This is a genomic window from Halorubrum ejinorense (assembly GCF_055389685.1).
This window is the reverse complement of the sequence record NZ_AP043777.1, coordinates 1,923,210-1,976,836: the sequence shown is the minus strand read 5'-3', so window position 1 is coordinate 1,976,836 and position 53,627 is coordinate 1,923,210. Positions and strand designations below refer to the sequence as shown.

Below are 53,627 nucleotides of genomic sequence, written 5' to 3'. Positions count from 1 at the left end.
TGCCCGCCGCGGCCTCGCGTCTGTTCAGGACGCCCTCGTCGGTGAGGTCGGCCACGACGCTCGGGAACGAGTCGCCGAAGAAGCGCTCGTCCTCGGGCGAGAGCCAGTTCTCGTCGGCCGCGCAGGCGACGTGGCCGGGCATCAGCTGGCCGTTCTCCGGGTCGCAGATGGCGTCCTCCGGCGGCGCGTCGAAGAAGTCGCTCGGGTTGCGCATCAGGTACTGGTCGAGTTGGTCCTCGCCGCCGACCATCACGACGAGGGCGGGGTCGTCGCCGCGGCCCGCGCGTCCGGCGCGCTGGTGGGCGGACATCCGCGTGCCGGGGTAGCCGTCGAGCACCACGGCGTCGAGGCCGCCCACGTCGACGCCGAGTTCGAGGGCGCTCGTCGACCAGACACCCCGGAGGTCGCCGGCGTGGAGGTCGCCCTCTATCTCGCGGCGGCGGTCGTCGGTGAGCGCCGCCTGGTACGCGCCGACCTTCCCGGCGAGGTCGCGCTCGCCCCGGTCGCGGAGGTCGCTCGCGCTGTCCGTCGCGTACTGCTCTGCGGTCTGCCGAGCGCGGGTGAACGCTAGCGTCTGCTGGCCCGCGGTGACGAGGTCGACGAACAGCCGCTTGCTCTCCGTGTGACTCGACTTGCGGCGCCCGCTGCCGCGCTCCTGCCAGTCGTCGTCGTACTCCGGCGGGTTCCACAGCACCCAGTCGCGCGGCCCGCGTCCGGAGGTGTCCTGGTCGACCAAGGCGATCCCGTCGGGGTCGCGGCCGGTGACGGTCGAAACGTGGTCGACCGGGTTGTTGATCGTCGCCGAACAGCAGACGAACTGCGGCGACGAGTCGAACCGCTCGCAGGTCCGCGCGAGTCGACGGAGCGTGAGCGCCACCTGCGAGCCGAACACGCCCCGGTAGCTGTGGACCTCGTCGATCACGACGCACTCCAGCGAGGAGAAGAACCAGTCCCAGAGGCGCCCGGCGTACGGCAGCAGCGCGTAGTGGAGCATGTCCGGGTTCGAGAGGAGGACGGTGGGGCGGCGGTCGCGCACGTCGCGCTTCTCCGACCGCGAGAGCCGACCGGTGTACGAGTCGACCGAGACTCGGCTGCCGAAGCCGAGGTCGGTCGCGAGTTCGGACAGCGACTCCTCCTGATCGGCGATCAGCGCGTTCTGCGGGCCGACGTAGAGGGTGCGGCCGCCGTGATCCATCGCCGCCTCGAAGGCGGGAACGGTGTACGCGAGCGACTTGCCGCTGGCCGTCTCGGTTGCGAGGACCACGTCGTCGCCGTCGCGGACGGCCTCGATCGCCTCGGCCTGGTGGCGGTAGAGCCGATCGATCCCTCGGTCGGCGAGCGCGCCGGCGAGCCGCGGTTCGAGGTCGACGTCGGCGAACTCGGGTGAGCGCGCCGGGAGCCGCCGGTGGTCGGCGATCTGTCCCTCGTAGAAGGGGCGGTCCCGCAGCCACTCGATGGCGTCGTCCACGGTTACGATACCCTAGTGACGGCGAGCCGTAACCGTTGCGGTGGGCCCGACGGGAACGCCGCCGAGCAGTCCGGAGGGCGGACGCCGCGCGTCAGTCGTCCGCCGGTGACCGGCCCGGCCCGGAGGCGGCGGACGGCCGTTCGAGGAGCGACTCCGTCGGTCCCTCGCGGGCGAGCGGCGGCCAGCGCACCTCGGTCGCGACCGGCTCGTCGAGGTCGAGCCGCATCAGGAGGTCCCCGCGGCGCTCGACCACCTCGAACCCGACCGTCCCGTAGACCGACCGAGCGGCCCGGTTACCGGTCTCGACGTGGAGTTCCAGCGCCTCCCGACCGGCCGCGGCGGCGGCCGCGATGACGTGCCGACACAGCTCCGTCCCCACGCCGCGGTCCTGCGCGTCGGGGTGGACGAAGACGGCGAGTTCGGGCGTGTCCGCGGCGGTCGGCGTGTACATCGCGTGGCCGTACAGCTCGCCGTTCCGCTCGGCGACGACGTCGTGCCCGTCTTCGAGCATCGTCTCGATCCAGTCGGCGCGCCGACGGCGGCTCACCGGCGGGAGCCCCTGCGCGCGGTCGGCACGGTCGAACCCCTCGTACATCTCGGCGAGGAACGGCTCGTCCGCCGCGACCGCCGGTCGGATCGTCCAGCGCGCCCCCTCCTTGTCGACGAACCGCGGACAGCGCGGCGGACAGTGTGGCGTCCCTTCGCACTCGCTGCCGTCCCACCCGTCGCAGGCGACGCTCGCGGTATCGGGAGTCATGTTTCACGGTTGGCACCCCCTCGTGTTATAGGGTGACAACGACTTTCACGGCGTGGGAACGGTCGGTCGGCGGTGCGCTCCGCCCCTGCCGCGGACCAGCGGACGGCCGCGCTCCTGCTCAACCGCGGATCAGCACGATGCCCTCGCGGAACACCGCGTGGTTCGGGAGGACGTGTTCCTCGCCGTCCGTCTCGATGTGCGTGACGAACAGGTCGACCTCCTGAACGACGCCGCGCTCGCCCGCGACCCGGACCTCGTCGCCGATGCCGTACGGCTGCCGGAGGAGGAGGAAGACGCCGGCGGCGGCGGACGCGACGAGGTCCTTGGTCGCGAGCGCCGCGAACAGCACGACCGCGAACGCGTACGCCGCGAGCAACACGATGAGCGCGAGCGTCTGGACGCCGACCTGTCCGAGTGCGATGAGCGCGGCGACGTACACGACGCTGTAGTTCACGAGCGTCGGGACGACGCCGAGTTCGGGGAGCTTGACCCCGCGGAGGCGCTCGGCGACGAGCAGTTCGATCTTATCGCCGACCACGACCCCGACGATGAGGACGACCGCGGCGACGAACAGGCGCGGGAGGAAGGCGGCGACGCCGGACCAGAACTGTTCGAGGTAGTTCACGTCGGCGACGGTGAGCGCGACGATGACGGCGACGGCGACGATGAAGTAGCTCGATAGCTGTGCCAGGATCCGCACCGTCGAGGTGTCGAACTCGCGGGCCGTCCGCTCGAAGGCGGTCCCCTCGATCACCTCGGGGACGCCCGCCCGGCGGAGCAGCCGGCGGTTGATCACGCCGACGAGGTACGCCAACGCGAGCCCGACAACCAGCACGAACAGCGCCAGCCAGATCCGCTCCGGGACGGTACGCACGAACTCGGAGAGGAAGCTCGGGACCGCGGACATCTGTCAGTACTCCTCCGGATCGATCTCCAAGATGAGTTCGCCCGCCTTGAACGCCCGAACGAGCCCGTCCGACTCGGAGAGGACGATGGCGGTCGAGTTCGTGTCGCGGGTGATCGCGGCCCCGGACATGTGGCGCGCGCCGAGCCCCTTCGGGATGTCGACCCCCTCGGCGGCGGGTTCGAGGTACCGGTACGCCGAGACGATCTTCCCCGAGTCGGAGACGACGAACGCGCCGTCGAGCCGCGAGAACTCCTTGAGCATGACGTTCACGATGGGGTCGCCGACGTGGACGTGGGACTTCTCGAAGGGGTTGTACGAGAGCGGCCGCGACTTGTTCATCACCTTGCCCGCGTCGCCGACGACGAACAGCGCCCCGACCGGCTTCCCCTTCTGTCCCTTCTGTCCGAGTTCGATCGCGACCTCGAACACGTCGCGGATGACGCTCGGCTCCGCCCGGGAGTTGGCGAACAGGTCGTAGATGCCGGTGTGTATCCCCTCGTCGACGGTGACCCGAACGATCGCGTCCGAGCCGCCGTCGAACACCGAGGCCACGCAGGCGACCTCGTCGCCCTGAGAGACGAGCCCCTCGTCCATCGACCCCTCGATACCGAACCGGATCCGGTCTTTGACGTTGTCGAACGGGAGCGGGAGTTCGACGAACGTCTCGGCGTCGACGTCGTTGTCGGGCGCGACGACGACGACCTCAACCCCGTCGTCCGCGAAGCGCTCGTAGAAGGAACTCGCCGGCGAGAACAGCAGCGTGGCGTCGACGTCGTCGACGAGGTCCGTCAGGTGGTCGGTGAGCGAGGCCATTATCACCCCTGACTTCCGGAATCCGTATAGTCGTTGCGTCGGCGTCGTGCGTTCGTCTGACGCGGCGGTGGCCTGCGTCTGACGAGACGAGGCGGTGACGACGCACCCGACCGCGGGGACAACGGTCAGAGTCGGTCCGCCGACGGCGACGCGCGCGGTTTTTATTCCGTCCGCGCCGATGGACCGACATGGCGACTCGCGAGGCCCTCTGGGGGTACCGAGACCGGTTCGGCGACGCCTTCGGGCGGACGTACTTCCGGCGGTTCGGTCCGGGCGTCGTCTCCAGCGTCGGGATCGGGACGTACCTCGGCGAGCCGACGCCCGCCGTCGACGAGGACTCGCGCGAGTCCATCGCGTTAGCGCTCCGCTCGGGGATCAACCACGTCGACACCGCGGCCAACTACCGGTGCGGCCGCGCCGAGCGCGTCGTCGGCGATGCGCTCCGAGACGCCCCGGTCGACCGCGAGGCCGTGGTCGTCGCGACGAAGGGCGGGTTCCTCCCCTTCGACGGCGAGCGGCCGGCCGACCCGAGCGCGTACGTCCGCGAGCGGTTCGTCGAGCCGGGGATCGTCGACCCCGACGACCTCGCGAACGGCGCGCACAGCCTCGCTCCGGCGTTCCTCGAGTGGTCGCTGGAGCGGTCGCTCGACCGTCTGGGGCTCGACGCGGTCGACTGCTACTACGTCCACAACCCGGAAACGCAGCTCGCCGTCCGGTCGCGCGAGGCGGTGTACGACGCGCTCGAAGCCGCCTTCGAGACCCTGGAGCGCCGGCGCGCGGCGGGCGACGTCGGGGCGTACGGCGTCGCCACGTGGGACGCCTTCCGGCTCCCCGCGGACGCCGACGGCGCCCTGTCGCTCGCCGAAGTGCTCGGTCGGGCAGAGGCGGCGGGCGAGGCGGTCGGCCCGGACGACGACCACGGGTTCGAAGCGATCCAACTCCCGTTCAACGTCGCGATGGCTGACGCGTTCACGCGGGCGAACCAGCCGGCCCCGCCCGGCTCCGACGACGAGGGCCCGGTTTCGGTTCTGGAGTTCGCCCACGAGGCCGGGCTCTCGGTGGTGACGAGCGCCAGCGTCGGGCAGGGAGACCTGACCGTCGACGGCGCGATCCCCGCCGACGTCGACGCGACGCTCGCGGGGGACACGCCCGCTCAGCGGGCGCTCAACTTCGCGCGGAGCGCGCCCGGCGTCACCTCGTCGCTCGTCGGGACGAGCGACCCGGACCACGTCCGCGAGAACGTCGCGGCCGGCACCTTCGACCCGCTCGGCGCGTCGGCGTTCGACGCGGTGTTCGAGTGACGGGCCGCCGAGCGCCGCGCCACAAGAAGTTTATCGGGACCGATCCAAGCGGCCCGCATGTCCCCGACGCGACGAGCCCTCCTGAGTAGCGCGACACTCGGCGCGGTCGGCGCGCTGGCCGGCTGTCTCGGCGGCGCCGACGAGCCCGAGTCGGAGTCCGTCCAGCGGCGGGCCTCCGGGACCGACACGGACCCGACCGTGCTGAAGGTCCGGAACCCGGACGGCGACGCCGTCCTGGTCGACGGCGCCGAAACCGACGGTGCGGGCGACCCGCTCTCGATCGGGCGCGAATTAGTCACGAGCGCGGACCGGGCGGCGAGCCTGCTGGTCGCCGGCGGCGTCGCCGACGCCGACCGAAGGCGAGTCCGGTCGTTCCTCGACGAGACGAACTTCGACGCGGAGACGGTGTACGTCGCGCGGGCCGGCGTGTACTCGTGCCAGCGCCTCCACATCGATTCCGTCTCCTGGCAGCCGCAGCGGGTCGAGTACGAGTACTGCCGCGAACTCAGACCGCCCGACGAGGCGTGCGAGGCCGGAACGCGGGTCGCCCTAGCGCTGATCTTCCGACTCCCCGTCGTGCTCGACGGGCGGCTCTCGGGGAGCGGTTCGAGCGGGATGTCGCCGTGTCAGACCACCGCGACCGACTACGCCGTGATCGACGGCAACGCGACCGTTCCCGGGAACGAGACGGCCATCGACGAGGGAGGTGACGCGGCGTGACGCGACGGCTCACCCGACGCGAGGCGCTCATGGCCGGCGGCGCCGCCGCGCTCGGGGCGCTCGCCGGCTGCTCGGGGGTCGGGAACGAGCCCCGGTTCTGGACCGATCCGCCCGCGCTCGCCGTCGACGCGGTCCCGAACGCGTTCGACGCGTCGCCGCCGGAGCGACCGCGAGTGGTTCCGGTCGATTTCGACCCCGAGGCGACGGGCGCGTTCGCCGATCGAGTCGAACGGCTACTCCGTCCGATCCCGGAGCCGTTGACCGCGGAGACGCTCCCGAACGGCGAGATCCGCGAGCAGATCGAGACGGAGCGGGCGGCGGCCCGCGAGACCCTGCCGGTTTCGGGGGAGTCGTCCGTTCCCCTGCTGGCCGCGGAACGGTACGCCACGGCGCGGAAGCACGCGGCGGCGGCCGTCGGCACGTGGGCCGCCGTGACCGTCGAGGGCGACCCCGAAGCGGTGGCCCCGGCCATCGGTTCGGTCCGACGGCGGGCGTACGAGACGCTGGAGTCGCTTCCGGGCGCCGCGTCCGACCCGATGGCGGGGGCCGCGGTGTACGGGCCGATCGAGCGCTGGTACGACGAGTCGCGGCGCCGGACGCTCGTGGGGGGAAACACGGGTCCGGCGGGGCGCGCGAACCCGATCCGAACCGGCGAGGCGGTCGGGGACGTCGAGCGAGTCCAGTCGTACGTCGAGGCGGGCCGACACCTCCGCGACCGGTACCGCGCGTCGCTCGCCGCGTCGGAACCCGTCGGCGACGCGCTCCGTCGGGCGGCCGAGCGGATCGGGGCCGAGATCGGTGAGACGCTCCGGGAGGCTCACGGGGAGGACGTCGACAGAATCCGGTCGAACCCCGGCGCGGAGGCGTTCCTCGACGAGCGACCGATACCCGAGGACGCCCCGAGCGTATCGCTGCTCTCGAACGCGCTCTATCGGACGTTCGAGGACCTCCGGTTCGACCCGATCCCGGTGGACGACTACGTCCCGGACCACCCGGCGACCGCGTTCACGCGGACCCTGCTCGCTCGCGCTCGGTTCCGCGGGATCGACGCGATCGCGTCGCGCATCGAATCGGGCGAGACCATGTTCCCGGCGAACGCCGACGCCGTCGCCGAGGCGCGCGACGACGCGATTGAGTCGGCGGCTGCGCTCGCGGCGAGCGAGAGCCCCTTGGACCGGTGGCTCGCGGCGCAGTTCCTCCGGGCGTTCGCGGAGCCGGACGCCGACCTCGCGAGCGAAGACCGCAGCGCTCGCGGAGTGGCCCGTGCGTACGCGTCGTATCGCTGGATCGAGACCGTCACGAGTGAGTCTCGAACGGTGACGGAGTCGGTCGCGGACGCGTTCGAGTCGTGAGCGGGCGCGACCGCTCGGCGGGAGCGACGCGAGGAGAGGGCGACGGCGAAGGAGGGAGAAACGGTGACTGCGGCGGGACGTCCGTCAGCGGAGTTCCTTGAACCGGCTGCCGCACTCCGGACAGATGCGGACCGAGAACACCTCGTCGGGGTCGTTCTCCTTTTTCAACACCTGATCGCACTCGGCGCAGTTGAGCCGCTCGTAGGTGTCCTTTATCAGGTCGCCGTCGCGGAGCCCCTTGCGCGTGGATTTCATACACCGGCGTTCGTCATCGGGGCGGATAAAAACCCCGTCCGACGTCGGGCTGACGGTTCCGGCGAACTAACCGCTGTACTGACACGTTTCTCGCGATCGGCGGTGGGCGAACGCATCGGTCGAAGCCGGGTTCGAGAGGGGCCGAGGCGCCCGGGATCGCCGGCGATCGCTTTCGCAACGCTTGTGTTCCGGCGCGGTGAATCGAGGCCGTGTCACGGACTCGGCTGTTCGGATCGCTTTGCGCCCTGGTCTTCCTCGTCAACTTCGCGCGGGTCGTGTTCGCACCCCTCGTGGGGCAGTTCATCGGCGAGTTCGGAATCGGCGAGGGGACCGCCGGGCTCATCGTCACGCTCGCGTGGCTCGGGTCGGCCGCGCCGCGGCTCCCCGCCGGCTGGGCGCTGACCAGATTCGCGCGCCACCGCGTGATCCTCGTCTCCGGCGCGATGCTGACGGCGGGCGCGCTCGGCGTCGCGCTGGCGCCGGGCGTGCTCGCGCTCATGGTCGCCGCGTTCGCGGTCGGCTGCGCGTCCGGCGTCTACTTCGTGGCCGCGAACCCCTTCATCGCGGAGCTGTTCCCCCGACGCGTCGGTCGCGTGATGGGGGTCCACGGGATGGCGAGCCAGCTCTCCGCCGTCATCGCCGCGCCCGCCGTCACCGTCGCGCTGTGGTACGACTGGCGGTTCGCCTTCTACGGGCTCGCGGTCGCCGCGGCCGCCAGCACGGTCGTGTTCGTCGTCCTCGCGGCCCGGACCGACCTGCCGGACGCCGGCGGGAGCGACACAGACTTCCTCGCGGCCGCTCGCGGCGAGTGGAAGCTCATCCTCGCGGGGGTCGTGATGATGGGGCTCACGAGCTTCGTCTGGCAGGGCCTGTTCAACTTCTACGAGCTGTACATGATCGCCAAGGACCTGCCGCCGGGGACCGCGAGGAACCTCCTGACGGTCATCTTCGCGGCCGGCGTGCCCGCGTTCCTCGTGTCGGGCGACCTCGCCGACCGGCTCCCGCACGTCCCCTACATCCTCGGGATAATCACGGCGTTCATCGGCGGTATCGTCCTCGTCGTCCTCGCCGAGGGGCTGGCGGCCGTCATCGCGGCGAGCGTCGTCGTCGGCTTCTCCATCCACATGCTGTTCCCGGCCGGCGACACGTACCTGCTCGCGTCGCTGCCGGACGAGTCGCGCGCGTCGGCGTACGCCATGTTCTCCGCCGGGATGATGTCGGCGCAGGCGGCCGGCTCGTGGGTCGTCGGCGAGGCGGTCGAGGCGGGCGCGACCTACGACGCCGTCTTCCTCGCGCTCGCCGGCGGACTGACGGTCCTCGTGGTCGTGTACGCGGTGTTACACCGCCTCGGCCGCGTCCCCGGCGGCGCGGCGGGTTCGACGCCGGCGGCCTGAGGTCGTCGAGGCGAAGCCCGCAACGGGTCGGAGGTACCGCACCTGTTTTGAGCGTCCCGCCCGTGTGATCGGTAGATGGAGTACGTTCAAGAACGCGTGACGACCCTCCACGCGTTGACCGACCACCGGCCCGACGCCCCCACGGACCGAGCGGCGGTCGTCGTGCCGATGACCGAACGCGAGTACGGGACCCTCGCCGCGGAGCGCGTGCTCTCGACGCTGGAGACCGTCGACCCCGCGCGGGTGATCGTCCCGCTTCGAGCGTCCGCGGAGCGCGCCGGCCCGTTCGCGGACTGGCTCGACGGGTTCGACCTCGACGTCGAGACGCTGTGGTGTGACGGCCCCCGTCTCGCGTCGCTGCTCTCGGCCCGCGGACTCGACGGCGAGCGCGGCAAGGGCCGCGACGTGTGGCTCGCGCTGGGTCGCGCGCTCGACGAGGAGTTCGTCGTCGTCCACGACGCCGACACGAAGACGTACTCGCCGGCGTTCGTGAACCGCCTGCTGTTCCCGCTCGGGCGCGGCTACTCGTTCTCGAAGGGGTACTACGCCCGCGTCGAGGACGGCTCGCTGTACGGTCGGCTGTTCCGGCTGTTCTTCCGGCCGCTCGTCCGGGCGCTCGGAGACGCGGCCCCGGGTCGCGAGCCCGACGTGCTCGCGTATCTCTCCGCGTTCCGCTACGCGCTCGCCGGCGAGTTCGCGGCGACGAGCGACCTCGTCTCGCGGCTCCGCGTCCAGCGCGGCTGGGGGTTGGAAGTCGGGACGCTCGGCGAGGCGTTCGGCCACGCCGGCTTCGCCGACAGCGCGCAGGTCGACCTGGGCCGGTACGAACACGACCACCGGTCGGTCGACGGTCCGACCGGCCTCGCCGACATGAGCCGCGCGGTCGGGGCGGCGACGCTGCGCGCGGTGGAGGACGCCGGCGTCGACGTCGACTACGACGGTCTCCCGGGGCGATACCGCGAGGCCGCGGAGACGCTGGTCGACGGCTACGCCGCGGACGCCGCGTTCAACGGGCTCTCGTACGACGGCGACGACGAGCGCTCCCAGGTGGCGACGTACGCCGAGGCGCTCGGCGAGCCGGGTCCGGACACGCGGCTCCCGGCGTGGCAGCACGCCCCGGTCGATCCGGACGAGGTCCGCGAGGCCGCGAGCGCCGACCTCGCGGACGTCCGCGGCGACGGTGCGGTCGGGGGGAGCCTCGGACGCGACGGCGACGCCGCGGTGTCGGGCTCGACGGTCGACACCGACGGCGGCGAGCCGACGACCGGTGACGGCGGGACGGAGCCGGCGCCGGGGGAGGACTGACGATGGCCGACGGTCCGAGCGTCGCGGCCCGGGACGACCTCGCCGGGGTCGTCGACCTGTTCGCGTGGCTCACTCGGACGGAGCTCTCGCAGGCGCTCTCGGAGTTGGCGTTCAAGAGCCGGACCGAGGTCGACGAGGACGCCATCGACGCCGCCATCGACCTCGCGGTCGCGGAGTACGCGCTGGTTCCGGCTCCGGCGGCCGCCCTTTCGAGCGAGGGCACCGAGTCCGCGTCCGAGCGGGAGACCGCGCTCGCCGTCGGTCCCGCCGCGTTCCCGACGCTTCCGGAGGGCGCAGCGGACCTCCCGCACATTCTCGACATTCCGTCACGGGAGGTCGACCGCGAGGCGCTGTCGGACGCCGTCCTCGAACGGCTCCGCGAGGAGGCAGTGGCGGCGATAGGCGACGGGGACGACGACCGGCTGGAGACGCTCGCGGACGTGACCTACGACGTGGAGGCGTGGGCGCCTGTCGACGTCGACCCCGTTCGAACGCGGATCCTCGCCGAGGTCGACGAGGAGGCGTGAGTCGGCGGGCGCCGCGGTCGCCTCAGCCGGAGAACTCCGACTCGCTCACGCGGACGACGACGGTCTCGTCGACGTCGCGGAGGTCGTACTCTGGCGTCTCGCCCTGCCGGCGCCGGACGAACAGCGGTTCGACCGGCCGGCCGTCGACGAGGCCGAACACCTTCAGGCGCTGATCGGTCTCCTCCGGCGGGACTGCGCCGTCTCGCACTTCCCGGGCCAGGTCCCGCGAGAGCCACTCGTCGGCGGCGACCGACGGCTCCAAGACGAGCGCCTCCTCGACGAAGCGGACGAGATACCAGTCGAGGTCGTTCAGCAGCGAGACGGCGGCGCCGAGGCTCACGGTGTCGACGGCGACGCTGTTCTCGAAGGGCTCCTCGATCCGGTAGGTTGCGAGCGCGTCCCGCGCCGTCTCGCGAGAGAGCAGCTCGTAGGAGAGCTCCACGTCCGGGTCGCCGAGGAGACACACCCGCGTCACACGTCGGCGGTCGCGGGGCGCGGTGAAATCGGTTGCGGTCGGTGACGCTACCAGGAGATCCGCTCGCGGTCCTTCCAGAGGTGCCCCGCGGGGCTCCCCCGCGCGAACCGGGCGAGCCAGACCGGCGTCTCGGCGCCCTCGGAGGGCGTCCGCGGCGCCTCGTCGCCGCCCATGTCCGTCCGCACCCAGCCGGGAGAAACGGCGTTGGCGATGAGTCCCTGATCGCCGTACTCGCCGTCGAGGTACGCCGTCAGCCCGCCGACGCCGACCTTCGAGAGCCGGTAGGGCGGATACCCGCCGTCCATCTGTCCGTCGGTGAACCGGCCGAGCCCCGACGAGAGCGTCACGACGCGACCGCCGGTCCCGTCCAGGAGGAGCGGCAGCGCGTGCTTGGTCAAGACGACCGGGCCGCGGAGGTTCACGGCCATCGTGAGGTCGAAGTCCGCGGTGTCCATCTCGTGGAGGGGTCCCGACCGCGCGAACACGCCCGCGTTGTTGACGAGGACGTCGAGCGAGCCCTGTTCGCGCTCGATCCGGTCGACCGCGGACCGTACCTCCTCCTCCTCGGTCACGTCCAACTGGACGGCGTGCTGGTCGGACGCGGTCACGTCGTCGGGGTCGCGCGCTCCCGCGTAGACGGTCGCTCCCAGGTCGGCGAGTTCCGCGGCGATCTCGGCGCCGATCCCCCGAGTCGCGCCCGTGACGAGGGCCACGTCGTCGGTCAGGTCGGCCTTGAGATCGACGTCTGTCGAAGCGTCTGGCATGCCGTTCGGTACGGCGCGTCGACAGTAGAAACCCCGGATCGGCGCGGCTCGGACCGGGTCACCGGTCCGACCGTGTCCGCGCTCAGAACGTCGAGACGTCGCCCTCGATGACGCTGCGGGTCACGTCCGTCACGTCGGCCAGTTCGCGGTCGACGATGGCGAGGACGTCGTCCTCGATGTCGCCCAGGACCACGTCGTCCTCGGTGACGATCTGCGCGTCGGCGACGTGCGGCTCGTCGATCGGCCGGCCGATCTGCGAGAGCAGTCGGACCTGAAGGTCGCGGATGCCGTCGACCTCGCTCGTGACCGACTCGGCGATACGCGTCGACAGCAGGTTGTAAATCTTCCCGATGTGGTTGACGGGGTTCTTCCCGGAGGTCGCCTCCATCGACATCGGGCGGTTCGGCGTGATGAGCCCGTTCGCGCGGTTACCGCGACCGACCGAGCCGTCGTCGCCCTGCTCGGCGGAGGTGCCGGTGACGGTGAGGTAGACGGAGCCCTCGTCGTAGTCGTCTGCGGTGTTGACGTCGACGTGGACCTCGCGGTCGGTGTACTCGCGGGCGAGGTCGTCGACGTACTCGCGGACGGAGTCGACCGCGTCGTCGTACTCCTCGAGGCCGTCGACGTACGCGTCGACCATCGCGGCGGCGACGGTGATGTCGATCTGGTCGCCCTCGCGTTTGCCCATGATCTTCACGTCGGGGCCGAGTTCGGGGTGATCGTCGTGGTACGTGGTGTTGAGCGCGTGCTCGGCCTCGTGGACGATGGTCTCCGTCTCCGTGAGCGGGGCGTGACCGACGCCGAAGGAGGTGTCGTTGGCCATCGGCACTTCCTGGGTCTCCTCGCCGAAGACGTCCTGAAGGTCGCCGGAGCCCTCGCCGAGCCTCGCGTCGACGACCACGTCGGTGCCGTACTCCAGTTCGGGGATCGCCTCGGAGAGGTAGTCGCGGGCGGCCGCGAGGGCGGTCGAGTCGACCGGGAGCTGTTCGCCCTCGTACTCCTTCGTGGCGCGGCCGACGATGAGGATGTAGATGGGCTCGACGACCTCGCCGCCGCCGAACGCGGGGGCCGCGCGGCCGGCGACCAGCTGCGTCTCGTCGGTGTTGTAGTGGAGGACTTTCCCGACGCGGTCGAGGTAGAGCTGCGAGAGCGCCCGCGAGACCGACTCCGCGACGCCGTCGCAGATCGAGTCGGGGTGACCGATCCCCTTTCGCTCGACGATTTCGACCTCCTGGTCCTCGACCGCTTGCCGGTCGAGGCGGCTGACCTGTATGTTCCGGTCCATTAGCCTCCGGTACTTCACCGCTGACAGTATAACTTGCGGAAACGCTCCGTCGCGGTTAAATTACCTCAAGTAATCAAATGCCCCCTCGACGGCCGATCGTGCCCGCGCCCTGCGGAGACGCAAGCGAGCCTTTGTGTCTCGCCAACGACTTTCCGTCACCTCACGGTGTTGTCCGTATGGACGGACCCACACCCTCTCGGCGCCGGCTCCTAGCCGGTGCGATCGCCGGCGGCGTCGGCGCCGTCGCGGGCTGTCTCGGAACGACCGACGACGATCCGGGCGACGGTGACGGAGCGACGTTGCGTCTCTCGCTCTCGCGGGTCGACGGCTCGTTGCGGGAGCGCTACGTGCGGGACAGCGACGATCCGGCCGAGCGCTGGGACGAGGCGGCGCTCGACGCCGCGCTGGCGGGCGACTCGTACACGATCCGACACAGAGAGCCGTTCTACGCGGGTCCCGAGAAGCCGGCGTACGTGGCTCACAAGGGCACGTACTACCGGCTCGGTTCGCTTGTCGTCGACGAGGTCGCCGAGACGTATCCGGTGTTGCGGCTCTACGAGACCGACGGAGCGGTCGAGTCGGCGGTCGCGGCGGACGAGGAGGGTGACTTGCCGCTTGTCGACCGACGCGCGGTCAAGATCGCGCACTTCGCGGCGCGGGCCCGCGGGAACGTCGGCGGGTACGCGGTCGGACTGGTCGAACGCGGCGGGTACGCGTACCGCGACGAGTCCGACCGCGCCGACAGCGAACTGCTCGACGACGACGGTCCCGATCACGTCACGTACCGAGAGACCACGTACCGCGTCGACATCGAGCGCGAGCGCTTTCACGATGCCGTCTACCGGCCGACCGCGCAACCGGTCGCGGAGAGTCCCGAACGAATGGAGACGGTCCTCCGAGCGCGGCTCGTCGGTCCCAGAATCGAGTCGGACGAGCTCTCGGAAGCGGCCGGGCGGATCATCGACCGAGCGGCGGCCGACGAGTACACCGAGACGCACCCGTACTCCGAGGCGTACGTCGAACTGCTCCGGGCGCTCGACGCGCGACCGTACCTCGACGGTAACATCAGGAAGGACGCGGGCGTCGGCGAACACGACAAGGAGATGATCCGGCACGGCGAGGCGTACTACGAGCGGTACCTCCGGCTGTCGGGTTCGGGGGACGGCTGACCGGCCGCGCTTCTCGGGACCGTCTCAGCGCGCCGCCTCGTACGCCTCGCCCATCACGTCGAGCGCTTCGCGGAGTTGCGCCTCGTCGGTCGCGTACGAGATGCGGGCGTGGCCCGCGCCGTGTTCGCCGAACGCCTCGCCGGGGACGACGACCACGCCGCGGTCGAGACACTCGTCGACGAACCCCTCCGGAACGCGGGGCATCGCGTAGAACGCCCCCTGCGGCGTCGGGCAGTCGAGGCCGATTTCGTCGAAACCGTCGAGGAGGAGGTCGCGGCGGCGCCGGAACGACGCCGTCATCTCGTCGACCACGCCGCGGTCGCCTCGCAGCGCGGCTTCGGCGGCGTACTGCGCCGGGGCGGAGGCGCAGGCCTGCGCGTACTGGTGGACGCGGAGCATGCGCTCGACGCGGTCCGCCGAGCCGTACACCCAGCCGAGCCGCCAGCCGGTCATCGAGAACAGCTTCGAGGCGGAGTTGACGACCACGACGTTGTCGGTCTCGGCGTACTCGATCGGCGAGTGGTGTTCGCCGTCGAAGACGGTGTACTCGTACACCTCGTCGGAGAGACAGAGCACGTCGTGTTCGTCGGCGATGCGGGCGAACTCGCGCACGTCGGCCTCGGAGGAGACCGCACCCGTGGGGTTGCCGGGGGAGTTGACGACGAACGCCGCGGTGTCGTCGGTAATGGCCGCCTCTATCGCCGCCGGATCGATCGTGAGGTCGTCGCGCAGCGGCACGGGGACCGGCTCGCCGCCGGTCAGCTTCGTGAGCGCGTCGTAGGAGACGAACCCGGGGTCGGGGATCAACACCTCGTCGCCGGCGTCGACGTGCGCCTCCAGCGCGATGTGGAGCGCCTCGCTGCCGCCGGCCGTCGCGACGACGTTGCTCGGGTCGAGGTCGATGCCCTGGTCGGCGCGGTGTTTCTCCGCGATCGCCTCGCGCAGCGACGGGGTGCCCTTGTTCTCGGTGTAGGCGTCGGCCTTCCCGGACTCGATGGCGTCGACCGCGGCACGGCGGGCGTGCTCGGGCGTCGGGAAGTCGGGCTGACCGAGCCCGAGGTTGATCGCGTCGTCGCCGGCCGCCTCGAACACCTCGCGGATGCCGCTGATCGAGATCCGCTCGACTCGCTCGGAGAACGTCGTCATACTCGTGTGGGCGCGCCGCCGAGAGTTAGTTCTTGTCACGTCGGATCGACCGACCGTCGGGCGAGTCGACGCGTCCGCCGGCGGCCGGCCGCGCGGTCACCACCGACGCCGCTCCCAGACGGGTCGACGGCCTTCGCGGCCGGCGTCGCGGCTGAGCCGCCCGTCCGCGTCGGTCGGCAGCGCGAACCGACCGTCGAGGACGCTCGGCACCTCCTCGGGACGAGCGCGAAGCAGTACGTCGTCGACCGCCCGGAGCCGGAGCATCGGTCGCCCCGGCCCCATCGGCACCTTGACCGACTCGATCAGCTCTCGCTCGACGAGCGCGCGCCGGTCTCGCGTGAACTCCTGCGCGGGGGCGATCCCGACGCCGTCGACGCCGACCCACCGGCGGAGGTCCCGGAACAGGTGGTCGTGTCGCGCCGCGAGCGCGACGAGGAGCGTCCGGTCCGTGGGCTCGGTGGTGCGCCCGAACTCGCCGGGCGCGAGCGACTCCAAGACGGCGGCGAGGTCGTCGGCGAAGCGGTCGTCCAGCGTCTCGCGGGCGGCCGCGAGCAACCGCGTTCGCGACGGCATCCCGACGGGAGCGGCCGCCGCCGCGTCGAACCGCGACTCGGCGGCCGCGCGGACGCCCGTGATCGCCTCTCGGGCGCCCGCCGCGGAAGCACCCCCGGAGCCGTCGTCGACCGCCGTCGTCGCGAGCGTTCGGTCACCGGGCGGACCGACGACGGCGTCGACCCGATCGGGGCTCGCGAACAGCGTGCCGCTGGTGCCGTGACCGAGGGGTTCCCCGGTTCGGAGTCGGATCGCGTCCGTCTCGACCGCTTCGGCGACCGCGCTGCCGAGTACGAGCGCGCGGGAGAGCGCGTCGACCGCGCCGGGGCGACACGCGACCCGCCACGGCGCCCCGGACGACCGCTCGCGGGCGGCCAGCACCGACGGGAGCAGGCGGAGGGGAACGCCGACCGCGACGACCGCGGAGCGTCCCGCCAGCGCGGTCTCGACCGACTCGGTGAGGGGGTCGTCGTCTCGGGGGAGGGCGTCGGCGACCTCCGGCGCGGCGCCGGAGCGACCGCTCCGGGCGTCGACGGGTGGTGCGGGTTCCGTTTCGGCCTCGTCGTCGGCCACAACGTCGCAGACAGTCGCGATCGGAAAGAGCGTTGTGCCGGATCGGCGAGGTGCTGCGGTCCGTGAAGCGGGTAGCGACCGCGGACCGCGCTCAGGGCGCTCGACCGAAGACGAGGTAGCCCGTGTGACCCACGCCCGCGGTGGAGGGACGCGAACCGCGGTCGGAGAAGTCCATCTCGCGTTGGATCGTTTCGAGCGTCTCGACCCCGGTGAAGCCGGCCTCGCGGGCGGCGAGGGCCGCCTCGCGGGTGCCCTCGACGAAGGGAGAGTACACCGCGAGGCGACCGCCGGGCGCGAGCAGTTCGTCGGCGCGCTCGACCACGGCCGGCGCGTCGCCGGTGTCGAGCGTCAGGGCGTCGAACGGCTCGCCCTCGGCGAGCGCGTCCAACTTCTCGGTGAGGTCGCCGGTCCGCACCTCGACGCGGTCGTCGACGCCCGCCGTCGCCATGTTGTCGCGAGCCACTTCCGCGAAGTCGGCGTCGACCTCGTAGGTGGTGACGTCGGCGCCCGCCCGCCCGAGGTACGCGGCGAGGATCCCCGTCCCGGTGCCGGCGTCGAGGACGCGGTCGCCGCCGGACGCGCCGGTGTGGCCCATCACGAGCCCCACGTCGCGGGGCATCATCGGTGCGCCGGTGCGTTCGAGGTGGTTGAACAGGTCCGGGCCGCGGAGCGCGCGGACCTCGAAGACGGTACCGAGGTGCGTCTCGACCTCGTCGCCGGCAGCGACGTCCTCGGGGACCTCGAGCACGCCGAGGTCAGTGCCGAACTCCTCGCCCGGCTCGAGTAAGTACTCCCGGTCCTCGTGGACGAGCAGGTACGCGGCGTCCGTCACTGGAGGTTCGAGATCGCCCGCGCGGGCTCGCCGTTGGCCGCCTCCAGCGCCTCTCTCGCGTCCGCCTTCGAGACGCCGGCCTGCTGGGCGACCAGCGCGATGTCCTCCTCGGGGATGCCCTCGTCGTCGCCGGCGTCCTCGTCGCCCTCGTCGAGGGCGGGGTCGGCCGCGTCCCCGCCGCTCACGCCGGCGTCGTCGACCTGGTTGGGCGAACCGACGATCTGGTAGGTCTCCTGGCCCTGCGCGTCCATCTTGGTGACCTGCGCGCCGTCGAAGACGAGGTCGCCGTCTGCCGTCTCGATGACGACCCGTTCGGCGTCGATGTCCTCGACGTCGATCCCCATCTGTTTCATCATCTGTTTCATCTTCCGCGGGTTCATGCCGCCGCCTCCAAACATGGTCGACGATTCGGCCGGAGGACACAAAAAGGGTGTCGACACGTGGCGCTCGACCGGCCTACCGCCGGGACGAACGAATCGCGACGCCGTCGGGACGGACGGATCGCGTTGCCGGCGAGCCGGACCGCGACGGCGGGGTTGATACGTGCCGCGCACGAGGCGAGAGTATGTACCTCGCCGACCACACGTGGCCGGAGTTGGGCGACGCGCTCTCCGATGGTTCCGTCGCGCTCGTCCCGCTCGGATCGACCGAACAGCACGGCCCGCACCTCCCGCTCGCGACCGACCACCTGATCGCCGAGGGGCTCGCGACGGCCGCCGCAGATCGGTCCGACGCGGTCCGGACGCCCACGATCAACGTCGGCGTCAGTCCGCACCACCGGCAGTTCCCGGGAACGATGTGGGTCGATCCGCCGGAGTTCAGGGACTACGTCGAGTCGTTCACGCGGAACCTCGCGTACCACGGCGTCGACCGCGTTGTGTTCGTGAACGCCCACGGGGGGAACGTCCAGCACCTCCGAGAGGTCGGCCGCCGGCTCCACGAGGACGAGGCCGTCTACGCGGTCGAGTGGATGTGGGACGAGTCGATCCCGGAGCTGGTCGACGACCTGTTCGAGCGTAACGGCCCCCACGCCGGCCCGAAGGAGACGGCGATGATCACCCACATCGCCCCCGAACTCGTCCGCGAGGACCGACTCGAAGACGCCCGCGACGGGGGGCTGGTCGACCTCGCCGACGCGGAAACGATGGTCCACGGCGCTCGGACGTTCTACGACGCGGTCGACAACTCCCCCAACGGCGCGTTCGGTGACCCGACCGACGTGACCCCGGAGAAGAGCGAACAGCTGTTCGAGGCCGCGACGGACCAGCTCGTCCAGCTGGCCGAGTGGATCGGCGACCGCGACCGCGACGACCTGTTCCCCGAACCGCGGGTCGAGCAGGAGCGCCGTCGATAGCCGAGACCGTTTCCCGGTCGAGATCACGACGGACGGAGTATCCCTCGAACGGAGACGTCTCTAAAAACGGATGTTTTACTTTCCAACGGGTTTTTGCTATTTGACACGAATCGCGGAGTATGGAACGCCGTCAGGTGCTCCGATTTAGCGGAGCCGCGCTAACCCTCCCACTCGGCGGCTGTGCGTCGATACGAGGAAGGGCGGCGGAATCGAGGTTCACCTTCACCCGGACGGGTGAACTGCCGGTCGAAAAACGCACGAGCGAGTTCGCTCGCTCGTACCCCGGCCAGGAGCCGTTTGCCGAGGTGGTTTTCGGAGCGGAGCCGAAAGGCACTGACGACGTACACGGGGTGGAGATATACAACGACTGTGAGAGTCCGGTCGAGATCTCGCTCGCGGTCGACGACGGAGGAGAACGAACGCTGGTGTTCGGGGGTGAAGGAACCATTTCAACGAACGAATACATGGTGATCGCGATTTCGCGCCCCGCGACGTACGTCAGCGAACTCGAAGTACGTGGGGACGACGTGGCCCTTCAGAAGACGTTCGACGTGCCAGAGAGCGCGTGGGAAGCGGGACCGGCCGACGATAAGGGGATTAGTCCGGAGCATAACGTCCATATCCAACGAAACGATATCGAAGTGAGGTTCGTCGGAGAAGAGCGGTGAACTCGGGAGACGTGGAAGGACGGGACCCCTCGATAGGGAGAGCACGTCGGTCCAGTTAACGGGGGCTACGAGAGGGACGCCCCGACGGAACAGCGCTTCCACCGAGAAGGGTGCCGAACAGATCGGAGTTCAACGGCGCCGAAAGTTCCTAACCGTCCCCGAGGCTCTCCCCGAGCGCCGCGTCGGCCTCTTCTCGTCGCCCGTCTAAGACCGCGAACCGCTCGCCGCGGCGGCGTTCGAGCCAGCGCAGGAGCCGGGCCGCCCAGTCGAGCTTCCGCGCCTTCATCGGGTCGACGTCGGGGTCGTCGAAGTCCCACCCCGGGAAGACGAGTTCGCCGGCGCCAAGGTGATCGGCGAGGAACGCGGCGCGGTCGCCGTCGGTGAACCCCCCGAAGTTCGCGACCACGCCGACTGGGGCCGCCTGCGTGGTCGCCAGCGTCCACTCGTCGGCGAAGCGCGGGAGCCACTCGCGGACCGCCGGGACGTTGTCGCCGTGAGCGTGTGCGGCGACGGGGACACCCTGCCGGGTCAACGCCGCCGCGGTATCCGGGTTCTTGTCGAGGTCGGTGACCATACAGTCGACCGTGACGCCGCGATCTGCGAGCACGTCGGCCGCCGTGGAGGCGGCGACGACGACGTCGGCGTCGCGGGCGGTCGCGACCTCGTCGCCGAGGCTCGGGGCCGCGCCCGCGACCGCGACGGTCTCGCCCCGCCAGTCGTCGAGCCTGTCGAGCGGGAACGGTGTCGCGAGATCGGCGGCCACGTCGCGCGCGCGCTCGTCCGCGCCCCGGTCGAAGCCGAAGTCCGCGAGGATCGACTCGTAGACCGGCTCGAAGGTCTCGAAGTTCATCGGCGGCCTCCGGCCGGCAGGGCCGCCGCAACGCCTGTCGGGGACGACGCGAGACGGCGCCGCCGCTCGTCGGTCGAGATATGGTATGGCCCGGAGTGGCACAGAGTACCCCTACCCGCGTGCCCCTCCGGCGTCCGGTCGATCGGTTGTCTACACGAGGGCATAAACTTTCTCTTAACTCACGTGGAGGTCGATTCCGTCGAGTGCGGCGTCGAGCGGCTTCGAAGCGCCGGAAACGGCCTCTCGAACCGAATCGACGGCCGCTGGCGTCCCGATCAGGAGGCCACGGCGGTCCTCGGGGGCTCCGGCGTCGGTTCCGCCGTCGGCCGCCGAGGGAGCGGTCTCGGTCGCCGCCGGATCGCCGAGCGCGAACGCGGCGCCGGTCGCGTCGCCGCCGACGGTCGCGGCGCGCAGCGCGCCGACGGCCGGGTCGTCGAGGCCGGTCAGTTCGAAGGTGTGAACGACCGCGCTGCTCGCGACGCTCCGGCCGTCGTCGGTGACCCCCGCCGCGCCGAGCCGGTCGAGGTGGCGCCGGGCTTCGGCGACGCTCGTCACGTCCAGTTCCTCGACGGCGACCCCGTCGGCGCCGCCGCCGGAGCGGTAGCGGTCCCGAGCGAACTCGGCGCCGACCAGCGCGGCGTCCCGCGTCTCGGCCACGTCGTGCGTCCGGATCACGTGGGCGCCGCGCTCGACCGCCATCGACGTGGCGGCGAGCGAGACCGGCAGCGCCGCCTCGGTGCTGCGGCCGGCGATGGTCCGGAGGAAGCTCTTGCGGTTGATCGACACGAGGAGCGGGCGACCGTAGCCGCGGAACTCACGCAGGCGGTGGAACGTCTCGCGGTCGTCCTCGTGGGTCTTCTCGACCGACCAGCCGCCGAACGCGGGGTCGAGGATCGTCTTGTCGGTGAGACCGTTCATCGACAGGGCCTCGTAGATCTCGTCGACGTCCTCGATGGCGCCCGGCCGTTCGAGGTCCGGCGGCGAGGCCATCTTCGAGACCGCCACGTCGTGTTCGCGACAGACTCGCGGCATCTCGGAGTCGGCGAAGCCGCAGATGTCGTTGACCATGTCGAAGCCGCGCGAGATCGCCTCGTCGGCGACCTCGTGGTACCGCGTCTCGATCGACCAGACGGCGTCGCCGGAGGTGGATTCGAGAGTCTCGACCGCGGTGTCGAGCCGGTCCAGTTCCTGTTCGGCCGAGAGCACGTCGAGGTCCTTGTTGGCCGACTCGAGGCCCACGTCGACGATGTCGGCGCCCTCGCCGATCAGTTCCTCGTCGACGTACGCGGCCGCCTCGCCGGGGTCGTCGTACACGCTCGGGTCGTAGGGAGACTCCTCGGAGACGTTGAGTACGCCCATGATCCGGGGCGGGTGATCGTCGCCGATTCCGAGCCCCGCGGCGTCCACATTTCGCATACGATCACCACGGGCGCGAGCGACATAAACTGGGGGAGTGACCGCCGACGTCGAGGCAGGACGACCAAGTGGTGGTCTGCGCGGAGCGGCGCCCGAGCGTCGGTCGGAGACGGACCGCAGATCCCCCCCGAAACCGTCGCGAGACGTGTCAGTGTGAGACACGACGGCAGTCGTCGGACACGTCTTAATGCCGTCGAGCACGTATCTGAAGCATGTACACGAAATCAGAGAATCGACTGCTCGGACTCGCGTTGGCCGCCCTGCTCACGACGATAGGGGCCGAACTCCTCGGGAGTCAACCCCTCGTCACGGTCGGCGTCGGCGTCTTCGCCCTCGCGGTCGTGGCGCTGTTCGCGGTCATGAGCGTCGTCCTCGCGGTGAACGTCGCCCGTGGTTCGGACCTGATAGCGCTCGACGCGGCCGCGGCCGAGCGACCCCGCTGAGACGCGATCACCGGTCGAACGACAGCGAGTCCCCGACCGACACGTCGTGCCGGTCGGTCCACTCGTAGGGGACTTCGAGCACGTACTGCCCCGATCCGGGATACCGCTGTTCCTCGCCGTCCTCGTTCGGCCCGGGTTCCGGCGCGTTGTGGATCTCGACTATCTCTCGGTCACCGTCGGCGTAGACGATGTCGATCCCGAAGCTCATCCGTCGCATCACGTAGGTGAGCGAGTCTCGGGGAGCGTCGTAGACGAACAGCATGCCACCGTCCTCGGGGAGCGACTCGGCGTCGCTGAGTCCGAGGAGCCGTTTCTTCCGGGAGTCCGCGATCGCGGCCGTCACCGCTCCGAGTTCGTCGCCCTCGGGCGTCTCCGCGGTCACGGTGGTCGTCTCGTAGTCCGCGTACGTGCCCGTCGGCCACTCGGGATCGGTCCCGTCGCCCGTTGAATCGTCGCCCGTCGAGCCGTCGCCCAGACACCCGGCCGCGGTCCCGACGGTCGCGGTCGCGGTCAGCCCGAGGAGGCGTCGCCGTCGCATGGTATCGACGAGGGGCCTCGCGTATATAAGCGACCGCGTCGTCGCGGGGATCGAGAACGACGGCCGGGGCGACGAGGCTCCGTCGCCCCGATCACCTTCGCGAGGATTATGCCCGTGGACCGACAGCTACCGACATGGCCGGTTCAAGCGACCGCGAGACGCCCCGAGGTGCCCCCGACAACGGGGCCGTCCTCGGCGGCGCGGCTATCGTCGTCGGCGGGGCCGTCTCGCTGTCTGGGCTCCTCTTGTATCAGGCGTCCGCCGCCGGCGGGAGTCACGTCTCCGGGGTCGGGCTCGCACTGCTGTTCGCCGGCGTCTTCGCGGTCGAGCGAGTCAGCGGTCGCCTCGGACTCTCGACGGAGACGCGCCACCGGGTAGCGCTCGGCTTCGGCGCGCTCGCGGTGGTCCTGAGCCTCGCGTTCCTCGTCGTCGACTACCCCGGCTTCTCCGGGGCGGTGGACCGACCGGGCAACGAGTCGGCGGCGGCCGCGATCCGGTTCTACGCCACGGGGCTAGCGCGTCTCGCCGCGTAACGGGCGTAACCGTCCGGGAAGGACGCGCTTTTATCGCCGCCGGAGCGTAGCGTGTGACATGGCGAAAGTGAGTATCGGCCTCCGCGGCTGGCGCTTCGAGGAGGACGAGATATTCAGCGACGACGGGGAGCTGAAACCCCTCGACGAGATTCCGGAGGACCCGCGAGAGCGGCTCGTACGGCTCGTCTCTCTCGTGGAGGAGCCCTGCGACGTCTGTTACCTCGAGCACGGCGAAGAGGATATCCACCGCTGTCGGGAGGCGGAGATCGTGTACGGCGAGCCCGAAGGGGAGGTGCTGCTCTGTCCCGAACACGAGCCCGACCTGATTTACTGGTTCCGCGAGGCGGGCGGCAGCGAACACAAGGGGTCGGTCGAGTTCGCCGACCGCTTCCACGAGTGGGTCGCCGCCGGCAACGAGTCGCCCGAGGGGTTCGGCTCCGTCGAACACGTCGAGGAGGACCCCGGCGGCCTGCCGGAGCTCCCCGACCAGCAGGAGGTTCAAGAGCGGATCGAAGCGGACTTCGACGGCGACCGGATCGACATCCTCGAGCTCGCGGGCCAAGAGCCCCGAGACGAGGACGAACAGCTGACGGAGTCGGACCTCGCCGACTCCGATCTCGACCTCTCGACCGACTATCCGTCCGACCGATGAGCGGCGACGAGGAGGGGACGGAGTCTCCGGGGGGCTCGGACGACGACGACGCGGAGCCGCCGAGGGAGCGGAAAAAGCCCGTCGTGGTCGTCGTCGAGCCCGAGACGCCGGGCAACGTCGGCACCATCGCGCGAGCGATGAAGAACTTCGGCCTCTCGGAGCTCAAGCTCGTGAACCCGCCGGAGATCCCGGAGGACGGCGAGGCGTACGGCTTCGCCGGCCACGCCCGCGAGGACGTGCTGCCGAACGCCGAGGAGGTCACCTTCGACGAGGTCGTGGCGAACTACCACACCGTCGGCACCACGGCCATCACCGGCGAGGACGACCGCAGCCACGAGCGGTACCCGTTCAAGACGCCCGCCGAACTACGCGAGTCGCTGAAGACCGTCGACGCTCCCACCGCCATCGTCTTCGGCCGTGAGGGCCGCGGGCTCAACAACGAGGAGCTCTCCCGGCTCGACGAGGTCTGCTCGATTCCCGCCAGCGACGACTACCCCGTCCTCAACCTCGGGCAGGCGGCGACGGTGCTGTTGTACGAACTCCGCGAGCTCTCCGTCGACGAGACGCAGCTTCCCGACACCGAGGTGACGCGTGCGCCGGAGAACGACGTGGAGCGCTTCCACGAGTTCTTCGACGAGTTCCTCGCCGCGACGGGCGCCCGCGACCACGTCCGCGAGAAGAACGCCCTGCTGATGCGCAGACTCCTCGGTCGCGCGCACCCGACCGAACGCGAGATCCACTCGCTGCTCGGCACTTTCCGGAAGGCCAACACGAAGCTGGACCACGCCGACCACCTCGCGGCGAAGTACGACGAGCCCGTCTACCCGCCGGAGGGATAGCCGTGCGCGGCTCGCTCCTCGACGACGACCTGCTCGCCGGCGTGCGCGACGTGTCGCCGCTGATGCTCGGCATCGTCCCGTTCGCGCTGGTCGCAGGCATCGCCGCCGTCGACGCCGGGCTCGGTCTCGCGGAGGCGGTCGGGATGTCGGTGATCGTGTTCGCCGGCGCCTCCCAACTGGCCGCGTTGGACCTGCTCGGTGAGAACGCGCCGCTGGCGGTCGTCGTCGGGACGGCGGTCGTGATCAACCTCCGAATGCTAATGTACTCGGCGTCGATCGCGCCGTACTTCTCGGAGTACGGCCGTCGACTGCGCGCGGGGCTCGCGTACCTGCTCACCGATCAGGCGTACGCGCTCTCGGTCGCCGAGTTCGAGGAGAACGCGTCGCGCAGCCGGTGGCGCTACTACCTCGGCGCGGCCGCGTCGCTGTGGATCGTCTGGCAGGTCGGGACCGTCGCCGGGGTCGTCCTCGGCGCCGGCGTGCCGGACTCGCTGGGGCTCACCTTCGCGGTCCCGCTCGTGTTCCTCGCGCTGCTGGTCCCGGCGATGAAGGACCGGCCCACCACCGTCGCCGGCGTCATCGGCGGTGCGGTCGCGGTCGTCGCGGCCGGGCTTCCGCTCAACCTCGGCCTGCTCGTCGGCGCCCTCAGCGGCGTCGCGGCCGGGTTAGTGACGGAGGTGACGGGACGGTGACGGGCGGTCTCGGCGCGCTCGTCGCGTCTCCGCGCGCTTGGGTCGCCATCGCCGCGATCGGCGTCCTCACGTACGCGATCCGGCTCTCCTTCATCCACCTGTTCGGGCGGATCGACGAGGTCCCGACGCGGATCCAGCGTCCGCTGCGGTACGTGCCGCCGGCGGTGTTGGCGGCGCTCGTCCTCCCGGATCTGATGACGCTGCGGCCGTCGGTCGCCGCCACCCTGCTCGACGAGCGGCTCATCGCCGGCGTCGTCGCGGGCGCCGTCGCGTGGCGGACCGAGAACGTGTTCGCGACCATCGCGACCGGCATGACGACGCTGTGGCTGTTCCGGTTCGTCCTGTTCGCGTGAGGCGCGTGGGTCGGCTCCGGGCCGCGGATCGCGTTCAGTCGCTCGGATCGTCTCGGGCGGCTTTGCTGAAATCCCCAACGTGTGAGATCCGTTCCTGATCGTGTGAGTATCGAGGGCGTAGTCGGCCGCTCACCGAGGTCCGATGTCTCGGTGAGCGGGCGAATTACCCTCTTCTCAGTTCAGACGGTGCGCGGTCGCGCGACCGGGTCCGTGAATCACAACCCGCCGAGGGTGACTCCAACTCCGAACAGCGTGATGAACGTGCCCGCGACCCTGCCGATCGTAATCGACACGACGCTCATCTCGATGTCAGCCGCCCTCCGTTTCGTTCCCCACGATTTCACGACGCGATTGAACTTGTCCACGAGGGGGTGATTTATCACGGCCAATCCACCCGTTAAGATCAGTACGAGCCCCGTCCCGACCAAGAGAAAGTCAGCCACGGAAACCGTTGAGCGCGCTTCGAATAAGTGCCTTCTTGCCGATTTCCCTTCGCTCGCAGCACCCCCGTGAGCGGTGCCGAACCTACTGATGTGCCTGTTCGTCTCCGGACGTACGCCTGACCGATACGCGCCCTCTATTCGGCACGCTGTTTGTTCCAGATTCGAGGGATTCAACGGTGTCTCTCGGTCGTACTCACTCGAATCGATCGGGTCGAAGCCTCGCGAATGCGAAGACGACGACGCCGGCGAGTCCCGCGGCGACGAGCGCTCGCTCGACGGTCACGAACCCGCGGACCGACGAGACCGCGTAGGAGGCTGCCGCGACGACGCAGAGCGCGTAGCCGACCGCAGCGACGCCGAGGAGAGCCGGCCGGGCCGTCGACGAGTTCCAGAGGCGGACCCGCGTCGCGACCGCCGCGGCCGCCCCGAAGAGGAGGCCGACGGGCAGCCCGACGAGCGCGGAGAACTCGATCGTCGGCTCGAGGAGGGCGGTGAGCGTCGCGCTCACGGCGAGGAACGCGGTCACGCCGACTCCGAGCGTCGCGACGAGTCGCCAGTTCATGCCCACCCGATCGCGGCGAGGGGGGATAAACGGTCGCGTCAGCGCTCGCGCTCGGTCGCGCGATCCGACGGCCGGTCGCGCGTCTCGCCGGCGCCGCGTTCGGTGGGACGCTCGAACCGAGAGCTGCCGTCGGCCTCGCGCTCGCGGGCGGCGGCGATCCGCTGGGCGCCGTCGGCGAGCGAGTCGAGCGCCGCGAACAGACGGTACGAGAGGTATGGACCGACGGTGAGCACGAGGACGGTCCAGACGCCGAGCAGGATCTGGCCGACGATCAGCAGTGAGTAGACGAACACGAACAGGCTCACCGCCGTGAGCGCGGTACCGGCGCGCGTGCGGAGGGCCTCGGCGGGAGAGAGCGGGTCGTGCGGCATAGGCACCGCTATCGCCGCGAGCCACTTAAAAATAAACGCGGAACCGAACGGCTCGGGCCGACCGGAACGCGGCCGTCCTCAGTCGTCTGCCGGAGCCGCGGAGTCGCCCGCGGAGACGCCGGTGCCGGGGCCGATGTCGATGCCCAGATCGGCGAGCTTCTCGTCGGGGACGACGCCGTCGACCCAGCCGCGGGTCTCGTAGTACTCGGCCTTCAGCTGGTCGAGTTCGACGAGTTCGCCCTCGCTGGCGCCCGTGCCGGGAATGGCGTCCGGGTGGCCCTCGACGAAGCGGTTCGGCAGCGTGTCCTCCGCGCCGGCGAAGCCGACGAGGTTGTTGTAGTAGCGTTCGAGGTTGTAGATGCGCTCGCCGGCCTCGAACAGCTCGTCCTCCGAGAGGTCGCGGCCGGTCATGCCGTTGTACTGGAGGACGTACTCCTCGATACCCTCGGCGAACGCGCTGAACTTACAGATGTCGAACGAGTCCGAGACCGCGTGGAGGTCCTGGAAGGTGGCGGTGAGTTCGCCCTTCCCCTCCCACTCGTACGGGTCGACCTTCTCCGGAATGCCGAGGATCTCGGCGGCCGGCGTGTACCCGCGCAGGTGGCAGGCGCCGCGGTTCGAGGTCGCGTACGCGATCGCCATTCCCTTCATACAGCGCGGGTCGTAGGCGGCCATCGTCTGGCCCTTGACGGAGAGCTTGTTGCCGTGCGCGTCCTTCGCGTCGGCGACGCGCTCCGGACCCTCCGCGAGGAGGTCGCCGAGGTCCGAGGAGCGGTGACCGATCTCGTCGAGGAGGTCGATCATCGTCTCGGAGTCGCCCCAGTCGAGGGTGCCGACGTCGTCGAGTTTGCCCTCCTCGCTCATCTCCATCGCCATCGCCATCATGTTGCCGGCCTCGATGGTGTCGATGCCGAGGTCGTTACAGCGCTGGAGCATCAGCGCGATCTCGTCGCGGTCGGAGTGACCCGAGTTCGGGCCGAGCGCCCACGCGGACTCGTACTCGTACGACTCCGTGCGGACGTTCATCTCCTGTCCCTTGTGCTCGACGTTGACCTCGACCTCCTTCTTACACGCGACCGGACAGGAGTGACAGGTCGGCTCGTCGACGAGGATGTTCTCGCGGACGTTCTCGCCGGAGACGCGCTCGGCCTCGATGTCGACGCCCTCGGCCTCGTTGTACGCCTCGGTCGATGTGTGTTTGGCGTTCTTCGTCGGGAGCCCGTCCATTTCCTCGGTCGCGTTCATCAGGACGTTCGTCCCGTACATCGAGAGCCCGCCCTCGTTGGGCGCGGTCACGTCGGACTCCCGGATGACCTCCATCGCCTGCTGATATCCCTCCTGGAACGTCTCCGGGTCGGCCGGCTTCGGCATGTCGGTCCCGCTTTTCACGACGACCGCTTTCACGTTCTTGGCGCCCATGACGGCGCCGGTGCCGCCGCGGCCCGAGGCGCGGTCGTCCTCGTTGATCACGCAGGCGTAGCGGACGCCGTTCTCGCCGCCCTGTCCGATCGCCATCACGGAGAGGTCTCGACCGACCTTCCCGTCGACCTCCTCGCCGATCTGGTCGATGGTGTCGTGGACGCCCTGTCCCCAGAGGTGCGAGGCGTCGCGTACCTCGACGTCGCCGTCCTCGACGAACAGGTAGACCGGCTCGTCGCTCTCGCCGTCGAGTAGGATCCCGTCGAGGCCGGCCCACTTGAGTCGCGCCCCGGACCAGCCGCCGTGGTGCGAGTCGGTGACCGTTCCGGTCAGCGGCGACTTCGTCACCAGCGCGATCCGGCCGCTCATCACGGTCTGCGTGCCCGTCAGCGGGCCGGTCATGAACGCCAGTCGGTTCTCCGGACCCATCGGGTCGACGTCCGGGCCCTGATCGAAGACGTACTTGACGCCGAGCCCGCGCGCGCCGATGTACTTCTCCGCGTCGTCGTCGTCGATCCCGCGGTAGCTGACCCCGCCACCGCCGAGATCGACCTGTGCCACACGGTCTCTGTAGCCGCCCATTTCAGTCATGTAATGCTCGTTCATTATAGACGGACCACAGCGTGTTAGATGTTCACCTCCGAGAGCAACCGGAAAGGGTTACGTCGCATGGTATCCCGGTCCGTCAATTTTTATAAATAAACCGCGCACGCCGCGGTGAGATAGTCGCCGACCGCGGTGCGGTGCGGACGGTTGCCACGCCCCGGCGAGCGGACGGTGCGAACGAACGGTTTCGGCCGAGATCGCGGTGCGACCGCGAGAAGTGGCGGAGTCGCAGCGCATAATTGCCGGCGAGTCGAACCCCGGGCGTGACCGACCGAGACGACCGCGAGCGAGCGGTTCGACGCGACCGGGCGGTCGGACCCGACCGGACAAAGGCAATCGCCGCCGCGCTCGCAGTGTTCGTCGGGTCGGTCGTCCCGGTCCCGGCGGGGTCGTCGACGAGTGGAGACGGCCTTCTCGACCCCGTCGTCGCGACGCTCCCGGCCGGCGTCGGTCTGACGGAACCGTTTCACTTCGCCGGGTACGCGCTCATAGCGGCCCTGCTCGTTCCGGTCGCCCCGCGAGGTCGTCGGGGAGTCGCCCTCGCGGTCGTCGGCGCGGCCGCGTTCGGGTTCGGGATCGAACTCGTTCAGGCGCCGATCCCGTGGCGGTCGTTCGCGTGGCGCGACGCCGGCGTCAACGCCGTCGGTGCGGTCGTCGGCGCGGCCGTCGGCACCGTCACCGAAGACCCGCAGGCACCGACGAGCGGCTGAGACCGATCTTGCGGCGTCGCCGTGGTCAGCGCCCCGGCGGACCCGCGCGGCCTCGCCCCCGCCGCCGCACGGTCGCCGTCAGGTCGGCGTTCAGCCGCGAGCGCTCGAAGTAGATCTGCTCGTACTCGCTCGACTCGTACTCCGCGTAGAGGTCGAGCGGGAGCTCGTCGCCGTCATCCGCGTCCTCGACAGTGTCCGCGAGGTCGCCGTCGTCGACGCGGACGACCAGCCGCTCGTCGCCCTCGTCGAATGCGACGTGTTCGGCGTCGAGGTGGTCGCCCTCGGGCGTCCACACGGTGGCGGTGTCCTCCGCGACCGACTCGACGTCGTCGGGCGCGTCGAACTGCGCGACCACCTTGCCGTTCCCGTCGACGGTGACGGCGGCGTCGGGGAGGTCGCGGTCGACGCGCTGCATCCGGCCCTCGGGCTCCGGCGCGATCGTCTCCTTCTCCTCTAGGTAGTTGACGACGGTCGTCGCCTGAAGCTCTCCCGTGTCCTCGATCACCTTGTCTTCAAGCGGGTAGCCGCTCCCGCCGTTCGCGATGTAGCTGTTGACGGCCACTTCGTACGTCTCGTCGGGGTCGAGCGGCTCGCCGCCGACGTACACGTCGCGGACCAGTTCGTCGGCGTCCTCGTGGGGGACCCACTCGAAGCGCAGGCCGCTGGTCTGCTGGGAGATCTCCTCGCCGAAGCTCTGCCCGGTTTCGCTCTCCAGCGTGATGACCTGACTCTCCAGCGTCTCGACGAGCTCCTCGCCGGTGAGCTCCAGCGAGACGACGGTGTTCGGGAACGGGAGGGTGTTGAAGATGTCACCGCCGGTGATCTCGCCGGGGCCGTACACCGAGTCGGAGCGGATGCCGCCGGCGTTCGTGATCGCGGCGTCGGCGTCGACGCGCTCGCGCATCGCGTCCGTGATCAGGTTCCCGTAGCCGGTCTCGCGGTGGTAGTTCGCTCCGAACGTGGCGTTGAGCGGCGTCTCCGTCTCCACGACCGGCGAGTCGAGGCTCACCTCCGCACGGTAGTCGTTGATGATCTGCGACGCGGTGGGGTCCTTCTCGATGTCGTCGGTGACCTCGATCAGCCGCCCGTCGAACCCGGTGACCTCGCCCCCTTCGATCGTCAGTTCGATCTCGCTGAGGAAGGCCGCGCGGGCCCGCGCCTCCGAGATGATCGACCCGTCGACCGCTTCGGGCGGATAGCGCTGCTCGTCGTCGCCGACGACCACGACGTCGATGTCGTCGTCCGCGTCGGCCTCCGCGAGGAGCTCGGCGTCGTCGATACCCGTGTGCGCGAGCGCGATGACGGCGTCGACGTCCTCCGCTTCTTTGAGCCGCTTCGCCTCGGCGGGCCCCGTCTCGGTGTAGTCCTCGATGGTGACGCCCTCCGCCTCGAAGTCGATGTTCGTCTTGCCGGTCGTCGCGCCCTGGTCGGCAAGCCCGATGAGCCCGACGCTGACGCCGCCGCGATTAACGATTTCGGAGGATTCCGTCCCGTCGAACGCATCGCCGGTCTCGCTGTCGACGAGGTTGGTCGCCAGCCAGGGGAACCCGGAGTCCGCCGTCACGTCCGAGATGGGGTCGAACCCGTAGTCGAACTCGTGGTTTCCGATCACGTCGGCGTCGGGGTCGACCTCGTTGAGCACGTCCACCGGTGCGCGCCACTGCGAGATGGGGCTGAGCGCGTGCGGGCCCACTTGGTCGCCGCCGCCGACCACGACGACCGGGCCGTCCGCCGCCGCCCGGCGCTGTTCGATGAGCGTCACCAGCCGCGGGAAGTTCTTGTCCTCCGCCGCCGCCGTCTGAATGTCGTTGTACGACAGGACTGTGAGCGTCGTCGCCCCGTCCGCGGCCGTCGCCGATCCGGAAACGAACGACCCGCCCAGTACGATTCCACCCGCTCGCAACACGTCACGCCGTCCGTAGTCACGGTCCCGTGACATCAGTTTCTTTCACTTAGCGGCGTTTCTAAAATCTTTCTATAGATTAGTATATATTTGTATTGATGAGACTTTTTACAACGCTACTCGAATGCTCGATCAGGATTCGAGGCCCGGAAGCGGCGCCGCTCCGTCTCCAACCGGCGACTGGTCCCCCGAGGCCGATCACCCTTCTGAGACCGACCGGTCGGCGATGACGACACCGCTTTACGCGCTCGTCCGCTTTCCCCGACAATGAGCCAACCGAGCCCCGACGCGTACGAGCAGGGGCGCGGGATGGACGCGCACAACGCCGTGATGCGCGACATCCGCGCCGAGCGCTCGGAGACGTACGACCCGACGGAGCCCACCCGCGTGTGGATCGACGAGGACAACACGCCAGACGGCGTGGTGAACTCCCTGACGATCATCTTAAACACCGGCGGCTGTCGGTGGGCCCGCGCGGGCGGCTGTACGATGTGCGGCTACGTCGCCGAGTCGGTCGAAGGCGGCAGCGTCGCCCACGAGGACCTCATGACGCAGATCGACGCGTGTCTCGACCACGAGGCCGAGGAGGCGGACGAGCCGGCGGAGCTGATCAAGATATACACGTCCGGCTCCTTCCTCGACGAGCGCGAGGTGCCCGCCGAGACGCGGCGCGCCATCGCCGAGACGTTCGCCGACCGGGACCGGATCGTCGTCGAGTCGCTGCCGGACTTCGTCGACCGCGAGAAGATCGCCGACTTCGCGGACCACGGCATCGCGACCGACGTGGCGGTCGGACTGGAGACCGCGACCGACCGCGTGCGCCACGACTGCGTGAACAAGTACTTCGATTTCGCCGACTTCGAGGACGCCTGCGCCGAGGCCGCCGCGGCCGACGACGACTTCGACGCGGCCGTGGGGATCAAGGCGTACCTTTTGATGAAACCGCCCTTCCTCGCGGAGCCGGAGGCCGCCGCCGACATGATCGACTCGATCCGTCGGTGCGCCGACGTCGAGGGGTGTCACACCGTCTCGATGAACCCGACGAACGTCCAGCGCTACACGATGGTGGACGAACTGTTCTTCGAGGGCGGCTACCGCCCGCCGTGGCTCTGGTCGGTCGCACACGTGTTAGAAGCGACTGCCGACGTGGACGCAATCGTCGTCTCAGACCCCGTCGGACACGGTTCCGACCGCGGGGCGCACAACTGCGGCGAGTGTGACGACCGCGTCCAGACCGCCATCAAGGACTTCGACAAACGCCAGGACCCGAGCGTCTTCGACCAGGTGTCCTGCGAGTGCGAGGCGACGTGGGAGTACGTGATGGAGGCGGAGACGAGCTACAACATGCCGTTAGCGCGGTAGCTGCGGCGCGACGAGACCGCGGCGCGACGAGACCGCGGCGCGACGAGACTACGGGGCGTCGAAGGCGAGCGGGTCTATTCCGGGACGATGGTGACAGTTCGCGATCAATACACTTCCGGTTTTAGAAATGAATGATCTGTTCTGCGGGATTTCGTGATAGACACCGTCATGTGAACCCCGATCATGCCGAACGATCAGGTCGAAAAAGACCCTTATAGCTTCGGCACCTACGGGTGTGTATGAACGCAGACGCCAGCGGTCCCCGGTCCTCCCGCGGGAAGTCGGTCCTCTTCTGTGCGGAGTGTCACTTCGAGAGCGCCCTCACGGACGGTTGGCTCGTCGTCAGCGACAGCGACGGGCGCACGATCGTTTGTCCGGAGTGCGGCCACGTCGCCGACCACCGCTCCGAGCGGTCAGCGCCGACGCCACAGCCCGCCGACTGACCGAATCGAACCGAGCCTGTCCCTCTTTCCCTCCGCTTTCGACGGAGATCCGTCAGTTCGCTTCCGGGGCCCGCTCTGCGAGCACCGGGATCGCGTCCAGTTTCTCCTCGTCGAGGGCGTCCCAGTCGACGCCGTCCGGTCGGCCGTGCGGCGTCTCGGTCCGGATGGTTCGCTCGGGCGTGACCACCACGTCGAGCGGGACGTCGTGTGCGTCGGGCTTCGGGAGCACCGTCGGTCCGTCCGCAGCCGACACGTCGCCGCCGACCGCCGACTCGGGCCCGTCGAGGACGGAGAGTTCGTGAACGGTCGTCGCGACCGTCGTGTCGCTGTCGACCGCGTCGAGTTCGCGGAGGACCGCCCACTCGAGGTCGCTGTACCCCTCGCCTTTGCCGATCCGGGCGCCGTCCGTCGCGACGCCGACGGAACCCGCGACTATCAGGTCGACGTGCGGGTGATCCTCGGGAGCGGTGGGCGTCCCGTACTCGGAGATGCCGGAGACCGTGGTCGCGTCGTCGATCTCGTCCGGCGGGATCTCCGTCGGGTCGAGCCGGAGGAAGGGATCCGGGTCGCGGAGCCGGGGCTGCGCGACGTAAACGGTCTTGCCGGCGCGGAGCGCGGCCCGACGGACCGGGAGCTGCGGCGCGTCGGGGTTGGCCTTCAGCGTCGCGGCCGACCTCCACGCCGCGGTCGCCGTGAGACGGTCCGCCGCCGCGTCGGCCCCGGCGAAGTTGGGGATGCGGTCGTGCGGCGGGAACGGGAACCGGGCCTGATCGCCCTCGTCGAAGGCGTCCCACACCGCGTCGCGGACGGCCTGTTTGTCCATGTCGACCGATGGAGAGCCGCCGGTAAGTAGTCGCCGCCGCGACGCGCCTTTTAACCCGTTCAGGCGCACAGGGGCGGACATGTTCGAAGACCGGCCGGACCGCGACGCCGAGGTCGTCCTCGTGGGGCGCTCGAACGTCGGCAAGTCCACGCTGATGCGCGAGCTGACGGGGCACGATTTCTCGACCGGGAGCAAGCCGGGCGTCACTCGACAGCCCAACCACTTCGACTGGGCCAGCGAGGGGTTCATGTTCACCGACCTGCCCGGCTTCGGGTTCATGTCCGGCGTCGAGGACGAACACCGCGAGCAGATCAAGACGGACATCGTCCGCTACCTCGAGGACAACGCGGACTCGATCCTCGCCGGCGTCGTCGTGATGGACGGGAAGGCCGCGGTCGACATCATCGACCGCCACACCGAGCGCGGGAACATCCCCCACGACGTGGAGATGTTCGGCTTCCTCGAAGACGTCGGCGTCGAGCCCATCGTGGCGGTGAACAAGACCGACAAGATCGACGACCTCGACGAACGGCTCGACGAGATCTGCGACCGCCTCGGGCTCTACCCGCCGTGGCAGCAGTGGTCGGACCGCGTGGCGCCGATGTGCGCGAAGCGCGGCGACATCGAGGCGTTAGAGGAGTGTCTCCGAACGCGGTTCCACGACCACAACCGCGACGACCTGCTGAAGTTCGTCTCGTGAGCAGCTGAACCGGAGAGCGGCGAGATTTACGAAGCCCCAGCCGCGCGCGCCGCAGTTCAGTTTGTACCCAATCGAGTCCAGAACCGTCGGGCTCGCGCCCGCTCAGAACTCGAACCCGACCGCGTCGCGGCCGGGCCGGAGCGGGCTCTCGGGGTACGGCGGCTCGGCGTCGGGGTCGTTGAACGCGCCGGGCGCCACGTCGTTCGGCGCGCCGGGGTAACAGAGGGCGGCGAGCGTCTGGATCGCGGTGCGCCCGCTGGCGAGTTCGAACTGCCCGCCGCCGTACATCTCGATCCCTTCACGCTCGCAGTATTCGATGGTCTCGAACAGCGATTCGAGCGTGCCGAACCGCGAGGGCTTGATGTTACACCACCCCGGTTCGACCGGGAGCGACTCGAGGCTCTCGACGCCGTCGATCGGGTAGTCGAACGAGAGGCGGTCGGCCTGCGGTTCGACGAGCGCGCTCGTCTGCGGGGTGAACGCCGCGTCCTCGACGACCGCGGCCGGGAACGCCGCGAACACGTCGCGGTACAGCTCCGGGTCGGGCTCGACGTCGACCTCGGTCCCCTCGTACCAGCCCTTCAGATCGAGGACGCGGACGGCCTCGGTCTTTCGGAGCGTCTCGAACGCCGCCTCGGGCCACTCCGGCGTCGGGTCGAGCTTGAACTCGAGGTCCGCGTCGAGCGCGAGCAGGTCCTCGACCCGCTCGGTCGACGGCGGGTCGCCGAGCCGCGTGGAGACGACGAAGCGGACCGGGTCGGGCTCGATCCCGAGGCACTCGCCCAACGACTCCTCGCGCTGGCGGAGCGCCAGGTCGAGCGCCGCGCTCTCGACCGCCCAGCGGCGGTAGTTGCGAGAGGTTTCCTGTTCCGGCGGCTTCTCGCGGAACAGATCGATCTCGTCGAGCCGATCCGACAGGGAGTCGATCGTCCACTCGCCCTCGATGTCGATCGGGTCCGTCCCGACGAGCGCGTCGTGGTCGGGCGTCTCGTAGGTCACGTCCTCGCCGCGGCCGACGACGCCGTCGCCGGTGAGGCGGAACTCCGTGGTCGTCCGCTCGAAGCCGCTCGTCGTGTTCGCGACGTACCGCCGGCGGCCGACGGACTCGATGGTCACCGGGAGGTCAGCGATCCGCCTGTAGTGGCTCATGGGACCACAGACGGGGCGCCGTGACTTAAATCGAAACGGCGAGGAGACCCGAGACGGCGCGACTCGAGGAGGTGGCGGCCCGGCTCAAGCGAAGGTCTCGGGCGCGGCGTTCCGAAGCGTCGCGATCCGAGTAGCGAGCATCCAGAACAGCGGGACCACGGTGAGCGCGACCGCGCCCGCCGCCGCGACCTGTAACACGGTCGTGGTGAGCCACGGCTCGGCGTCGGCGTACGGGAGCGACGTGTGGGTCACCTCGCCCGTCAAGGGGACGAAGTAGTCCATCAGCAGGTCGACGGTGTACCACGCGGCCGCGACCGCGACCGCGCGGAGCGGGAAGTCGGTGATGCGGTGGAGGACGAACGCCTGAACGACCATTCCGAGGTGGCTCACGAGGAGGAACGCGTACAGCGCCGGGCCCGAGTTCGCGAGGAACTGCGGGGAGAAGACGATCAGGACGTACGGCGTCCACAGCCCGAGCTTGACGTTGCCGAAGAAGGCGAGTGCGGCGAGCGTGTCGCTCGATCTGCCGAGCGCCCACGCGCCGAGCGCGACGGCGATGAGCAGCGTCGCGCCGGGGCTGTCCGGAATGAAGATCCACATCTCGGTCGGGAGGGCCTGAAACTGGAACCGATAGTACCAGAAGCCGAAGGCGGTGCCGACGAGGTTGATGGCGACGATGACCCACGCGAAGCGGAAGGCGACGTCCTCCAGCCACTCCGGGAGGGGCGCGACCCACCGCGGCAGCGACTCGCGGTCCGGCGGATCGCGTCCGAGCGCGCCGACGATGTCCATACCGCCGGCTCGGACCGGGCGGGCAAAGCCGTGGCGGTCGCGGCGGACGCGGCCGGGGGACCGAGCCCGAATCGGCGGCCGTGGCGGGGTGAGATCGGGTCGCGAGCCGCGCCGGCGTAGGGGGTCCGCCGGCCGCCGCGAGGAAAAGGGCTATGAGCGCCCGGCGGGAAGGCGGGGCCATGCGCCCGCGAACGCTGCTCGCGCTGCTACTCGTCGTCCCCCTCGTGGACGCGCTGTTTCTGATCGTGGTCGCGACGCGGCTCGGGTGGGCCGTGACGGTCGCGCTCGTCGTGTTGACGGCCGTCCTCGGAATGCTCCTGTTGCGCGCCGAGGGGCGCGCGACCCTCGCACGCGTCCAGCGCAAGCTGGCGCAAGGGACGCCGCCGACCGACGAACTGCTCGACGGCGGGCTGTTGATCGCCGCGGGCGCGTTCCTGCTCACCCCCGGGCTCGTCACCGACGCGGTCGGGTTCCTGCTCGCGCTGCCGCTCTCGCGGGTCCCGATCCGGATGGCCCTGAAGAAGTACGTCGTCGTCCCGTACATCGAGAAGGAGACGGACGGCTTCTTCTCGGGGAACGTGTACGTCGGCGGCTTCCCGAACGACGGCGAGGACGGCTTCTCGATGGGCGGCGCCGGCTTCCCCGGCGGCGGCCCCGGCGACGGTTCAGACGGGTTTTCGGGCGGTGACGGGGGCGGCCACGACGCCGGCGACGCGGCCGGCGGGAGTTCGGCGGCCGACGACGACGTCGTCGACGTCGACTTCAGCGTCGAGGAGGAGGAGCGGACCGGAACCGACTGACGACGCCGGCCTCCAGACGCCGCGTGAAACCGCCACACGGCGGGGCGACTCGCGAAAGGAAACCCTTAAAATCCTACCCGCGCAACGATTGAATGCGCTCACCTGGGCCAATAGCTCAGTCAGGTTGAGCGCTCGGCTGATAACCGGGAGGTCCACGGTTCAAATCCGTGTTGGCCCACCTACAACGCGCACGGTCTTCGGCCGTGCGGGATTGGTGGGCTGGGACTCCCCAGCCACCCAATTTCGTCGTTATACACCGCTAGAGGCGCTGATAGCGTGTCTTGTCCGAGCAGGAATTACCGCGGTAGTCACCACCGCCCCCCGATCCGCGGTGGCAGAGGCAATCTCGGCACGAACGGGAGCGGCTCGACATCGGCCGAGGTAGCCGTCTCACCGCGACGTTCACCGTTCGACTGAGTTCAGTCGTGAGCGCGTTTGTGGCCCGACGACCTCCTGAGCCTCGGTCGACGCTCGCAACTAACCATTTGTACACCGCCCGTGAGAGAGGGGTATGGAGCAGCTGACGTGTTACGACTGCGGGGAGACGTTCCCCTTCGGCGACGCGGCGCGCTGTCGCTGCGGCGAGCCGCTCTGGTTCGAGACCGACGCCGCGGGGTTCGACTGGCGCGACGCGAGCGGAGCGACGGCGGGCGGCGTGTCGCTCGGCCGAGACACGCTCTGGCGCTACGAGTCCGTGCTTCCCGCGACGGTGCCCGACGGGCTCGCCGCCGCCGCGGGCGGAACGCCGCTGTTCCGCGCCCCGTCGATGGAATCGCCGGACGGCCCTCGGGTTCACCTCAAGGTTGAGGGCGTCAACCCGACGGGGAGCTTCAAGGACCGGGGGACGGCCGTCGGCATCAGTCGGCTCGAGGGCCCGGTCGGAACGGTCTCCCACGGCAACATGGCGCTGAGCGTCGCCGCGCACGCGGCGGCGGTCGACCGGGAGGCGATCATCCTCGTGGCCGAGGACACACCCGACTCCCGGCTCGCGATGATCGCCCAACACGACCCGCACCTGTTTCGAGTCCGCGGCGACTACGGGCGGCTCTACGACGACACCCTCGAACGCGACCTCGGCGCCGCGTTCCTCAACTCGGACGCCCCGCTCCGTGTGGCCGGACAGAAGACGGTCGCGTACGAGATCTGCGAGGCGTTCGCCCCCGACGCGCCCGACGCGATCGTCTTGCCGGTCAGCAGCGGCGGGCAGGCGAGCGGCGTGTGGAAGGCGCTTCGGGAACTGGACGCGGCCGGACTGCTCTCGGCGGTGCCGCGGATCTACCTCGCGCAGGCCGCGCGGTGCGACCCGATCGCACAGGCGTATCGACGCGGGGCGTCGCGCGTCGAGTCCGTCGAGGGCGAACCGACCGCGGCCGTCTCGATCAACAACGCCGATCCGCCGAGCGGGAACCGGGCGCTGGCCGCCGTCGCGGAGACGGGCGGCGGCGTCGTCTCCGTCGCCGAGGAGGTGATGATCTCCGAGCGGGACCGGCTCGCGGCCGACGCCGGCGTCTCCGTCGAGCCGTCCTGCGCCGTGGCCACGGCCGCCGTCCGGGAGCTCACCGCGTCCGGCGAGTTCGGTTCCGACGACGACGTCGCCGCGATACTGACCGGATCGGGGTACAAGTACGGGACGTCCGACACCGATATCTCGTCCGTTCGGGAGGTCGACCGGACCGACGTCCCCGACGCGGTCCGCGAGGTAGTGTCCTGACGGTCGAGCGCGCCGACGTCGCTCGGGGAGGTGCTCCGCGGGACCGGCCGCGCCCCCGTGTCAGTAGCTCGCCAGCGTCTCGTTCCGGGTTCCGGAGAGGTACCGCTCGATGTCCCCGTCGCGCCACCCGACCGGAGCCAGCACGCTCTCGACGGCGCGCACGGCGGCGTCCTCGTACCACGCGGCGTCGTAGCGGTCGACGTCCTCGAACGCCAGTCGGACGCGCGCCGGACCGCGGGCGTCCGCGTCGACGACGACGTACCGGACCGTCTGCCCGGGGGCCAGTCCGGCCCCCTCGGTCTGCGCCCGTTTCAGCGCGGCCACGGTGAGGGTCTCGCGCGAGTAGTCGCCGACGGTCTTCGACACGCGGTTGTCGACGACGAGGTCGGCGTGGTCCGCATCGCCCGCGCGCAGTTCGCGGAGTCGCCGCCGGAATGCGTCGCACACCGCCTCCGGCGAGCGCGTCTCGTCGAAGACGCGGAGCGCCTCGCGCTGGACGTCCTCGACCCACGCCGGGGTCGAGCGCTGCCGGCCCTCGATCCCGCGGGTCTTGACCGCGTCGCCGAGCCCGGTCTCGGGGTACGGCGCGCCGCGTCGCCTCCCGAAGTAGCGCGTCAGCGCGCCCGACTGCGAGTTTCGGGTCGGACAGAACGCCACCCAGTCGAACGCGCACTCGTACTCCAACTCGACGCCGGCCTCCTGGCTTATCTCGTCGGCGACCGCGGTCAGGGGGCGCTGCTCGCGGCCCTCGGCGGGCGTCACCCAGATGGAGTCGACGATGCCGTGGAGGACGCGCCACCCGGCCGCCTCCAGCGCACCCTTCGCGTCGAGGAGGATCTCGCGGGCGTACGCGTTGATCGCCTCGTGACACTCGATACGGCCGAACTTCGCGTTGCTGAACCCCTGATACCCGAAACAGGAGACGAGGATCCACTTGATCGCCGACGAGGCGGCCGCCAGCCGCTCCCGCTCGTCACCGTCGGCGTCGGCCAGGTCCGCTTTGATCTCGCTCCGGGCGTCGATGAGGGGCCCCAGCACGTCCGGCAGGTAGCCGTCGCGGTCGCAGACCGAGTAGCCCAGTTCCGGGACGTCGTCGGTCTCGCAACACCCGCACCGGACGGTCTCGGGCGAGAGGTTGCGCGTCCGGATGATGTTCGGGTACAGCGACGCGAAGTCGAGCTCGTGGACGTCCTCGTGGACGCCGACCTCCGGGGCGAGCGTCGTTCCGCCGCGGTCGGCGTCGTCGAGCGTCGCAGCCGACTTGAACAGCTCCGGGCGCCACGCCCGCCAGGGGACGACCACGTCGCGGCGCCGCGCCTCGCGGATCTGCATCGCCGTCAACACCCGACCGATGGAGGCCCAGCCGAGCTCTTGGAGGGGTAATCCCGAGCGTTCGACGAGGTCGAGACACCCCTCGAGTCCCGACTCGTGGTAGAAGAAGGAGTTGGACTCGTCGACGACGACGCGCCCGGGCACCGCGTACCGCGCGGGCGAGTGGCCCACCCGCCCGTAGGAGGTGTACGTCGACTCGCCGGCGAGCTTCGCGTACCCCGGTCGGCGGCCGAGTGCGAGGTCGACGCCGACGGCGTCGGCCGCCTCGAACAGCAGCGGGACGAGGTCGGCGGTCGACGCGATCAGCACGTCCGGGTCGCGGTCGTCGAGGGCCGCCCGGACGCCCGCGACGACCTCGCCCGGCGACGACCCGACCCGCTCGCCGTCGACCGTGAGGTGCGGGAGCGACTCGACGCCCGACTCGTGGCGGGGACGTTCCAAGCGCATGGCCCGGAGATCGCGGACCTCGCGGTCGGGCGCGGCCGGCGCGTCCGTTTCGAGGCAGTACCGGAGTTCCCGCGTGAGATCGACGTCGTAGCAGGTGTACGCGTCCGGGCGGTCGAACCCGCGGACCCGCTTCGCGATCGTCCGGACGGCGTCGATCGACGCCGCGTCGACGCGGAGGAGCGGGCGGGCGGTCGTCCGGAACGTCTGGCGGTGCGACTCGACGTCGAGCGCGTCGACCGCCGCCTGCCCGTCGAGGAACGACCGGAGGTCACACAGCGCGTCAGAGAGCCCGTCGCGGGCCGGCGGCGTCGGGTCGGGGCCGCCCGCGCGCCCGTAGAGGTCGTCGACCGGGTCGCCGACGAACAGCGTCGGGCGGTAGCTCTCGCGGACCTCGCGGTCGGCGCCGTCCGACGCGAGCCGCCACTCGGCCACGCGACCGTCGTCGAGGAAGTCGACCGTGAGGACCACGGCTACGCGTCGTCGAGGGCGTCGACCCGCGACTCGAGCTCGGCGATGCGGCGCTCCTGTTCGAGCGCGACCGCCATCCACACCGGCGCCAGCGGGTCGGCGTGGTTGAGGTGGCCGGCGGCGTCCGCGCGGTCGCGGGCGTGAGCGAACAGCCGGTCGAACCGCTGCTGGTCCCCGCGGCGCAGCGCGCGGCGGAACGGCCCCCACTCGTCTTCGAGCGCGGTTAGCCGGTCCCGGTACGTCGGGGTCGTCCGGCCCATCAGCGGACCCCCGTCGCGGCGGCCGGGCGGTCGAGCGCCGCCGACTCGTGCATCCGGGCGCGGTGTTCGAGGACCTCGCGCCAGTACGCGAGCGTCGTCTGTATCCAGCCGTCGGCCCCGTGGTACACGAGGGTCTCCGCCTCGCCCGCGGCGCCCTCGAAGCGCGGGCCGAACGCCGTCGCCCGGCAGGTGAGGTGCGTCGCGGCGGCGCGGCGGAGCGGGCGCGAGAGCTCGTCGTCGCGGCAGCGCGTCACGAGGACGGGGGCGTCGTGGAGGCGGGCGACGCGCGCGACCGACGCGACGGCGCGGACGAACATCGCCTCGGCCAGCTCGCCGTCGACGTCGGCGTCGCGGTAGCGCGCGTCGAGGCCGGTCGCGAGGACGACCGACGGCGACGCCCGGGCCGCGAGCCGGCCGGCCAGCCGGTCGAGCAGCGCCGTGTGCTGGTGCGCCGTGAACCCGCGGGCCACCTCGACGCGGTCGAGGACGCGGTCGGCCGGCGCGAGCTCGCGGAGGCGCGTCGTGTTCGCTCGGTTCGCGCCGTCGACCCAGAACGCCGGGCCGTCGCTCCCGAGCACGCGGTCGAGCAGCAGCGCCTGAACGGGCGCGACGCCGAGGTCGTCGTCGACGTCGACGAGCGTGACCCCCGGCGCGAGGTCCGGGAGGTCCGCGATCGGTCGGTCGGAACGAGTGGACATGTGCGTGCCGACGGGAAGACGGTAAAAAGGGGTGAGCCATACGCGGGGAGTGAAAGTGGAAGTGGCGAGCGGCGGGTCGCGGTCAGTCCTCCCGCGGGTCGGCGTCGTCGTACCGGCGGACCAGCGCGCCGACGTACCAGAACTTCAGTGCCATCGCGAGCGCTCCGGCGAGGCCGGCCCGGAGGGGTCGGCGACGGTACGCGGCGACGAACGCGTACACCGAGACGGGAACGTTGAGCAGGTTGAGCCAGTTCGGGTACGCGCGGTCGAAGACGCCCGCCTTCCGCTCGCGCGTCCACCAGCGCTCGGCCAGCACCACGCGGGTCATCCAGGCGTCGTCGTCGTCCGGCGGGGAGAACAGGATCGGGTTCACCGCGGTGAACAGGAGCGCGGCGCCCGCGAGTCGCCATCTCCGGTGATAGACGGCGAAGAGGAGCGCCGGCAGCAGGACCGTGCGACTCCAGCCGCTCTTCGGATTGGAGTGGCGGCGCCAGAACCGCTCTTCGAAGTCGTCCGGCAGGGTGGGGGCCATGCGTGAGCGTTTCTCCGAGCGAGCAAATAGCTTCGTCTGCGTCGGGAAGTGTCGAGGCGTGTGTGGTGATTTTCGACCGTCTCGGCGAGTTCGCGGCGGCTCGCCTCCCGCCGGGAGACGCCGACGAGGACGTTGTCATGGCCGGATCTGCCACGGGCAAACCAGCGCACGAGGTCCTCGGCGTGATCGGGGCGGAATTAGGGGTCCGTTGACGACTTGTTCTAGAAGTCGGGGAGTCTCGTCCTGCGATTCCTACGTTGAATCGCTATCTCCAAAGATTCCGTAAAACTGTGCTACACGGTACACAGCGAAGGCAGTGAACACGAGAGGCATCGCTGTAAAGAAGATCAGGATTACCTCTTCGCGAGTGAGTAGACCAGTGATCGCCGTCCGAGCGACTCCGGGTAGTCCTGCGAGGACAATAGGGATGAACAGGAGGATACTGAACAGTAAGGCGGCTGTGAGCTGCGTGTACGGCCACGCGTTGTCACCGACTTCTCTCGATGACATCAGATCCCCACCTCGCTGGGAGTCTTGCGCTCTGTAGGTAGTTGCTCAACCATCCCCCAGTCCTGTTTCGCCCATTCTTGCGAGCGGAGCACGCGGTTGTACGCAGATTGGAATTGGTCCGGATCACCGTGTGCTTCGACGTAGCGAAGGCGGTGTAGCAAGCCGTCCATATTCGCGTTCTGGATCCCGAGGCCGGGACGTCGATTCACTTCAAGCACCATTGGACCATCGTCCTCATCGAAGACAATATCCACGCCAGTGAACCCTAGGCCGCTCGAGATGGCTGCCTGCGAAGCCATCGTGAGGACGTCTTCCCAGTCGGGAATGCTGAATTCGAGATCGGCTCCCGAATCAGGGTGGGAGTCAATGAATTCGTTGCGGGTCTGCTGGTACCCACCGGACGCTTCACCAGTTGCAATATCGATAGCGACGGCGACAGCGCCCGTGTGAATATTCGCAGTTCCATTGGACTCCTCGGTCGGGAGTCGAACCATCGACATCACCGGAAAGCCGAGGAGAGTAATGACTCGAAGGTCGGGGACTCCACCTGTTGTTCGGTCAGCTAGCAGTCCATCAGGTGTGATGAACCCCTCGACGAGGGCCTCTCTCCGAGCGCCATAGTCACTGACACCACCGACACAGATATTTCGCGTATGGGCCACGATTTCATCAGCCGTTAGCCGCCCACGGTTCGTGAGGAACTCGTTGGTCTCCTCGTCGCGACCACGAACAGCGAGTACGTCACGGCCACCGGAGCCATCAATCGGCTTAATAGCGAACTTGTCCTGTGTCTCGAGAAGCGTCTGAAGTTCCTGGAAATCGGACTCATCCTCAGCGATGAGATAGGTGGCAGGCGTGGGAATCGAAAGCCCGTGAAGAGTTCTCTTTACCTTGCCTTTATTGAACGTCGACATGACCGACGCGGGGTTGTATTTGCTGATGAACTCTCGATTTCTGATGCGCATCGTGAGAATATTACCGGCATTTTTTGCTCCAAGAGAGCGCCGTAACGTTCTGAATCGGAGGTATTCGCCGAGGCGAGTATCAGTGGCCGTCCCGAGGAAAATGTTGATAGCTACAAGTGCGACCCACAGCTCCGGAGAACGGATGACGAATCCGACGAGTGGCTCGTAGCTGATAATAAAGAACGCTACAGCGATACTGACAAGCGTAGCAGCGAGGCGGCGTGCCGCAGGCGGCCACCCGGTTTCGGTGAGACTCCCGACGAAGCGCTCAGCGTACCAAGTGGTCAACACCACCGGAAATAGAATAATCGCCTGAAGCGATGAGAGATCTTGGAGTTGGCCAGCGGCTTCGATTACAAATAAGCCAATAGCTGCGACGACGAGGAGTGACGCCACACGGTGGGCGGTTCCGAGATCCAAGTCACTGATTGCGACACGAGCGAGTGACGTGATGATGAAGATATAAGCGATAACGATAAACCCCCAAAACGGTCCAATAATCACCCACGAAAAGGAGAGAATTACTGGCCCGAACACGCCGAAGGTGCTCATACCGAGTTCATTCCGAAGGATCGCGATAATCGTCCCGGCGACCATCAGCTGGAACGCAAAGTCGAGATCTCGAGCTACCGGCACGAACAGATCAGAATTGGCCCGGAGAAACACTGCTACGACAGCAAGCCCGAACAGAAGCACCAAACTCGGGAGATGCTGTTTGAGATCTAGATCCACGAGTTCCCTACGAATATGTCGCAAAGTATAGTCAGATTACTCTCTTCATTCTGGGGCGATATGGTCCTCTCACGCCCATTCACGGGAACGCACCTGATGTACATTATATACCTATCAATTAGCGTAAGAATACTTAAAGTAATCTCTTCCTAATCATCGTTACTGGAGTAAAAACACCATATGCTAGTCGAGACGCCAAGCCGGTAGTCACTCAGAGCACCTGTCGGTTTCAGAAAGTGAACTCCCCTTACTGACCGATCACTCTCTCCCGTAGACCGGCCTCGGTTTGTACCTCATTCACGCCGTATTCAACACGACTGCCGAAACCAATCACCGATTGAGAGATTCACGATAACGGGATGTATAAGAAGTCGGGAAGTCGGGAATCAGCGATGCTCGTCGATCCACTCGCGCGTGGAAGTCGTCGGCGCCGCACAGGTCAGCGATCGAGTGGAGCGTCCCGGTCGGGATCTCGTCTTCCGACGCCATCGGCACAGTTACCACGCGAACCTCGTCCGTGTCCGGTAACTCGTACCGCATCCTCAGGTGGCTCTCGACTCGACCGACGCAATCCTAGCCGGAGCGTGGAGAACAGACGCGATCTCGCGTCCGAGAAACTCGTCCGAACCATTCACTTCGTGAAGTCAGGAAGCTCCTCGTCGCCGGGTTCCGAGTCGTCGAGGTCCCACTCTTCGAGATCCCCGTCGGTGACGGGCTCGCCGCCGCCCTCGTGGAGTTCGATCGCCTCCGCGAGCATCCGGAGGGCTTCCGCCTTCGTGTCGCCGAAGGAGGCGACACCGGGTACGACTGCCCGGCCGGGTTCGGGACCTCGAAGGTGTCGAGTCGGGCGCTGTCGTACGCGAACAAGGTCGACCGCCTCGACGAGTTCGCCGAGCGCTCCGGGGACGTGGTCGCCGAGAACCTCGACTGGGCCGACGTCTTCGCGAAGTACGACGGCGAGGACACCGTGTTCTACTGCGACCGCCCTACGTCGGCTACGAGGACTACTACCTCGTGAACGCGATCGACCACGAAGCGCTCGTCGACGGGATGGCGAGACTGGAGGACGACTGGGTCTGCTCGTACGAGGACCTGCCGGAGACGTTCGAGGACGTGTACGTGCTCGACCGCGACGAGAAGCGGTTCATCAACAGCGGGAAGCGTCGCTCGACGAGCGGGCGGACGGACTGATCGCGTTCTGCCAAGCGAACGGGATCCACATCGATGAGCGCGAGGCGCACCTCCGGGTCCGAATGGGGAACCTCGCGGACGAGTCCTAGTCAGGGCTGGTGACGCGGCTCAAGCGATACTGGGTCGGTGCGGGTCGCGATCCGGAGCGACTGAAAGAGGCGGTGTCGCACTACCGAGACGCGTCGGGTCCGAAGATCCGGCCGGTGCGGAGTGCGTGGGGGAAGGGGCAGACGCTCCGGTAGCGCGGCCCCTCGTGAGTGGCAACACTACCCAGATCCTGTTTTCGCCACGATCGGTCCTCTCGACCGGTTGGTTCGCGACGATCTCGACCGCAACACAAGCGCGGATCCGGACTCGACGAGCTGCTCGCCGACACCGAACCGACACCGAGGGGTCGGTTGGCGGTTAGGGGTGTGGCTAAGGCCACATAGCTAAGATACCACCCCGCTTCACCAGGGTTATTGGGCAGTTAAATAGAAATAATATAAATATGACAATAGTTGGTTGCCATCTCAAATGACTCTACAGACTTTACTGTCTATTGGGCTTCCGTCACGAGGTGAATCCTAATCGGATAGAGAATCATCATCGATTGTGGCTATGTTGTGAGACTGATGGATACTCAATTGGATGCGCTTTGACTTCCCGGCGCTTGGGTTTTTAACAATAATTCTCTCGTCGGCAGACTTGTTGTCGGGATAACCGATGACACGAACTATGAGAGTCGATAAAACGATAGATCTGGTCAGAACAGCCATTGTAATAACCGTCGGTGCTTGGGTGTTGCTCCAGATGCTGGTGATGTTGTACTAACTTTGGCCGAATAAGCCAAATGGGGTACAGCACCCCTTCTTGATCCTAGAAAAGGATCGCCACCGTCTGGAGCAGGACCCAGACGCCCACGATAATTACGATGGCTATTCGAAACGCCTCAATTGCGGTCTCAGATGTCATTGCGTACAGCCGCCGGCTTTTAGCCGGCGACAAGACGGTCGACGAGTGATACCCCATTAAAAACCCAAGCGCCGGGCTCGGCGAAAAATTGGGTCGGAAATAACACCTTGGATAATTAGGCTTATTCGACTCTGTTGAAATCCTCGATCGGAGATATATTGTTGAAGACGTGCTGAATACAGCGCGCACATGTATCAGAACGCGTAATGGGGATGGGTATAGTCTGTAAGAAGGAAATGTGCGATCTCATGACTCTGTAAGTCCCTCAATTAAGGATTGGACGGCTTCTTGATCTGCTTCCCAGTCGTCTTCAGACTCAATGACATACTTCTGTTTTCTCTTCCAACTGCCTTCCTTCTGTTTCCAGAGATAAATACTGATTTTGCGCCCACTGAATCCCTCATACAGCACCACTGCTTTCCACCAGTTACTCGACTTGTAGACAGTTCTGCCGTCAAGCTCATTCAAATCCTCGTGAATCGGAAACTGGTCAGACATCCGTTTTATCCTCTAACTTCTCGACGACACGGTTGGCGGTCAACTCCGCGATTAGGGCTGCCGATGATTCAGAGGTATCATCCGTCTCCTGTAGCAACTCTTTGAAATTGACCTGACCTTGGAGTTCTCGGGCCTGTTCCGCGAGTTCTTCTCGATCGTCATGGCTCAACGATCCCGTCTCTTCAAGCGTTGTACCCCAGCGCGGGATTCTGGGCCGCGGGTCATGATAAGCATCCAGCAAATGATGAAGAAAGCCATCCCAAGTGCTGTTGTCTGGTTTTGTGTCGCTGAGTCGCTCGTGGGTGTCCGGACTGACTTTGATGTTTTTTCTGTCTGCCATTGTATCCCACCTGTATCCCAGAGAGCAGACTACAAATAGTTTGGGATAATATTGTATCCCAAAATTGACGAGGAGAATATAAAATAGATCATCAAACTAGCTTTCTCGAATAGAACATGGCCTCTGCTGAACACAACCTCTGTATCTCGCACGCCGATCCTCACAGTTCATAAGAATTTCAACAGTGCCAGTATGTACATTACGGCCTGATTCTTCCCGGGTTGATTTGCGCCTCCCGAGAGTGACTCCGATAGTGCGTGTCCCCTGGATTCGTCCAGTTCGTGATTTCTAAGTCCCGGGCCTTCACAGTCCGCGACGACACGACAGTTATCTCTCTCCCTTCCGCTCGGTACCACACGAGCGCATACCCGCCGTCAGCGTTCGCGAGCGTCTCGTGCTGGTCCTCCCAGAACTTGAACGTCGGTCGAACTCCGTTCACCATCGACCCCTTCACGTCCCACGGACGGCCGTCCTCGTCGGCCGCGTCGAACTTGAGCCCGTCCACGACCGGATAGTCGAGCGTGAGGGGGTAGCGGTCCGTCGCCCACGGCTCGACGAGCTTCTCGTACCGACCGACGGTCGCCGGGTCGTAGCTCACCAGCAAGGTACTCTCCCCAGATTCGTAAATCCGACAGCGCTCGCGACGCTCGTCCGCGCCGACCGCCGAGTCGGTGACCGAACGAGGCGGGACAACAGTCAAGGCCGCGACCCGAGTCGGCAGGGACATGGCAGTTTTCGAGGTGACGGGCGCGACCGTGGTCTTCGCTCTCATCGCGCTGGTGCTCGTCGCGTTCGTCACCGAGGTGGTGCCCAACGACGTCACGGCCATCGGCGTCGTCGCGGCGCTCGTCGTCCTCGAACCGTGGACCGGCGTGGGTCCGCGGGCCGCCATCTCGGGGTTCGCGAACCCCGCAACGGTCACGATCATCGCGATGTACATGCTCAGCGCCGGCGTCCAGAACACGGGCGTCGTCGAACGGCTCGGGGTCTACCTCGCCGACTTCACCGCGGGCAGGGAGTTCCGCGCGCTCGTCGCGACCGTCTGTACGACCGGCCCGATCGCGGGATTCGTGAACAACACGCCCGTCGTGGCCGTCTTCATTCCGATGGTCACGGAACTCGCGGAGACGACCGAGCTCAGCCCTTCGAAGCTCCTGTTGCCGCTGTCGTACGCCGCCATCCTCGGCGGGACGCTCACGCTCATCGGCACGTCGACGAACATCCTCGCCAGCGACTTCGCTCGCCTCCTCATCGACGGCCGGGACGGGATCGGCATGTTCGAGTTCAGCGGCCTCGGGCTGGTCCTCCTGACGGTCGGGCTCGCGTACCTCCTCACCGTCGGGTGGCGACTCACGCCGGCTCGGGTTCCCGTGGACAGCGACCCGATCGCGGAGTTCGAAATCGCCGACTACCTGACCTCCATGCGGGTACGGGCGGATTCGCCCCTCGTCGGCCTCTCCGTCGAAGAGTGTGACCGCGAGTATCCGGACACCCGCGTCCTCCAGGCGCGCCGGGACGGCGCGGCGTACGCCGGTCCGCACTCCGACCGCCTCATCGAGGCCGGTGACACGCTGATCGTCCACGGGTCGCTACAGACGATCGATCAGTTCCGCAAGGAGGCGGCCCTCAACAAGCGGGTACAACAGCGAGTGACCGAGGAGACGTTCGAGTCGACTGCCACGGAGGGCACCTTAGCGAAGGCGGTCGTCTTAGAGGACTCGCCGTTCGTCGGCGAGACCGTCACCGAGACCGGACTTCACGACTATCACGAGACCAGCGTCCTCGCCATCCGCCGCGGGAGCGACCTGTTCCGAACGGACGTCGACGACCGGACGCTACAGGCCGGCGACCTGCTACTGGTGCGGACGACGCCGGCGTCCATCCGGTACTTCACGGAGACGGGGGACCTCCTCGTCGCCGACGAGCGCGCCGTGGAGCGCCTGGCCGACGCGGACGTCGACGAGATCGCGCCGCTCTCTCCGAAGGCGCCGCTCGCGATCGGGATTCTGGCCGGCGTCGTCGGCCTCGCTGCGCTCGATGTCCTCCCGATCGTCATCGCCGCGTTGATAGGGGTCGTTGCGATGGTCGTCACGGGGTGTCTGACCACCCCGGACGCGTACGACGCGGTCTCGTGGAACGTCATCTTCCTGCTGGCGGGCGTCATTCCGCTCGGTATCGCGCTCGAGGCGACCGGAGGCGCGGCCCTCATCTCTAACTTTCTCGTCGCGACGGAGGGGTCCCTCCCGCTCGTCGGTGTGCTGTTCGTTCTGTACGCCGTTTCGGGGGTGCTGGCGAGCGTCATTACGCCGGTGGCGACGGCGGTGTTGATGATTCCGGTCGGGGTCGACGCGGCGTCCCAACTGGGCGCGAACGAGTTCGCGTTCCTGCTCGCGGTGATGTTCGCTTCCGCGACGTCGTTCATGACGCCAGTCGGCTACCAGACGAACCTCATGGTGTACGGCCCCGGTGGGTACAGGTTCACCGACTTCCTTCGGGTCGGTGGCCCGCTCCAGTTGCTGCTCGCCGTCGTCGCGACGGTCGGGATCACCGTCCTTTGGGGCCTTTAATCGGCGTGTGGGCGGTCGGGTATCAGGCCGATTCGTGGTCGAAGGCTCTGTTGAAATCCTATTCTTCAGACACAAACTGAGCTGAAACAGCTGGTCGCAGAGGAATGTATGCTTACTGGTTGGTTCTGATAGGAGAGGCGTCGAATTTTCGGGTGTTCTGCGAAAGCAGATTTACGACGAGCTTCGTTCAGCGGTCATCAATACACCGAGGGTATTCTCATCGTGTTCAAGATGGGCACATCAGGGAGCGACCACACCGTTATCCGGTTCCATCGCCTACGGAGAGATATGCCAGATGACGAAGAGCGACGCGAACCAGAGCGGAAACGGGAGGAAACACGTGACCGCGATCAGGAAGACAAAGCAATGCCCGGCGACCCTGACGAGCGGCTTGGTGAACTTGATAACGAACTCGAAGCCGAAGAATATCCGACCACGACGAACGAATTGGTCGAGGCCTACGGCGACTACGGCATCGAAACCCAACACGGGACGAAAACTCTCGAAGAAGTACTTGCCTCAACGGACGACCAAACGTTCGACTCCCCTGATGACGTTCGCAGTCGAATACTGGGAATGATACACCGGTAGGGAATGCGCCCGACCATCTCCTCCTCCCGCTGGTCGCTTCCAAATAAGAAGACGTAGTCTCTACATCCTCAGTTTGGAGTCGAACTGGAACTCCTTGATGAGGAATGCATCCTCTATACTGAGCGATTGAGGATATGAAAATATCAACTAATGAGGATTTCAACAAAGCCTGCTCGAAGGGATCCGACGGGTTCCCGTCCTCTCCGGAGACCAGCTCGGCCGCTCGGCCGGTCGGTGACGGGGCGCTGTTCAGCTGAGCCGTCGTCGACGCCTCCGAGCCGTTCGCGTCGGAAAGCGCTCCGGTCGCGACGTCCCCCCGACTCACGCGCTTCGCGTTCCCGGGTAGCAAGACGCGTCCGCACGAGTGGGTGTCTCGCCGTGGCCGTTCCGCGAGTAAGCGTCACGGGCAACGTGGCGGGCACCGTCGCGCTCGGCCGCGTTGCGCGCCTCTGGTGGGCGCCCCCGACCGGAGCCTAGGGGCTCGCGCGGAACTCGCCGTGTTTCATCCCGAAGAAGAACGCGACGACCGAGAAGACGATCATCGAGGGCAGGACCATCATGAACACGGTCGAGGGCGTCATCACGCTCGTGAGCCCGATCGAGGCGACGGCGACGATCGCGGCGAGCGGGACGACTGACCGCGGGAAGTCGAATTCCATACCGGTCGTTGTGGCTGGACGGACAAAACCGTTGATAAACCACAGGCGCGGAGAGCCGATTCGCGAACGGCCGTACCAGGCGCTGTCTCCGGACGCCGAAGCGCGTCCCCCGACTCGACTCCCTACCGCTCGGCGAGTAGCTCGTCGAGCCGGTCGCTCCCGGCGTCGACGTATCTACCGTAGAAACAGAGCGTCCGCGACGCGGCGAGCGCGTCGGCGAGCACGTCCGCCCGCTCGGGCAGCCCCACGTCGAGGAGGAGCAGCCCCCGGGGCGTCTCGACGGCGACCGGGTTGAGCCGCATCTCGCGGTCGCCCGTCGAGACGTCGAGCGGAAGTCCGGACAGGCCGGGTGCGAGTTCCATGCGATCGCCACCGCCGCGACCGGAATGGAACCAGTGGCTCCGGCGGGACGGAGGCGTCACGGCTCCGCGTCTGTCGACTCGGGAGGCCGGCCGAGTCCCCAGCCGCCACCTGGCGGGGACGCCAGACCGGGCGCGCACCGAGCCCGTCGCTGAGGGATTTCGGTCGTCCGGTTCGCGAGGAGGCGACCCGATCCCGCCCACAGACGTATGGTCGTCGGCCCTGTTCGGTGACACGTGACTGACGAGACCGGCGCGGACGACGCGGGTATCGGTGCGGTGACCGAGTGGAGCGGCGGGTTCAGTTGGATCGCACACCCCGAGGAGGACGCGGAGCGAGCGAGCCACGCGCTCGCGACGGACGCCGGCGTCTGGGTGATCGACCCCGTCGACGCAGACGGGTTAGACGACGCGCTGGGGGAACTCGGCGACGTTGCCGGTGTCGCTGTCCTTCAGGACCGACACACGCGCGACGCCGCGGCGGTGGCGGACAGACACGACGTCGCGGTCTCGGTGCCGGGCTGGATGGAGCTGACTCGGGAGAAACTCGACGCGGACGCCGAGGCGACCGGAGAGACGCTCGCCGGAACGGACTACGCGGTCCGCGAACTGACCCGCTCCGACGAGTGGGAGGAGGCCGTCCTGTGGAACGGGTCGACGGCGACGCTCGTCGTGCCGGAGACGCTCGGGACGCTCCCCGCGTTCGGAGCCGAGGGCGATACGCTCGGTCTTCACCCGGCTGTCGAGGAGGCTCCGGAGCTGCTCGCCGCGTGGGAGCCCGAACACGTGCTCGTCGG

The 53,627-nt window shown here is 68.4% G+C and carries 60 protein-coding genes, 1 tRNA gene and 1 pseudogene (2 of these 62 cut by a window edge); 27 read left to right on the top strand and 35 right to left on the bottom strand.

Annotated elements, in window-relative coordinates:
- From ACZ5KW_RS11270 to dacZ, 4 genes are all read right to left on the bottom strand, one after another.
- Positions 1–1,468, bottom strand: the 5' portion of a protein-coding gene (locus ACZ5KW_RS11270) for a DEAD/DEAH box helicase (RefSeq protein ID WP_343776433.1). The gene continues 977 nt to the left of window position 1, outside the view; 1,468 of the gene's 2,445 nt are visible here — the first part of the coding sequence; it begins with the start codon at positions 1,466–1,468; the stop codon falls past the left edge of the window.
- A gap of 91 nt (positions 1,469–1,559) precedes the next feature.
- Positions 1,560–2,225: a GNAT family N-acetyltransferase gene (locus ACZ5KW_RS11265; RefSeq protein WP_343776431.1), complete on the bottom strand. Its 666-nt coding sequence runs from the start codon at positions 2,223–2,225 to the stop codon at positions 1,560–1,562.
- A 118-nt stretch (positions 2,226–2,343) separates the two neighbouring features.
- Positions 2,344–3,132, bottom strand: coding sequence for a mechanosensitive ion channel domain-containing protein (locus ACZ5KW_RS11260; RefSeq protein ID WP_343776430.1), 789 nt, complete (start codon positions 3,130–3,132; stop codon positions 2,344–2,346).
- 3 nt (positions 3,133–3,135) lie between these two features.
- Complete coding sequence (gene dacZ, locus ACZ5KW_RS11255) at positions 3,136–3,945, bottom strand: diadenylate cyclase DacZ (protein ID WP_343776428.1); 810 nt, start codon at positions 3,943–3,945, stop codon at positions 3,136–3,138.
- Positions 3,946–4,133: 188 nt separating this feature from the next.
- Here dacZ and ACZ5KW_RS11250 point away from each other — a divergent pair, with 188 nt between their 5' ends.
- The 3 genes from ACZ5KW_RS11250 to ACZ5KW_RS11240 are packed head-to-tail and all read left to right on the top strand — an operon-like array spanning position 4,134 to position 7,318.
- A complete protein-coding gene (locus ACZ5KW_RS11250; RefSeq protein WP_343776427.1) occupies positions 4,134–5,246 on the top strand; it encodes an aldo/keto reductase in 1,113 nt (370 codons plus the stop codon).
- A gap of 57 nt (positions 5,247–5,303) precedes the next feature.
- The gene (locus ACZ5KW_RS11245; protein ID WP_343776426.1) at positions 5,304–5,966 is read left to right on the top strand and encodes a hypothetical protein; all 663 of its coding nucleotides are present in this window, start codon (positions 5,304–5,306) and stop codon (positions 5,964–5,966) included.
- Complete coding sequence (locus ACZ5KW_RS11240; RefSeq protein ID WP_343776424.1) at positions 5,963–7,318, top strand: hypothetical protein; 1,356 nt, start codon at positions 5,963–5,965, stop codon at positions 7,316–7,318. Before ACZ5KW_RS11245 ends, ACZ5KW_RS11240 begins: the two co-directional genes overlap by 4 nt.
- A gap of 84 nt (positions 7,319–7,402) precedes the next feature.
- Here the strand turns inward: ACZ5KW_RS11240 and ACZ5KW_RS11235 are convergent, their stop codons facing one another.
- Positions 7,403–7,573, bottom strand: coding sequence for an HVO_0758 family zinc finger protein (locus ACZ5KW_RS11235; RefSeq protein ID WP_343776423.1), 171 nt, complete (start codon positions 7,571–7,573; stop codon positions 7,403–7,405).
- A 209-nt stretch (positions 7,574–7,782) separates the two neighbouring features.
- Between ACZ5KW_RS11235 and ACZ5KW_RS11230 the strand changes: the two genes are divergently transcribed.
- The 3 genes from ACZ5KW_RS11230 (at position 7,783) to ACZ5KW_RS11220 (ending at position 10,799) form a co-directional block, all read left to right on the top strand.
- The gene (locus ACZ5KW_RS11230) at positions 7,783–8,967 is read left to right on the top strand and encodes an MFS transporter (RefSeq protein WP_343776422.1); all 1,185 of its coding nucleotides are present in this window, start codon (positions 7,783–7,785) and stop codon (positions 8,965–8,967) included.
- 75 nt (positions 8,968–9,042) lie between these two features.
- Positions 9,043–10,272, top strand: a complete 1,230-nt coding sequence (locus ACZ5KW_RS11225; protein WP_343776421.1) for a glycosyltransferase family protein — start codon at positions 9,043–9,045, stop codon at positions 10,270–10,272.
- Between the two features lie 2 nt (positions 10,273–10,274).
- Positions 10,275–10,799, top strand: coding sequence for a DUF7109 family protein (locus ACZ5KW_RS11220; protein WP_343776420.1), 525 nt, complete (start codon positions 10,275–10,277; stop codon positions 10,797–10,799).
- A gap of 22 nt (positions 10,800–10,821) precedes the next feature.
- Here ACZ5KW_RS11220 and ACZ5KW_RS11215 read toward each other — a convergent pair whose 3' ends face one another.
- The 3 genes from ACZ5KW_RS11215 to ACZ5KW_RS11205 all read right to left on the bottom strand — a co-directional run bounded on the left by ACZ5KW_RS11215 (position 10,822) and on the right by ACZ5KW_RS11205 (position 13,323).
- Positions 10,822–11,274 (bottom strand): DUF5804 family protein, encoded by a 453-nt coding sequence (locus ACZ5KW_RS11215; RefSeq protein WP_343776419.1) that lies wholly within the window; start codon positions 11,272–11,274, stop codon positions 10,822–10,824.
- Between the two features lie 47 nt (positions 11,275–11,321).
- Positions 11,322–12,038: an SDR family NAD(P)-dependent oxidoreductase gene (locus tag ACZ5KW_RS11210; RefSeq protein ID WP_343776417.1), complete on the bottom strand. Its 717-nt coding sequence runs from the start codon at positions 12,036–12,038 to the stop codon at positions 11,322–11,324.
- Between the two features lie 82 nt (positions 12,039–12,120).
- On the bottom strand, positions 12,121–13,323 hold the full coding sequence (locus ACZ5KW_RS11205) for a methionine adenosyltransferase (protein WP_343776415.1): 1,203 nt from the start codon (positions 13,321–13,323) through the stop codon (positions 12,121–12,123).
- A gap of 176 nt (positions 13,324–13,499) precedes the next feature.
- Here ACZ5KW_RS11205 and ACZ5KW_RS11200 point away from each other — a divergent pair, with 176 nt between their 5' ends.
- Positions 13,500–14,492, top strand: coding sequence for a hypothetical protein (locus tag ACZ5KW_RS11200; protein ID WP_343776414.1), 993 nt, complete (start codon positions 13,500–13,502; stop codon positions 14,490–14,492).
- A 24-nt stretch (positions 14,493–14,516) separates the two neighbouring features.
- On the opposite strand, the gene ACZ5KW_RS11195 is transcribed toward ACZ5KW_RS11200, so the two are convergent.
- The 4 genes from ACZ5KW_RS11195 to ACZ5KW_RS11180 all read right to left on the bottom strand — a co-directional run bounded on the left by ACZ5KW_RS11195 (position 14,517) and on the right by ACZ5KW_RS11180 (position 17,993).
- Positions 14,517–15,638: a pyridoxal phosphate-dependent aminotransferase gene (locus tag ACZ5KW_RS11195; protein ID WP_343776412.1), complete on the bottom strand. Its 1,122-nt coding sequence runs from the start codon at positions 15,636–15,638 to the stop codon at positions 14,517–14,519.
- 96 nt (positions 15,639–15,734) lie between these two features.
- Positions 15,735–16,763 carry a transcriptional regulator TbsP domain-containing protein gene (locus ACZ5KW_RS11190; RefSeq protein WP_343776410.1) on the bottom strand — a complete coding sequence of 343 codons (1,029 nt, stop codon included), beginning with the start codon at positions 16,761–16,763 and terminating at the stop codon, positions 15,735–15,737.
- 91 nt (positions 16,764–16,854) lie between these two features.
- Complete coding sequence (locus ACZ5KW_RS11185) at positions 16,855–17,595, bottom strand: tRNA (adenine-N1)-methyltransferase (protein WP_343776409.1); 741 nt, start codon at positions 17,593–17,595, stop codon at positions 16,855–16,857.
- The gene (locus tag ACZ5KW_RS11180) at positions 17,592–17,993 is read right to left on the bottom strand and encodes a nascent polypeptide-associated complex protein (protein WP_343776407.1); all 402 of its coding nucleotides are present in this window, start codon (positions 17,991–17,993) and stop codon (positions 17,592–17,594) included. The genes ACZ5KW_RS11185 and ACZ5KW_RS11180 overlap by 4 nt, the downstream gene beginning before the upstream one ends.
- A 167-nt stretch (positions 17,994–18,160) precedes the next feature.
- On the opposite strand from ACZ5KW_RS11180, the gene ACZ5KW_RS11175 reads away from it, so the two are divergent.
- Positions 18,161–18,949: a creatininase family protein gene (locus tag ACZ5KW_RS11175; RefSeq protein WP_343776405.1), complete on the top strand. Its 789-nt coding sequence runs from the start codon at positions 18,161–18,163 to the stop codon at positions 18,947–18,949.
- Positions 18,950–19,068: 119 nt separating this feature from the next.
- Positions 19,069–19,617 (top strand): hypothetical protein, encoded by a 549-nt coding sequence (locus ACZ5KW_RS11170; protein WP_343776404.1) that lies wholly within the window; start codon positions 19,069–19,071, stop codon positions 19,615–19,617.
- A gap of 148 nt (positions 19,618–19,765) precedes the next feature.
- On the opposite strand, the gene ACZ5KW_RS11165 is transcribed toward ACZ5KW_RS11170, so the two are convergent.
- Both ACZ5KW_RS11165 and ACZ5KW_RS11160 read right to left on the bottom strand, forming a co-directional pair.
- A complete protein-coding gene (locus ACZ5KW_RS11165; RefSeq protein ID WP_343776402.1) occupies positions 19,766–20,467 on the bottom strand; it encodes a 6-hydroxymethylpterin diphosphokinase MptE-like protein in 702 nt (233 codons plus the stop codon).
- 174 nt (positions 20,468–20,641) lie between these two features.
- Positions 20,642–21,883: a dihydropteroate synthase gene (locus tag ACZ5KW_RS11160; protein WP_343776400.1), complete on the bottom strand. Its 1,242-nt coding sequence runs from the start codon at positions 21,881–21,883 to the stop codon at positions 20,642–20,644.
- 212 nt (positions 21,884–22,095) lie between these two features.
- Here ACZ5KW_RS11160 and ACZ5KW_RS11155 point away from each other — a divergent pair, with 212 nt between their 5' ends.
- Positions 22,096–22,326, top strand: a complete 231-nt coding sequence (locus tag ACZ5KW_RS11155; RefSeq protein WP_343776398.1) for a hypothetical protein — start codon at positions 22,096–22,098, stop codon at positions 22,324–22,326.
- A gap of 7 nt (positions 22,327–22,333) precedes the next feature.
- On the opposite strand, the gene ACZ5KW_RS11150 is transcribed toward ACZ5KW_RS11155, so the two are convergent.
- Positions 22,334–22,864, bottom strand: coding sequence for a DUF192 domain-containing protein (locus ACZ5KW_RS11150; protein WP_343776397.1), 531 nt, complete (start codon positions 22,862–22,864; stop codon positions 22,334–22,336).
- Between the two features lie 134 nt (positions 22,865–22,998).
- Between ACZ5KW_RS11150 and ACZ5KW_RS11145 the strand changes: the two genes are divergently transcribed.
- Genes ACZ5KW_RS11145 through ACZ5KW_RS11125 form a run of 5 tightly spaced genes read left to right on the top strand, consistent with a single transcriptional unit; the run spans position 22,999 to position 25,933 of the window.
- Positions 22,999–23,397, top strand: a complete 399-nt coding sequence (locus ACZ5KW_RS11145) for a hypothetical protein (RefSeq protein WP_343776395.1) — start codon at positions 22,999–23,001, stop codon at positions 23,395–23,397.
- A 58-nt stretch (positions 23,398–23,455) separates the two neighbouring features.
- Positions 23,456–24,049 carry a hypothetical protein gene (locus ACZ5KW_RS11140; protein ID WP_343776393.1) on the top strand — a complete coding sequence of 198 codons (594 nt, stop codon included), beginning with the start codon at positions 23,456–23,458 and terminating at the stop codon, positions 24,047–24,049.
- Complete coding sequence (locus tag ACZ5KW_RS11135) at positions 24,046–24,888, top strand: RNA methyltransferase (RefSeq protein WP_343776391.1); 843 nt, start codon at positions 24,046–24,048, stop codon at positions 24,886–24,888. The genes ACZ5KW_RS11140 and ACZ5KW_RS11135 overlap by 4 nt, the downstream gene beginning before the upstream one ends.
- A gap of 2 nt (positions 24,889–24,890) precedes the next feature.
- The gene (locus ACZ5KW_RS11130) at positions 24,891–25,580 is read left to right on the top strand and encodes an AzlC family ABC transporter permease (RefSeq protein WP_343776389.1); all 690 of its coding nucleotides are present in this window, start codon (positions 24,891–24,893) and stop codon (positions 25,578–25,580) included.
- A complete protein-coding gene (locus ACZ5KW_RS11125; RefSeq protein ID WP_343776387.1) occupies positions 25,577–25,933 on the top strand; it encodes an AzlD domain-containing protein in 357 nt (118 codons plus the stop codon). The genes ACZ5KW_RS11130 and ACZ5KW_RS11125 overlap by 4 nt, the downstream gene beginning before the upstream one ends.
- A 215-nt stretch (positions 25,934–26,148) precedes the next feature.
- Here ACZ5KW_RS11125 and ACZ5KW_RS11120 read toward each other — a convergent pair whose 3' ends face one another.
- From ACZ5KW_RS11120 to ACZ5KW_RS11105, 4 genes are all read right to left on the bottom strand, one after another.
- Positions 26,149–26,376: a hypothetical protein gene (locus tag ACZ5KW_RS11120; protein WP_343776385.1), complete on the bottom strand. Its 228-nt coding sequence runs from the start codon at positions 26,374–26,376 to the stop codon at positions 26,149–26,151.
- Positions 26,377–26,569: 193 nt separating this feature from the next.
- On the bottom strand, positions 26,570–26,938 hold the full coding sequence (locus tag ACZ5KW_RS11115) for a DUF8147 domain-containing protein (protein WP_343776383.1): 369 nt from the start codon (positions 26,936–26,938) through the stop codon (positions 26,570–26,572).
- Between the two features lie 38 nt (positions 26,939–26,976).
- Positions 26,977–27,309, bottom strand: a complete 333-nt coding sequence (locus ACZ5KW_RS11110) for a DUF8066 domain-containing protein (protein WP_343776381.1) — start codon at positions 27,307–27,309, stop codon at positions 26,977–26,979.
- Between the two features lie 78 nt (positions 27,310–27,387).
- Positions 27,388–29,319: an aldehyde ferredoxin oxidoreductase family protein gene (locus ACZ5KW_RS11105; protein ID WP_343776379.1), complete on the bottom strand. Its 1,932-nt coding sequence runs from the start codon at positions 29,317–29,319 to the stop codon at positions 27,388–27,390.
- Positions 29,320–29,597: 278 nt separating this feature from the next.
- Between ACZ5KW_RS11105 and ACZ5KW_RS11100 the strand changes: the two genes are divergently transcribed.
- Complete coding sequence (locus ACZ5KW_RS11100; protein WP_343776377.1) at positions 29,598–30,044, top strand: hypothetical protein; 447 nt, start codon at positions 29,598–29,600, stop codon at positions 30,042–30,044.
- A 25-nt stretch (positions 30,045–30,069) separates the two neighbouring features.
- Here the strand turns inward: ACZ5KW_RS11100 and ACZ5KW_RS11095 are convergent, their stop codons facing one another.
- Complete coding sequence (locus tag ACZ5KW_RS11095; protein WP_343776980.1) at positions 30,070–31,950, bottom strand: bifunctional metallophosphatase/5'-nucleotidase; 1,881 nt, start codon at positions 31,948–31,950, stop codon at positions 30,070–30,072.
- A gap of 264 nt (positions 31,951–32,214) precedes the next feature.
- On the opposite strand from ACZ5KW_RS11095, the gene ACZ5KW_RS11090 reads away from it, so the two are divergent.
- Both ACZ5KW_RS11090 and ACZ5KW_RS11085 read left to right on the top strand, forming a co-directional pair.
- Positions 32,215–33,309: an archaeosine biosynthesis radical SAM protein RaSEA gene (locus ACZ5KW_RS11090; protein ID WP_343776375.1), complete on the top strand. Its 1,095-nt coding sequence runs from the start codon at positions 32,215–32,217 to the stop codon at positions 33,307–33,309.
- Between the two features lie 239 nt (positions 33,310–33,548).
- Entirely contained in the window at positions 33,549–33,752 is a 204-nt protein-coding gene (locus tag ACZ5KW_RS11085) for a DUF8106 domain-containing protein (RefSeq protein ID WP_343776373.1), read from the top strand.
- Between the two features lie 52 nt (positions 33,753–33,804).
- Here the strand turns inward: ACZ5KW_RS11085 and ACZ5KW_RS11080 are convergent, their stop codons facing one another.
- Entirely contained in the window at positions 33,805–34,575 is a 771-nt protein-coding gene (locus tag ACZ5KW_RS11080) for a 5-formyltetrahydrofolate cyclo-ligase (protein ID WP_343776371.1), read from the bottom strand.
- A 79-nt stretch (positions 34,576–34,654) separates the two neighbouring features.
- On the opposite strand from ACZ5KW_RS11080, the gene engB reads away from it, so the two are divergent.
- A complete protein-coding gene (engB, locus tag ACZ5KW_RS11075; RefSeq protein ID WP_343776369.1) occupies positions 34,655–35,275 on the top strand; it encodes a GTP-binding protein EngB in 621 nt (206 codons plus the stop codon).
- A 102-nt stretch (positions 35,276–35,377) separates the two neighbouring features.
- Here engB and ACZ5KW_RS11070 read toward each other — a convergent pair whose 3' ends face one another.
- A complete protein-coding gene (locus ACZ5KW_RS11070) occupies positions 35,378–36,424 on the bottom strand; it encodes an enolase-like domain-containing protein (RefSeq protein ID WP_343776367.1) in 1,047 nt (348 codons plus the stop codon).
- Positions 36,425–36,508: 84 nt separating this feature from the next.
- Complete coding sequence (locus ACZ5KW_RS11065; protein WP_343776365.1) at positions 36,509–37,216, bottom strand: DUF1405 domain-containing protein; 708 nt, start codon at positions 37,214–37,216, stop codon at positions 36,509–36,511.
- 179 nt (positions 37,217–37,395) lie between these two features.
- Here ACZ5KW_RS11065 and ACZ5KW_RS11060 point away from each other — a divergent pair, with 179 nt between their 5' ends.
- From ACZ5KW_RS11060 to ACZ5KW_RS11050, 3 genes are all read left to right on the top strand, one after another.
- Positions 37,396–38,016: an FxsA family protein gene (locus tag ACZ5KW_RS11060; protein WP_343776363.1), complete on the top strand. Its 621-nt coding sequence runs from the start codon at positions 37,396–37,398 to the stop codon at positions 38,014–38,016.
- Positions 38,017–38,120: 104 nt separating this feature from the next.
- Positions 38,121–38,194 (top strand) — tRNA-Ile (locus tag ACZ5KW_RS11055).
- Between the two features lie 333 nt (positions 38,195–38,527).
- Positions 38,528–39,727, top strand: coding sequence for a pyridoxal-phosphate dependent enzyme (locus ACZ5KW_RS11050; protein WP_343776362.1), 1,200 nt, complete (start codon positions 38,528–38,530; stop codon positions 39,725–39,727).
- A 60-nt stretch (positions 39,728–39,787) separates the two neighbouring features.
- Here the strand turns inward: ACZ5KW_RS11050 and ACZ5KW_RS11045 are convergent, their stop codons facing one another.
- From ACZ5KW_RS11045 to ACZ5KW_RS11015, 7 genes and pseudogenes are all read right to left on the bottom strand, one after another.
- Positions 39,788–41,974, bottom strand: a complete 2,187-nt coding sequence (locus ACZ5KW_RS11045) for a type B DNA-directed DNA polymerase (RefSeq protein ID WP_343776360.1) — start codon at positions 41,972–41,974, stop codon at positions 39,788–39,790.
- 2 nt (positions 41,975–41,976) lie between these two features.
- Positions 41,977–42,234, bottom strand: a complete 258-nt coding sequence (locus ACZ5KW_RS11040; RefSeq protein WP_343776358.1) for a DUF8156 family protein — start codon at positions 42,232–42,234, stop codon at positions 41,977–41,979.
- Complete coding sequence (locus ACZ5KW_RS11035) at positions 42,234–42,932, bottom strand: P-loop NTPase family protein (protein WP_343776357.1); 699 nt, start codon at positions 42,930–42,932, stop codon at positions 42,234–42,236. Before ACZ5KW_RS11035 ends, ACZ5KW_RS11040 begins: the two co-directional genes overlap by 1 nt.
- Positions 42,933–43,014: 82 nt before the next feature.
- Entirely contained in the window at positions 43,015–43,464 is a 450-nt protein-coding gene (locus tag ACZ5KW_RS11030; protein WP_343776355.1) for a DUF6653 family protein, read from the bottom strand.
- Between the two features lie 252 nt (positions 43,465–43,716).
- Positions 43,717–43,974: a hypothetical protein gene (locus ACZ5KW_RS11025; protein ID WP_464388568.1), complete on the bottom strand. Its 258-nt coding sequence runs from the start codon at positions 43,972–43,974 to the stop codon at positions 43,717–43,719.
- Positions 43,974–45,671: a sugar-transfer associated ATP-grasp domain-containing protein gene (locus tag ACZ5KW_RS11020; RefSeq protein ID WP_343776353.1), complete on the bottom strand. Its 1,698-nt coding sequence runs from the start codon at positions 45,669–45,671 to the stop codon at positions 43,974–43,976. The genes ACZ5KW_RS11025 and ACZ5KW_RS11020 overlap by 1 nt, the downstream gene beginning before the upstream one ends.
- A 631-nt stretch (positions 45,672–46,302) precedes the next feature.
- Positions 46,303–46,470: pseudogene (locus ACZ5KW_RS11015) on the bottom strand (type II toxin-antitoxin system HicB family antitoxin); the annotation flags it as partial.
- Between ACZ5KW_RS11015 and ACZ5KW_RS11010 the strand changes: the two are divergent.
- Both ACZ5KW_RS11010 and ACZ5KW_RS11005 read left to right on the top strand, forming a co-directional pair.
- Entirely contained in the window at positions 46,402–46,689 is a 288-nt protein-coding gene (locus ACZ5KW_RS11010) for a DNA adenine methylase (RefSeq protein ID WP_343776350.1), read from the top strand. The pseudogene ACZ5KW_RS11015 and the gene ACZ5KW_RS11010 sit on opposite strands and share 69 nt — an antisense overlap.
- On the top strand, positions 46,686–46,862 hold the full coding sequence (locus ACZ5KW_RS11005; protein ID WP_343776349.1) for a hypothetical protein: 177 nt from the start codon (positions 46,686–46,688) through the stop codon (positions 46,860–46,862). The genes ACZ5KW_RS11010 and ACZ5KW_RS11005 overlap by 4 nt, the downstream gene beginning before the upstream one ends.
- Before the next feature lie 1,200 nt (positions 46,863–48,062).
- Here the strand turns inward: ACZ5KW_RS11005 and ACZ5KW_RS11000 are convergent.
- From ACZ5KW_RS11000 to ACZ5KW_RS10990, 3 genes are all read right to left on the bottom strand, one after another.
- Positions 48,063–48,314 carry a hypothetical protein gene (locus ACZ5KW_RS11000; protein ID WP_343776347.1) on the bottom strand — a complete coding sequence of 84 codons (252 nt, stop codon included), beginning with the start codon at positions 48,312–48,314 and terminating at the stop codon, positions 48,063–48,065.
- On the bottom strand, positions 48,307–48,654 hold the full coding sequence (locus tag ACZ5KW_RS10995; protein ID WP_343776345.1) for a hypothetical protein: 348 nt from the start codon (positions 48,652–48,654) through the stop codon (positions 48,307–48,309). Before ACZ5KW_RS10995 ends, ACZ5KW_RS11000 begins: the two co-directional genes overlap by 8 nt.
- Before the next feature lie 199 nt (positions 48,655–48,853).
- Positions 48,854–49,252 carry a hypothetical protein gene (locus ACZ5KW_RS10990; protein WP_343776343.1) on the bottom strand — a complete coding sequence of 133 codons (399 nt, stop codon included), beginning with the start codon at positions 49,250–49,252 and terminating at the stop codon, positions 48,854–48,856.
- A gap of 127 nt (positions 49,253–49,379) precedes the next feature.
- Between ACZ5KW_RS10990 and ACZ5KW_RS10985 the strand changes: the two genes are divergently transcribed.
- On the top strand, positions 49,380–51,221 hold the full coding sequence (locus tag ACZ5KW_RS10985; RefSeq protein WP_343776341.1) for an SLC13 family permease: 1,842 nt from the start codon (positions 49,380–49,382) through the stop codon (positions 51,219–51,221).
- A gap of 288 nt (positions 51,222–51,509) precedes the next feature.
- Positions 51,510–51,812: a DUF5789 family protein gene (locus ACZ5KW_RS10980; protein WP_343776339.1), complete on the top strand. Its 303-nt coding sequence runs from the start codon at positions 51,510–51,512 to the stop codon at positions 51,810–51,812.
- 473 nt (positions 51,813–52,285) lie between these two features.
- On the opposite strand, the gene ACZ5KW_RS10975 is transcribed toward ACZ5KW_RS10980, so the two are convergent.
- Positions 52,286–52,471 (bottom strand): DUF7333 family protein, encoded by a 186-nt coding sequence (locus ACZ5KW_RS10975; RefSeq protein WP_343776337.1) that lies wholly within the window; start codon positions 52,469–52,471, stop codon positions 52,286–52,288.
- A gap of 122 nt (positions 52,472–52,593) precedes the next feature.
- On the bottom strand, positions 52,594–52,833 hold the full coding sequence (locus ACZ5KW_RS10970) for a hypothetical protein (RefSeq protein WP_343776335.1): 240 nt from the start codon (positions 52,831–52,833) through the stop codon (positions 52,594–52,596).
- A 234-nt stretch (positions 52,834–53,067) separates the two neighbouring features.
- On the opposite strand from ACZ5KW_RS10970, the gene ACZ5KW_RS10965 reads away from it, so the two are divergent.
- Positions 53,068–53,627 carry the 5' portion of a hypothetical protein gene (locus tag ACZ5KW_RS10965; RefSeq protein WP_343776333.1) on the top strand. It continues 64 nt past the right edge of the window, so 560 of the gene's 624 nt are visible here — the first part of the coding sequence; its start codon is at positions 53,068–53,070; its stop codon lies off the right edge, out of view.

What these genes read in the sequence shown, in the direction of transcription:
- ACZ5KW_RS11110 (WP_343776381.1), bottom strand. Translation starts at nt 27,309, where the DNA reads ATGCCGCACGACCCGCTCTCTCCCGCCGAGGCCCTCCGCACGCGCGCC.
- ACZ5KW_RS10995 (WP_343776345.1), bottom strand. Translation starts at nt 48,654, where the DNA reads ATGGCAGACAGAAAAAACATCAAAGTCAGTCCGGACACCCACGAGCGA.
- dacZ (WP_343776428.1), bottom strand. Translation starts at nt 3,945, where the DNA reads ATGGCCTCGCTCACCGACCACCTGACGGACCTCGTCGACGACGTCGAC.
- ACZ5KW_RS11145 (WP_343776395.1), top strand. Translation starts at nt 22,999, where the DNA reads ATGGCCGGTTCAAGCGACCGCGAGACGCCCCGAGGTGCCCCCGACAAC.
- ACZ5KW_RS11030 (WP_343776355.1), bottom strand. Translation starts at nt 43,464, where the DNA reads ATGGCCCCCACCCTGCCGGACGACTTCGAAGAGCGGTTCTGGCGCCGC.
- ACZ5KW_RS11085 (WP_343776373.1), top strand. Translation starts at nt 33,549, where the DNA reads ATGAACGCAGACGCCAGCGGTCCCCGGTCCTCCCGCGGGAAGTCGGTC.
- ACZ5KW_RS11220 (WP_343776420.1), top strand. Translation starts at nt 10,275, where the DNA reads ATGGCCGACGGTCCGAGCGTCGCGGCCCGGGACGACCTCGCCGGGGTC.
- ACZ5KW_RS11175 (WP_343776405.1), top strand. Translation starts at nt 18,161, where the DNA reads ATGTACCTCGCCGACCACACGTGGCCGGAGTTGGGCGACGCGCTCTCC.
- ACZ5KW_RS11225 (WP_343776421.1), top strand. Translation starts at nt 9,043, where the DNA reads ATGGAGTACGTTCAAGAACGCGTGACGACCCTCCACGCGTTGACCGAC.
- ACZ5KW_RS10970 (WP_343776335.1), bottom strand. Translation starts at nt 52,833, where the DNA reads ATGGAACTCGCACCCGGCCTGTCCGGACTTCCGCTCGACGTCTCGACG.
- ACZ5KW_RS11090 (WP_343776375.1), top strand. Translation starts at nt 32,215, where the DNA reads ATGAGCCAACCGAGCCCCGACGCGTACGAGCAGGGGCGCGGGATGGAC.
- ACZ5KW_RS11080 (WP_343776371.1), bottom strand. Translation starts at nt 34,575, where the DNA reads ATGGACAAACAGGCCGTCCGCGACGCGGTGTGGGACGCCTTCGACGAG.
- ACZ5KW_RS11205 (WP_343776415.1), bottom strand. Translation starts at nt 13,323, where the DNA reads ATGGACCGGAACATACAGGTCAGCCGCCTCGACCGGCAAGCGGTCGAG.
- ACZ5KW_RS11060 (WP_343776363.1), top strand. Translation starts at nt 37,396, where the DNA reads ATGCGCCCGCGAACGCTGCTCGCGCTGCTACTCGTCGTCCCCCTCGTG.
- ACZ5KW_RS11040 (WP_343776358.1), bottom strand. Translation starts at nt 42,234, where the DNA reads ATGGGCCGGACGACCCCGACGTACCGGGACCGGCTAACCGCGCTCGAA.
- ACZ5KW_RS11035 (WP_343776357.1), bottom strand. Translation starts at nt 42,932, where the DNA reads ATGTCCACTCGTTCCGACCGACCGATCGCGGACCTCCCGGACCTCGCG.
- ACZ5KW_RS11235 (WP_343776423.1), bottom strand. Translation starts at nt 7,573, where the DNA reads ATGAAATCCACGCGCAAGGGGCTCCGCGACGGCGACCTGATAAAGGAC.
- ACZ5KW_RS11165 (WP_343776402.1), bottom strand. Translation starts at nt 20,467, where the DNA reads ATGAACTTCGAGACCTTCGAGCCGGTCTACGAGTCGATCCTCGCGGAC.
- ACZ5KW_RS11160 (WP_343776400.1), bottom strand. Translation starts at nt 21,883, where the DNA reads ATGCGAAATGTGGACGCCGCGGGGCTCGGAATCGGCGACGATCACCCG.
- ACZ5KW_RS10975 (WP_343776337.1), bottom strand. Translation starts at nt 52,471, where the DNA reads ATGGAATTCGACTTCCCGCGGTCAGTCGTCCCGCTCGCCGCGATCGTC.
- ACZ5KW_RS11170 (WP_343776404.1), top strand. Translation starts at nt 19,069, where the DNA reads ATGGAACGCCGTCAGGTGCTCCGATTTAGCGGAGCCGCGCTAACCCTC.
- ACZ5KW_RS11250 (WP_343776427.1), top strand. Translation starts at nt 4,134, where the DNA reads ATGGCGACTCGCGAGGCCCTCTGGGGGTACCGAGACCGGTTCGGCGAC.
- ACZ5KW_RS11265 (WP_343776431.1), bottom strand. Translation starts at nt 2,225, where the DNA reads ATGACTCCCGATACCGCGAGCGTCGCCTGCGACGGGTGGGACGGCAGC.
- ACZ5KW_RS10980 (WP_343776339.1), top strand. Translation starts at nt 51,510, where the DNA reads ATGCCAGATGACGAAGAGCGACGCGAACCAGAGCGGAAACGGGAGGAA.
- ACZ5KW_RS11155 (WP_343776398.1), top strand. Translation starts at nt 22,096, where the DNA reads ATGTACACGAAATCAGAGAATCGACTGCTCGGACTCGCGTTGGCCGCC.
- ACZ5KW_RS11150 (WP_343776397.1), bottom strand. Translation starts at nt 22,864, where the DNA reads ATGCGACGGCGACGCCTCCTCGGGCTGACCGCGACCGCGACCGTCGGG.
- ACZ5KW_RS11260 (WP_343776430.1), bottom strand. Translation starts at nt 3,132, where the DNA reads ATGTCCGCGGTCCCGAGCTTCCTCTCCGAGTTCGTGCGTACCGTCCCG.
- ACZ5KW_RS11105 (WP_343776379.1), bottom strand. Translation starts at nt 29,319, where the DNA reads ATGACTGAAATGGGCGGCTACAGAGACCGTGTGGCACAGGTCGATCTC.
- ACZ5KW_RS11245 (WP_343776426.1), top strand. Translation starts at nt 5,304, where the DNA reads ATGTCCCCGACGCGACGAGCCCTCCTGAGTAGCGCGACACTCGGCGCG.
- ACZ5KW_RS11070 (WP_343776367.1), bottom strand. Translation starts at nt 36,424, where the DNA reads ATGAGCCACTACAGGCGGATCGCTGACCTCCCGGTGACCATCGAGTCC.
- ACZ5KW_RS11050 (WP_343776362.1), top strand. Translation starts at nt 38,528, where the DNA reads ATGGAGCAGCTGACGTGTTACGACTGCGGGGAGACGTTCCCCTTCGGC.
- ACZ5KW_RS10985 (WP_343776341.1), top strand. Translation starts at nt 49,380, where the DNA reads ATGGCAGTTTTCGAGGTGACGGGCGCGACCGTGGTCTTCGCTCTCATC.
- ACZ5KW_RS11210 (WP_343776417.1), bottom strand. Translation starts at nt 12,038, where the DNA reads ATGCCAGACGCTTCGACAGACGTCGATCTCAAGGCCGACCTGACCGAC.
- engB (WP_343776369.1), top strand. Translation starts at nt 34,655, where the DNA reads ATGTTCGAAGACCGGCCGGACCGCGACGCCGAGGTCGTCCTCGTGGGG.
- ACZ5KW_RS11180 (WP_343776407.1), bottom strand. Translation starts at nt 17,993, where the DNA reads ATGTTTGGAGGCGGCGGCATGAACCCGCGGAAGATGAAACAGATGATG.
- ACZ5KW_RS11000 (WP_343776347.1), bottom strand. Translation starts at nt 48,314, where the DNA reads ATGTCTGACCAGTTTCCGATTCACGAGGATTTGAATGAGCTTGACGGC.
- ACZ5KW_RS11065 (WP_343776365.1), bottom strand. Translation starts at nt 37,216, where the DNA reads ATGGACATCGTCGGCGCGCTCGGACGCGATCCGCCGGACCGCGAGTCG.
- ACZ5KW_RS11025 (WP_464388568.1), bottom strand. Translation starts at nt 43,974, where the DNA reads ATGTCATCGAGAGAAGTCGGTGACAACGCGTGGCCGTACACGCAGCTC.
- ACZ5KW_RS11200 (WP_343776414.1), top strand. Translation starts at nt 13,500, where the DNA reads ATGGACGGACCCACACCCTCTCGGCGCCGGCTCCTAGCCGGTGCGATC.
- ACZ5KW_RS11195 (WP_343776412.1), bottom strand. Translation starts at nt 15,638, where the DNA reads ATGACGACGTTCTCCGAGCGAGTCGAGCGGATCTCGATCAGCGGCATC.
- ACZ5KW_RS11140 (WP_343776393.1), top strand. Translation starts at nt 23,456, where the DNA reads ATGGCGAAAGTGAGTATCGGCCTCCGCGGCTGGCGCTTCGAGGAGGAC.
- ACZ5KW_RS11115 (WP_343776383.1), bottom strand. Translation starts at nt 26,938, where the DNA reads ATGAACTGGCGACTCGTCGCGACGCTCGGAGTCGGCGTGACCGCGTTC.
- ACZ5KW_RS11135 (WP_343776391.1), top strand. Translation starts at nt 24,046, where the DNA reads ATGAGCGGCGACGAGGAGGGGACGGAGTCTCCGGGGGGCTCGGACGAC.